At 65.2% G+C, this 57,085-nt stretch carries 52 protein-coding genes and 1 pseudogene (2 of these 53 running past the window's edge); 36 read left to right on the top strand and 17 right to left on the bottom strand.

Features of this window, described 5'->3' with window-relative positions:
- Both O3300_RS04240 and O3300_RS04235 read right to left on the bottom strand, forming a co-directional pair.
- Positions 1-724 carry the 5' portion of a triacylglycerol lipase gene (locus O3300_RS04240; RefSeq protein ID WP_305052152.1) on the bottom strand. It extends 1,151 nt beyond the left edge of the window, so only the first 724 of its 1,875 coding nucleotides appear in the window; the start codon lies at positions 722-724; the stop codon falls past the left edge of the window.
- 13 nt (positions 725-737) lie between these two features.
- Positions 738-1,508, bottom strand: coding sequence for a YdiY family protein (locus O3300_RS04235; protein ID WP_289897710.1), 771 nt, complete (start codon positions 1,506-1,508; stop codon positions 738-740).
- A 245-nt stretch (positions 1,509-1,753) separates the two neighbouring features.
- On the opposite strand from O3300_RS04235, the gene O3300_RS04230 reads away from it, so the two are divergent.
- The 18 genes from O3300_RS04230 (at position 1,754) to O3300_RS04145 (ending at position 23,445) form a co-directional block, all read left to right on the top strand.
- The gene (locus tag O3300_RS04230) at positions 1,754-2,143 is read left to right on the top strand and encodes a hypothetical protein (protein ID WP_305052151.1); all 390 of its coding nucleotides are present in this window, start codon (positions 1,754-1,756) and stop codon (positions 2,141-2,143) included.
- A gap of 107 nt (positions 2,144-2,250) precedes the next feature.
- Positions 2,251-2,937 (top strand): winged helix-turn-helix domain-containing protein, encoded by a 687-nt coding sequence (locus O3300_RS04225; protein ID WP_034785794.1) that lies wholly within the window; start codon positions 2,251-2,253, stop codon positions 2,935-2,937.
- The gene (locus O3300_RS04220) at positions 2,930-4,282 is read left to right on the top strand and encodes a cell wall metabolism sensor histidine kinase WalK (RefSeq protein WP_305052150.1); all 1,353 of its coding nucleotides are present in this window, start codon (positions 2,930-2,932) and stop codon (positions 4,280-4,282) included. The genes O3300_RS04225 and O3300_RS04220 overlap by 8 nt, the downstream gene beginning before the upstream one ends.
- A 166-nt stretch (positions 4,283-4,448) precedes the next feature.
- Complete coding sequence (locus O3300_RS04215; RefSeq protein WP_305052149.1) at positions 4,449-5,351, top strand: DUF535 family protein; 903 nt, start codon at positions 4,449-4,451, stop codon at positions 5,349-5,351.
- A gap of 112 nt (positions 5,352-5,463) precedes the next feature.
- Positions 5,464-6,438, top strand: a complete 975-nt coding sequence (hemB, locus tag O3300_RS04210; protein WP_289907164.1) for a porphobilinogen synthase — start codon at positions 5,464-5,466, stop codon at positions 6,436-6,438.
- 66 nt (positions 6,439-6,504) lie between these two features.
- The gene (locus O3300_RS04205) at positions 6,505-7,848 is read left to right on the top strand and encodes an MBL fold metallo-hydrolase (protein ID WP_305052148.1); all 1,344 of its coding nucleotides are present in this window, start codon (positions 6,505-6,507) and stop codon (positions 7,846-7,848) included.
- Positions 7,849-7,914: 66 nt separating this feature from the next.
- Positions 7,915-8,424 (top strand): peptide-methionine (S)-S-oxide reductase MsrA, encoded by a 510-nt coding sequence (msrA, locus tag O3300_RS04200; RefSeq protein WP_289897715.1) that lies wholly within the window; start codon positions 7,915-7,917, stop codon positions 8,422-8,424.
- A 10-nt stretch (positions 8,425-8,434) separates the two neighbouring features.
- A complete protein-coding gene (locus tag O3300_RS04195) occupies positions 8,435-9,250 on the top strand; it encodes a helix-turn-helix transcriptional regulator (protein WP_305052147.1) in 816 nt (271 codons plus the stop codon).
- Between the two features lie 175 nt (positions 9,251-9,425).
- Entirely contained in the window at positions 9,426-10,763 is a 1,338-nt protein-coding gene (locus tag O3300_RS04190; protein ID WP_305052146.1) for an MFS transporter, read from the top strand.
- A gap of 16 nt (positions 10,764-10,779) precedes the next feature.
- Positions 10,780-12,465, top strand: a complete 1,686-nt coding sequence (locus O3300_RS04185; RefSeq protein WP_305052145.1) for an FAD-dependent oxidoreductase — start codon at positions 10,780-10,782, stop codon at positions 12,463-12,465.
- Between the two features lie 12 nt (positions 12,466-12,477).
- On the top strand, positions 12,478-12,663 hold the full coding sequence (locus O3300_RS04180) for a hypothetical protein (protein WP_289914562.1): 186 nt from the start codon (positions 12,478-12,480) through the stop codon (positions 12,661-12,663).
- Entirely contained in the window at positions 12,660-13,964 is a 1,305-nt protein-coding gene (gene hmgA / locus O3300_RS04175; protein WP_305052144.1) for a homogentisate 1,2-dioxygenase, read from the top strand. The genes O3300_RS04180 and hmgA overlap by 4 nt, the downstream gene beginning before the upstream one ends.
- 442 nt (positions 13,965-14,406) lie before the next feature.
- A complete protein-coding gene (locus tag O3300_RS04170; protein ID WP_305052143.1) occupies positions 14,407-16,026 on the top strand; it encodes an amidohydrolase family protein in 1,620 nt (539 codons plus the stop codon).
- A complete protein-coding gene (locus O3300_RS04165; protein WP_143451555.1) occupies positions 16,010-16,948 on the top strand; it encodes an HET-C-related protein in 939 nt (312 codons plus the stop codon). Before O3300_RS04170 ends, O3300_RS04165 begins: the two co-directional genes overlap by 17 nt.
- 183 nt (positions 16,949-17,131) lie before the next feature.
- On the top strand, positions 17,132-18,337 hold the full coding sequence (locus O3300_RS04160; protein ID WP_369812260.1) for a sigma-54 interaction domain-containing protein: 1,206 nt from the start codon (positions 17,132-17,134) through the stop codon (positions 18,335-18,337).
- Between the two features lie 233 nt (positions 18,338-18,570).
- Positions 18,571-19,662 carry an LLM class flavin-dependent oxidoreductase gene (locus tag O3300_RS04155; RefSeq protein WP_305052142.1) on the top strand — a complete coding sequence of 364 codons (1,092 nt, stop codon included), beginning with the start codon at positions 18,571-18,573 and terminating at the stop codon, positions 19,660-19,662.
- Positions 19,663-19,697: 35 nt separating this feature from the next.
- Positions 19,698-20,852, top strand: coding sequence for an LLM class flavin-dependent oxidoreductase (locus O3300_RS04150; protein WP_305052141.1), 1,155 nt, complete (start codon positions 19,698-19,700; stop codon positions 20,850-20,852).
- Between the two features lie 220 nt (positions 20,853-21,072).
- Positions 21,073-23,445: a TonB-dependent receptor gene (locus O3300_RS04145; protein ID WP_305052140.1), complete on the top strand. Its 2,373-nt coding sequence runs from the start codon at positions 21,073-21,075 to the stop codon at positions 23,443-23,445.
- A 62-nt stretch (positions 23,446-23,507) separates the two neighbouring features.
- Here O3300_RS04145 and O3300_RS04140 read toward each other — a convergent pair whose 3' ends face one another.
- Positions 23,508-24,560, bottom strand: coding sequence for an ABC transporter substrate-binding protein (locus tag O3300_RS04140; RefSeq protein WP_305052139.1), 1,053 nt, complete (start codon positions 24,558-24,560; stop codon positions 23,508-23,510).
- 225 nt (positions 24,561-24,785) lie between these two features.
- On the opposite strand from O3300_RS04140, the gene O3300_RS04135 reads away from it, so the two are divergent.
- Genes O3300_RS04135 through O3300_RS04100 form a run of 8 tightly spaced genes read left to right on the top strand, consistent with a single transcriptional unit; the run spans position 24,786 to position 32,572 of the window.
- The gene (locus tag O3300_RS04135; protein ID WP_305052138.1) at positions 24,786-25,535 is read left to right on the top strand and encodes a class II aldolase/adducin family protein; all 750 of its coding nucleotides are present in this window, start codon (positions 24,786-24,788) and stop codon (positions 25,533-25,535) included.
- A gap of 22 nt (positions 25,536-25,557) precedes the next feature.
- Entirely contained in the window at positions 25,558-26,631 is a 1,074-nt protein-coding gene (locus O3300_RS04130) for an ABC transporter substrate-binding protein (protein ID WP_305052137.1), read from the top strand.
- The gene (locus O3300_RS04125) at positions 26,628-27,482 is read left to right on the top strand and encodes an ABC transporter permease (protein WP_305052136.1); all 855 of its coding nucleotides are present in this window, start codon (positions 26,628-26,630) and stop codon (positions 27,480-27,482) included. The genes O3300_RS04130 and O3300_RS04125 overlap by 4 nt, the downstream gene beginning before the upstream one ends.
- A complete protein-coding gene (locus O3300_RS04120) occupies positions 27,479-28,243 on the top strand; it encodes an ABC transporter permease (RefSeq protein ID WP_305052135.1) in 765 nt (254 codons plus the stop codon). The genes O3300_RS04125 and O3300_RS04120 overlap by 4 nt, the downstream gene beginning before the upstream one ends.
- Positions 28,236-29,501 carry an MFS transporter gene (locus tag O3300_RS04115; RefSeq protein ID WP_305052134.1) on the top strand — a complete coding sequence of 422 codons (1,266 nt, stop codon included), beginning with the start codon at positions 28,236-28,238 and terminating at the stop codon, positions 29,499-29,501. The genes O3300_RS04120 and O3300_RS04115 overlap by 8 nt, the downstream gene beginning before the upstream one ends.
- A complete protein-coding gene (locus O3300_RS04110) occupies positions 29,498-30,379 on the top strand; it encodes an ABC transporter ATP-binding protein (RefSeq protein WP_305052133.1) in 882 nt (293 codons plus the stop codon). Before O3300_RS04115 ends, O3300_RS04110 begins: the two co-directional genes overlap by 4 nt.
- A gap of 33 nt (positions 30,380-30,412) precedes the next feature.
- A complete protein-coding gene (locus tag O3300_RS04105) occupies positions 30,413-31,471 on the top strand; it encodes an ABC transporter substrate-binding protein (protein ID WP_305052132.1) in 1,059 nt (352 codons plus the stop codon).
- 48 nt (positions 31,472-31,519) lie between these two features.
- The gene (locus O3300_RS04100) at positions 31,520-32,572 is read left to right on the top strand and encodes an ABC transporter substrate-binding protein (protein WP_305052131.1); all 1,053 of its coding nucleotides are present in this window, start codon (positions 31,520-31,522) and stop codon (positions 32,570-32,572) included.
- 19 nt (positions 32,573-32,591) lie between these two features.
- On the opposite strand, the gene O3300_RS04095 is transcribed toward O3300_RS04100, so the two are convergent.
- A complete protein-coding gene (locus O3300_RS04095; protein WP_255206395.1) occupies positions 32,592-32,714 on the bottom strand; it encodes a hypothetical protein in 123 nt (40 codons plus the stop codon).
- A gap of 174 nt (positions 32,715-32,888) precedes the next feature.
- Here O3300_RS04095 and O3300_RS04090 point away from each other — a divergent pair, with 174 nt between their 5' ends.
- Together O3300_RS04090 and O3300_RS04085 are read left to right on the top strand one after the other, a co-directional pair.
- Positions 32,889-35,582: a polysaccharide deacetylase family protein gene (locus O3300_RS04090; protein WP_305052130.1), complete on the top strand. Its 2,694-nt coding sequence runs from the start codon at positions 32,889-32,891 to the stop codon at positions 35,580-35,582.
- A gap of 2 nt (positions 35,583-35,584) precedes the next feature.
- Positions 35,585-35,968 carry an immunity 22 family protein gene (locus O3300_RS04085; RefSeq protein ID WP_289914578.1) on the top strand — a complete coding sequence of 128 codons (384 nt, stop codon included), beginning with the start codon at positions 35,585-35,587 and terminating at the stop codon, positions 35,966-35,968.
- On the opposite strand, the gene O3300_RS04080 is transcribed toward O3300_RS04085, so the two are convergent.
- Entirely contained in the window at positions 35,950-37,173 is a 1,224-nt protein-coding gene (locus O3300_RS04080; RefSeq protein ID WP_251348540.1) for a response regulator, read from the bottom strand. The two genes, O3300_RS04085 and O3300_RS04080, sit on opposite strands and share 19 nt — an antisense overlap.
- Before the next feature lie 149 nt (positions 37,174-37,322).
- On the opposite strand from O3300_RS04080, the pseudogene O3300_RS04075 reads away from it, so the two are divergent.
- Positions 37,323-39,330 (top strand): annotated as a pseudogene (locus O3300_RS04075) (TonB-dependent receptor).
- Positions 39,331-39,347: 17 nt separating this feature from the next.
- Positions 39,348-39,893: an RNA 2'-phosphotransferase gene (locus O3300_RS04070; RefSeq protein ID WP_305052129.1), complete on the top strand. Its 546-nt coding sequence runs from the start codon at positions 39,348-39,350 to the stop codon at positions 39,891-39,893.
- On the opposite strand, the gene O3300_RS04065 is transcribed toward O3300_RS04070, so the two are convergent.
- The 12 genes from O3300_RS04065 to O3300_RS04010 form a co-directional block, all read right to left on the bottom strand.
- Entirely contained in the window at positions 39,880-41,022 is a 1,143-nt protein-coding gene (locus O3300_RS04065) for an aldo/keto reductase (protein WP_305052128.1), read from the bottom strand. The two genes, O3300_RS04070 and O3300_RS04065, sit on opposite strands and share 14 nt — an antisense overlap.
- A gap of 12 nt (positions 41,023-41,034) precedes the next feature.
- Positions 41,035-41,886 carry an aldo/keto reductase gene (locus O3300_RS04060; RefSeq protein ID WP_305052127.1) on the bottom strand — a complete coding sequence of 284 codons (852 nt, stop codon included), beginning with the start codon at positions 41,884-41,886 and terminating at the stop codon, positions 41,035-41,037.
- A gap of 92 nt (positions 41,887-41,978) precedes the next feature.
- On the bottom strand, positions 41,979-43,193 hold the full coding sequence (locus O3300_RS04055; RefSeq protein ID WP_305052126.1) for a PepSY domain-containing protein: 1,215 nt from the start codon (positions 43,191-43,193) through the stop codon (positions 41,979-41,981).
- Positions 43,193-45,667, bottom strand: a complete 2,475-nt coding sequence (locus O3300_RS04050) for a TonB-dependent siderophore receptor (RefSeq protein ID WP_305052125.1) — start codon at positions 45,665-45,667, stop codon at positions 43,193-43,195. Before O3300_RS04050 ends, O3300_RS04055 begins: the two co-directional genes overlap by 1 nt.
- A gap of 104 nt (positions 45,668-45,771) precedes the next feature.
- Complete coding sequence (locus O3300_RS04045) at positions 45,772-46,767, bottom strand: FecR domain-containing protein (protein ID WP_305052124.1); 996 nt, start codon at positions 46,765-46,767, stop codon at positions 45,772-45,774.
- Positions 46,764-47,273 (bottom strand): sigma-70 family RNA polymerase sigma factor, encoded by a 510-nt coding sequence (locus tag O3300_RS04040; RefSeq protein ID WP_305052123.1) that lies wholly within the window; start codon positions 47,271-47,273, stop codon positions 46,764-46,766. Before O3300_RS04040 ends, O3300_RS04045 begins: the two co-directional genes overlap by 4 nt.
- Before the next feature lie 129 nt (positions 47,274-47,402).
- On the bottom strand, positions 47,403-48,518 hold the full coding sequence (locus O3300_RS04035; protein WP_305052122.1) for a HupE/UreJ family protein: 1,116 nt from the start codon (positions 48,516-48,518) through the stop codon (positions 47,403-47,405).
- An 8-nt stretch (positions 48,519-48,526) separates the two neighbouring features.
- Positions 48,527-49,738, bottom strand: coding sequence for a hypothetical protein (locus O3300_RS04030; protein ID WP_305052121.1), 1,212 nt, complete (start codon positions 49,736-49,738; stop codon positions 48,527-48,529).
- Between the two features lie 86 nt (positions 49,739-49,824).
- Positions 49,825-50,073, bottom strand: a complete 249-nt coding sequence (locus O3300_RS04025; RefSeq protein WP_289907197.1) for a hypothetical protein — start codon at positions 50,071-50,073, stop codon at positions 49,825-49,827.
- Between the two features lie 18 nt (positions 50,074-50,091).
- Entirely contained in the window at positions 50,092-51,603 is a 1,512-nt protein-coding gene (locus O3300_RS04020) for a DUF4331 domain-containing protein (RefSeq protein WP_305052120.1), read from the bottom strand.
- Positions 51,604-51,721: 118 nt separating this feature from the next.
- Positions 51,722-52,369, bottom strand: coding sequence for a DUF1109 domain-containing protein (locus O3300_RS04015; RefSeq protein ID WP_305052119.1), 648 nt, complete (start codon positions 52,367-52,369; stop codon positions 51,722-51,724).
- A complete protein-coding gene (locus O3300_RS04010) occupies positions 52,366-52,950 on the bottom strand; it encodes a sigma-70 family RNA polymerase sigma factor (RefSeq protein ID WP_251348553.1) in 585 nt (194 codons plus the stop codon). Before O3300_RS04010 ends, O3300_RS04015 begins: the two co-directional genes overlap by 4 nt.
- Positions 52,951-53,080: 130 nt before the next feature.
- Between O3300_RS04010 and O3300_RS04005 the strand changes: the two genes are divergently transcribed.
- The 6 genes from O3300_RS04005 to O3300_RS03980 form a co-directional block, all read left to right on the top strand.
- Positions 53,081-53,887, top strand: a complete 807-nt coding sequence (locus O3300_RS04005) for a DUF1223 domain-containing protein (protein ID WP_305052118.1) — start codon at positions 53,081-53,083, stop codon at positions 53,885-53,887.
- On the top strand, positions 53,887-54,483 hold the full coding sequence (locus tag O3300_RS04000; protein ID WP_305052117.1) for a cytochrome b/b6 domain-containing protein: 597 nt from the start codon (positions 53,887-53,889) through the stop codon (positions 54,481-54,483). The genes O3300_RS04005 and O3300_RS04000 overlap by 1 nt, the downstream gene beginning before the upstream one ends.
- Positions 54,484-54,532: 49 nt before the next feature.
- The gene (locus O3300_RS03995; RefSeq protein WP_369812282.1) at positions 54,533-55,264 is read left to right on the top strand and encodes a molybdopterin-dependent oxidoreductase; all 732 of its coding nucleotides are present in this window, start codon (positions 54,533-54,535) and stop codon (positions 55,262-55,264) included.
- An 83-nt stretch (positions 55,265-55,347) separates the two neighbouring features.
- The gene (locus O3300_RS03990; protein WP_305052115.1) at positions 55,348-55,650 is read left to right on the top strand and encodes a pentapeptide MXKDX repeat protein; all 303 of its coding nucleotides are present in this window, start codon (positions 55,348-55,350) and stop codon (positions 55,648-55,650) included.
- Complete coding sequence (locus tag O3300_RS03985; RefSeq protein WP_305052114.1) at positions 55,634-56,419, top strand: energy transducer TonB; 786 nt, start codon at positions 55,634-55,636, stop codon at positions 56,417-56,419. The genes O3300_RS03990 and O3300_RS03985 overlap by 17 nt, the downstream gene beginning before the upstream one ends.
- Before the next feature lie 38 nt (positions 56,420-56,457).
- Positions 56,458-57,085: the 5' portion of an MFS transporter gene (locus O3300_RS03980; protein WP_305052113.1), read on the top strand. It continues 587 nt past the right edge of the window; the window shows 628 of its 1,215 coding nt (coding positions 1-628); its start codon is at positions 56,458-56,460; its stop codon lies beyond the right edge, outside the window.

Raw genomic sequence — 57,085 nt, 5'->3', positions numbered from 1 at the left:
CATAGTCGCCTTTCGACGCCTGGGGCTTGGGCATGACGGCCACCAGGTCGGCGCCGAAGCCGTCGCGCCGGTACACATTGCGCAGGCCGGAAAACGACAGCGAGGTGGCCGGCAGCAGTTCTTCGGGCAGGGTGCCGTCCTCGGGCAGGCGCAGGGCCGACAATTCGCTGTCGATCTGCCAGCCGGCGACGCGGATCACATGGCCGTCGGGACGGTATTCGCCGCGGTGGCGGAACAGGTTGCCGACGGCCTTTTGCACGGCATAGTTATAGTAGTCGCGGATCTGCGTCTGGCGTTCCTCGAAGGCGCGCTGGCCCGGCGTGCGCGTAGTGTAGAACAGGTAGGCATACGCGTAGCGGGCCGATTCCAGCCAGGCGGCCAGCAGTTCGGCGCTGGCGTGGCCGCCCTGTTTTTCTTCCGCCAGCGCGCTTTCCAGCCACAATTCGGACAGGGTGGCCAGGCGCTGCTCGTCGCTGAGCAGCTCGGAGCGGGCCAGGTCGGCGCGGCAGCTGCCCGTATTGGCTTCGCAGGCGGCGATGTCGCTGCCGATGATGCGCAACACCTCGCTGGCCGCGGCGCTCAATTTCCCCGTGGTGAGGATGTCGCCGCGCCGCTGCTGCAGGTAGTCGGCCGGCGAGATCGCGCTGACGGTGACGGCGGCGCAGCCGCTCAGGAGCGCCGCGGCGCACAGGAGGGCGCATACGCGCAGACGCCGCATCAGCATGGCCGGTCCGCGCCTAGAACGAGTAGACCAGGGTCAGCGACGTCTGCGTATCCGTGTTCTTCTTGTCGTCCGGTACGCGCGTGTCGTTGCGGGCGCTGAAGGCGGCCTTCATCTGCATGGTGCCGTTGATTTTCGTGCTGAGCGCCGTCTCGGCGATCGAGTGGGTGTTCGAGGTGCCCCGTTCCACGCTGATCGTTTGCGTAAACATGGCCGACTGGCTGATCTTCCACTTCATGGCGGCCGCGCCGCGCACCGTCAGGCCGTGTTCCGATTCGCCCGCGTCGTTGGTGCCGCTGAAATAGCCGGGACCGATTTCCACGTCGACGCTTTTGTCGCTCGACTGGTACCAGCGCGAGCCATGACCGACGGCCAGGGTCGAGTACTTGGTGTAGGCGCCGAACTTGTCGTTCACGTGCGAGGCCAGCACGAACAGTTTTTCATGGTCGGCCATCAGCTTGTAGGCGGCCTTGGCGGAGGCGGAAAAGCGTTCCGCCGAGCGTTCGCGCACTTTCTCGCCGTCGTCGTTCGTCGTTTCGTCTTCCTTGAAATAGCCGCTGAAGATGTACTGGTTGCTCCAGTCATCGAGTTCCTGGCGCGCGTCGATCTTGCCCGTGACGGAGGTGCCGACCGTGTTGCCCGAGGTGGTGATGGCGCCCAGTTCGGCGGAAGTGCTCCAGCTGCCGATGGGGATTTCATCGAACAGCATGCTTTGCTTGGTGTCGGCGGCGGCGGCGCTGCCGCAGGTGATGGCCAGCGCCAGTGCGAGAGAGTGGGTCGGTTTCATGGCTGTATTTGTCTGTGGCGCGCGCCGGGCGTGCCTGCTGTTCGTTAATGGCAGTGGTGGCTATGCAGGCCGCGGCAAGCCGGGAGGCGCCGATAAACCTGCGCACATGCGCGCGCGGGCGCGGCCAAAAATTGTCGAGGCTGTATTGTACCCGACCCTGCCATCGTTCGCCGCACGCGGCGGCGCGCATGGATGCTGCTATATTATGAGAAATATTGCAAACCTGGCATGCATGGATGATGACGATGAAAATGGCACGCAAGCTTGTTACCCTGATATGGCTGTGCGGTGCGGCGCCAGCGGGCGCGCAGGCGCCCGAAGCGGCGCCGGTACAGGATCCTGGGCCGGCACCGCAACTGACGCAAACGATGATACGCGATGCCGTGCGCGCCGTGCTGGCGGAAGAGGCGCAGGTGCGCGACTCTTTGCCGCAGCCGGCCATGCAGCAGGTGACGATACGCGCCGACAGAAAATATGAGCAGTTTGCTGCCGCCTTTGCCGAAGCGAAGGTGCCCGACTGCCTGCACGCCGATGGCTTGAAGCGCCAGCCCACCGGCATCGGCCCGCTCGCCATCGGCGGCGTGTATGCCTTGCCCTTCATGGCGATCGCCAAGCTGCGCGGAAAATGTAACTAGCCGGGGAACGCCGCCCGGCGGCGCGACCGCGCGGCGGGGCTGGCAAGTGGCGCGCGCCTGGCGTATGCTGCGCATGTTTGCTGTCCCGCTCTTTACAAGGAATTCCCGTGCGCTGCCTGGTCATCGAAGACGAAGCTGAAACTTCCCGCTATATTTGTGCCGGCCTGCGCGAGGCTGGCCACGACGTCACCGCCTGCGACAATGGCATCGACGGCATGCGCCTGGCCTGCGGCGAAGACTGGGATGCGCTGGTGCTCGACCGCCTGCTGCCCGGCGAGATCGATGGCCTGGCCATCGTCGCGCGCCTGCGCGGCATGGGCCGCAACACGCCCGTGCTGGTGCTGTCGGCCCTGTCCAGCGTCGACGAGCGCGTGCGCGGCTTGCGCAGCGGCGGCGACGATTATTTGTCAAAACCGTTCGCCATCGCCGAACTGCTGGCGCGCATCGAGGCGCTGCTGCGGCGCGCCGCGCCCGTGCCCGAATCGACGCAGCTGCAGGTGGCCGACCTGGTGCTCGACATGCGCACCATGCGCGTGACGCGCGCTAACCGGCAAATCGCCCTGCAGCCGCGCGAATTCCGTTTGCTCGAATATCTGATGCGCCACCAGGGCCAGTCCGTCACGCGCGCCATGCTGCTCGAAGCCGTGTGGGACTACCATTTCGACCCGCAGACCAACGTCATCGACGTGCAGGTGAGCCGCTTGCGCACCAAGGTGGACAAGGAATTTTCGCCGCCGCTGATCCACACGGTGCGCGGCGTCGGCTACACCCTGGGCGTGATCGACAGTGCGTAACTGGCACCGCTCGATCGCGGCCCGCCTGGCGCTCGGTTATGGCGTGCTGGTGGTCGTCTCGATCAGCATCGTCTGCGCCGTGTTCTATTTCGGCACCATCGGCGTGCTCGATCGCAGCGTGGACCGCAAGCTGACCCTGCTCTCGGAGCGCCTCGCCGCCCTGTACCAGCAGGGCGATGCCAGCCGCACGACGGCGGAAATCGCCCATTTGCTGACCGATCGCACCGACAGCGACACGGAAATCTTCCTGCTGGTGGGCGCCGACGGCCGCCGCGTGGCGGGCAATCTGTCGTCCTGGCCCGACGTGGGCAGCCCCGTGGGCCGCTTGCTGCACCGCGACGTCACGCGCGAAGGGCGCCGGGTGCCCGCGCGCATGTTGATCCGCGACCTGGAGGGCGGCGCGCGCCTGTTCGTCGGGCGCGACATGGAAGAGGGCAAGTCGATCCGCACCCTGGTGCTGCGCTCGCTGGCCTATGGCGGCGGGGTGGCCATCCTGCTGGTGGTGGCGGGCGCCTGGCTGTTCCGCCGCCAGCTCGAGGCGCGCATTGGGCAGATCCGCCGCACGGCGGGGGAAATCGAGGCGGGCGACCTGAGCCGGCGCATTCCCGTCTCCAGCGAGGATGAATTCGGCTTGCTGAGCCGCGACATCAACCGCATGCTCGACCGCATCGAACATTTGATGGAAGGCGTGCGCCACGTGTCGAACGCCATCGCGCACGACTTGCGCACGCCGCTGGCGCGCATCCGCAACAAGCTCGATGGCGCCTTGCGCCAGCAGCAGGACGTGGCCGGCTACGAGAGCGCGGCGCAGGCGGCCATCGACGACATCGACGACCTGACGCGCGTGTTCGACAAGCTGCTGCAGATCGCGGCGGCCGAATCGGGCATGCGCCCGGAGAATTTCGACGACATCGACTTGCAGCAGATCGGCGCCGACATCGTGGAAATGTACGAAGCCACGGCCGACGAGCAGGGCGTGCTGCTGGTGCAGATGTATGGCGAAGGCGTGCCGGCGCGCGGCGACCGCAATCTGCTGGGCAGCGCCCTGGCCAGCCTGGTCGACAACGCCATCAAGTACGCGGGTTCGGGCGCCACGGTGGAAGTGTCGGCCGGCAGCGATGAACAGGGCAGCTGGCTGGCCGTGCGCGACAACGGCCCAGGCGTGCCGACGGAAGAATTGCCGAAGCTGACGCAGCGCTTCTACCGGCTCGACAAGAGCCGCCACTTGCCCGGCAATGGCCTGGGCCTGTCCATCGTGGCGGCCATCGCGGCCCTGCATGGCGGCAGCCTGGATATCGAGGATGCGGCGCCGGGCCTGCGCCTGCGCTTGCGGCTGCTGCGCTAGCTTGCCAGTGCCCGTGGCATATCCGCACATTACCAACTTGTAACCCCCTTCATTTTCACCTCCCCCTATCATCCGCTTTACCCCGCGTAGAGCGGCTGCGTGCGCGCAGCCGCCCGTGTCGGGCTGCCTGCGGCCGTCGCCGCGTCCCGTTCAGTAGAGCCGTTTCATGCATACATTTACCGCCACCGGCGACAACGCCGCGCCGCAACCGGCGCCACTGCGCCAGCATGGCCACCGGATCAAGGCGGCGCTGGGCGCGCTCGTCTTCCCCCTGCAGCGCGCGCGCTGGCAAGCGGTCATCGCCGCGACGCCGGGCCTGGCGGCGCTGGCGCAAGCCCATCCCAGCCTGCGCTACAAGATCTATCGCCCCTACGCCAGCCGCCAGCTGGGCTGCGCGGCGAGGGTGGACCTGCTGTGCGGGCATTACCGTTTCCTGTGGCAGGCGGGCGCGCGGCCGCTGGTGGAATACGCGGCGCGGCGCGCGCTGGTGCTGGCCAGCATCGAAGGCAAGGATGGCGCCAGCTACCGCTTGCAGCTGACGGCCATCCATGACAGCCACCGCGAAGGGGAGCTGTGCCTGCGCCTGACGCGCGACGGCGTGCCGCTGTACCTGGCCAGTTTCCTGTTCCGGCCCCAGCCTGGCGGCGCCGTCATCCAGCTGGGCGCCTTGCAGGGCTTGCGCTCGCCCGCCGGCGCGCAGGCGGTGAAGGAGGCCACGCGGGCGCTGCACGGCTGCCGGCCAAAAAACCTGATGGTGGCCGCCTTGCGCGACCTGGGCGACTTTTTCGGCTGCGGCCACCTGGACCTGGTCAGCAACGCCAACCGCATCGCGCTGAACTGGCGCCGGCGCCGGCATATCTCCTGCGACTACGACCTGGCGTGGCGGGAATTGCATGCGGTGCCCACCAGCGACGGCAATTACCGCCTGCCTTGCGGCCCTTGCCGGATGCCGGACCTGGAACTGGTGCCGTCGAAAAAGCGCGCCGATGCACGCCGCCGCGGCGCCATGCTGGTGCAGCTGGCGGCCGACATGCGCTGGCAAGTGGCGGCCCTGCTGCACGCGCAATGACGGCGCAGGGCGGGGTTTCTTGACCTGCGCGGCTTTTTTGCCGGGCAGCCCGGCGCATTCGGCGCGATCGGCGTATACTGAGCGGCGTTGTTAACCTGAAGCCAGTCATCCCATGCCAGCACAATTTCCCACTTCGCGCATGCGCCGCTTGCGCGCGACCCCGCAACTGCGCGAGCTGTTCCGCGAAACCGAGATCAATCCGCGCGACCTGGTCCTGCCGATCTTCGTCGACGAAGGCAGCAGCGAATTCATCGACATCAAGTCCATGCCCGGCGTGCGCCGCATTCCCGAAGCGAAGCTGGCGCAGGAAGTCGAGCGCTATGCGCGCGCCGGCCTGCGCTCCGTCATGACCTTCGGCATTTCGCACCACAAGGACAGCCACGGCACGGACACCCTGAACCCGGACGGCCTGGTGGCGCGCATGTCGCGCATCATTAAGGACGCCGTGCCGGAAATGGTGGTCATGTCCGACACCTGCTTCTGCGAATACACGGACCACGGCCATTGCGGCATCCTGCATGGCGACACGGTCGACAATGACAGTACGGTGCTCAACCTGGGCAAGCAGGCCGTCATCGCGGCCCAGGCGGGTGCCGACATCATCGCCCCGTCGGCGGCCATGGATGGCCAGGTGGCGGCGATCCGCGGCGCGCTCGATGCGGCCGGTTTCCACGACACGCCCGTGATGGCGTATTCCACCAAGTTCGCATCCGGCCTGTACGGCCCGTTCCGCGACGCGGCCGGCAGCACCCTGAAGGGCGACCGCAAGACCTACCAGATGGACCCGATGAACCGCCGCGAAGCGGTGCGCGAGTCCTTGATCGACGAAGCCGAAGGCGCCGACGCGCTGATGGTCAAACCGGCCGGCGCCTACCTGGACATCATCCGCGACCTGCGCGAAGCGACGCGTTTGCCGATCGGCGCCTACCAGGTCAGCGGCGAGTACGCGATGATCAAGTTCGCCGCGCAGGCGGGCGCCATCGACGAGCGTCGCGTGGTGCAGGAAACCCTGGGCGCCATCAAGCGCGCGGGCGCGGACATGATCTTTACGTACTTCGCGATGGATGTGCTGAATAATCCGTACTAAGTAAACACGGGGCAGGGCGGCCGCCTTTTCAGCTATCATGGCGCGCTGCCCAACCTGAACTTGCTTATGCCCCTGAAAATCTCCCGCATCCTGCACGCCGGCTATGTCTTCGAATGCGAAGGCACGGCCATCGCCTTCGATCCCATCGTCGAAAACCCGTTCAGCCGCAACTGCCACGCGTTTCCGCCCGTGCGCTTCGACCTGGACGTCGTGCGCCGGCTGCGCTGGGATGCCGTCTTCATCTCGCACTTCCACGACGACCACTGCTCGCTCGACAGCCTCGATGCGCTCGACCGCGCCACGCCCATCTACCTGTACTGCGTCTTCGACGAACTGTTCGCGATGCTGCGCGCGCTCGGTTTCACGCGGGTGGAGAAGCTGCACGTGGACGTGCCCGTGCAGGTGGGCAGCATCGAGGTGATTCCGCGCCGCGCGCTGGACGACGACGTCGACTCGCTGTTCCAGGTGCGCGCAGCGGGCTTGAATGTGCTTAACGTCGTCGATTCCTGGATCGGCCCCGAGACCCTGGCGCAGCTGGCCGCGTTTGCGCCCTGGGACATGGTGCTGTGGCCATTCCAGACCATGCGCGAGATCGCCGTCATCGCACCGTCGCAGGCGGCGCGGGGCCCGGTGGAACTTCCCGACGACTGGGTGCCGCAGCTGCGCGCGCTGGCGCCACGTTACCTCGTGCCCAGCTCCTGCCAGTTCGTGCAGGAAGACTGGTCCTGGTACAACCATGCGATGTTTCCGATTACCTACCGCCGCTTTGCCGATGAAATGGGCGCCGCGCTGCCCGAGACGCACATCTTCCGCCTCGATCCATCGACGGCCGTGCTGCTCGACGCGCACGGCATGGCGCCGGCCACGCCGCTGCCCTGGGTCATTCCCGTGGGGCCGCAGGACGTGGATTTCGACTACCGTCCCGAGGCGCTTGCGCCCGCCACGGCGGACATCGCCCGCCGTTTCGCGCCCTTGAACGATGCCGACACGGCGCTGGTGCTGGACTTTTGCCATCGCGGCTTGCTCGAACGCTACCGCGACATGGAGCTGCCCGAGGACAGTTATTTTCAGGCCCCGCGCGTGTGGCGCCTGGCGCTGTACGGCCATGACGGCGCGGCCACCATCCTGCATTACCGCACGCATGGCGACTTGATCGACCTCGTGCCGGACACGGGCGAGGCGCCGGGCTGGACGACGCAAGTGCCGCTGGTGAAATGCCACGCGGCGCTGGTGCTCGGTGAATCGCTGACGTCGATGTACATGCGCATCAACGATGGTCCTTTCGACGAGGCTACGCGCGCCGAACTGATGGAGGCCGACATCGTCGACGATCCCTTGATCCGTTGCCTGTTCAACGACGCCATCGGCGCCTATCAGGCGGCGCAGCTCAAGCGCTTGCTGGCCCGCTGAAGAAAATCGCGCGACAGGGTAAGATAAACGATTAATCCCAGTATCTCAGATCAAGGAATGATCAACATGACACAAAACAAGGAAACCGCGATCCTGGCCGGCGGCTGCTTCTGGGGCGTGCAAGACTTGCTGCGCCGCTATCCGGGCGTGATCGCCACGCGCGTGGGCTACAGCGGCGGCGACGTGGCCAACGCCACCTACCGCAACCATGGCACGCATGCGGAAGCGATCGAGATCATCTTCGACCCGCACACCATCAGCTACCGCAAGATCCTGGAATTTTTCTTCCAGATCCACGACCCCAGCACGGAAAACCGCCAGGGAAACGACCGCGGCACCAGCTACCGCTCGGCCATCTTTTATACGAGCGATGAGCAAAAACGGGTGGCCGAGGACACGATCCGCGACGTCGACGCTTCCGGCCTGTGGCCCGGCAAGGTGGTGACGGAAGTGGCGCCGGCCGGCCCGTTCTGGGAAGCGGAACCGGAGCACCAGGATTATCTGCAGCGCTTGCCGCACGGCTACACCTGCCATTACATCCGGCCGGACTGGGTCTTGCCGCAACGCGGGCAGTAAGGAGCCGGGCATGCGTTACTGGCGCGTCGAGCGGCCGCCGGCGGAAGGGCAGCTGGACTTCGGGCGTACCCTGGAACTGATGGCGGCCATCGGCCATGCGGACGTGAACGCCGTCGCCGGGGCCATCCTGAAGACGGTCAGCACGGTCGCGCCCATTGCCCAGTGCACGATCTTTGCCTATGAATTCGGCAACCGTCCCCGCACCGTCGCCGTGGCCGACCGGCGCGGCGGGCGCTTTTTGCAGGATATCGCCGACAGCTACGCCCGCCATTACTATGCGCTCGATGGCAACCAGCGCGTGATCGCCCTGGCGCCGGGGCGGAAAATCGATCCCGCCATCGTGCTGCACCAGCAGGCCAGCGACGAGATCGACCATCCCGGCTACCGCGCCGTCTGCTACCAGAAGCCGAATGTGTCGGACCGCCTGTCCCTGCTGCTGCAGCCGGCCGGCGATATCTGGTTGTCCGTCAATTTCTACCGCGACAGCAGCCAGGGTCAGTTCCAGCCCGGCGAAGTGGCGGGCATCGAAACTCTGTCACCGCTGTTTGCCCATGCCGTCAAGCATCACTACAGCTTGAAGGGCCAGGCCACGCAAGGCGTCGCGCCGCTGATGCTGGCAAGGCTGCGCCAGCATTGCCCCGCCCTGAGCAAGCGCGAACTGGACGTGCTGCGCTGCGTGCTCGAAGGCCTCACGGCCGTGGAAATCGCCGAGACCATGGGCGTGCAGCCATCGAGCGTCATCACCTACCAGAAGCGCGCCTATAAACGCCTGGGCATTTCCAGCCAGCGGCAACTGTTTGCGCTGTGCATGGCGCCAGCACCTTAGTCCTTTTGGCGTAGGGCTGGCTTCGCCTTTTTGACTGTTTTAGCCGCGTAACGTCCCCAAAATGGGGACAAGGTTCGCGGCGCGCGTCTGCATACTGTGTTGCAAGCCGGGATCACCCGGCCGCTCTCACCCAATAACAATAGCAAGGGGAGAGCGACACCTTATGGAGACCAGCATGACCATCGCCCCCGCGGCCACCCCCGCCACGCCCGTCCTCGACGCGGCCACCGTGCAACTGGAACAGCAAGTGATGCGCAAGGTGTCGCGCCATCTGCTGGGCTTTCTGTTCCTGCTGTTCGTGTTTTCCTTTCTGGACCGCATCAATATCGGCTTCGCCGGCCTGACCATGATGCAAGACCTGGGCCTGTCCGGCACCCAGTTCGGTTTTGCCACCACCCTGTTCTACATCGCCTACATCGCTTGCAGCATCCCCAGCAACATCGTGCTGGCCCGCATCGGCGCCCGTCAATGGATAGGCTCCATGATGATCGCCTGGGGCCTGGCCTCGACGGCGACCCTGTTCGCCAGCGGCCCGGCCAGCCTGTATGCGCTGCGTTTTTTGGTGGGCGTGACGGAGGCGGGCTTCCTGCCCGGCATGCTGCTGTATCTGACCTACTGGTTTCCCAGCGCCTACCGGGCGCGGGCGAATGCCCTGTTCATGATCGCCATGCCCGTCACGGCCGCCATCGGCTCGGCCCTGTCGGGCCTGATCCTGGGGCTCGATGGCCACTGGGGCTTGAAGGGCTGGCAATGGCTGTTCTTGCTTGAAGGCATGCCTTCCGTGCTGCTGGGCCTGGCCGTGTACGGCTACCTGGACGACTCGCCCGCCAAGGCGAACTGGCTGGGCAAGCTGGAGCAGCAAGTGCTGGCGCGCATGCTGGCGGCCGAGCAGAAACCTGTTGCGTCGCAGCAAAAAATCTCGGTGCTGGCGGAAATGCTGTCGCCCACCGTGCTGAAATTCGGCATCGCCTATTTCTGCCTGGTCAACACCCTGGCGATGGTGGCCGTGTGGACGCCGCTGATAGTGAAAAGTTTCAATAGCAATGCCAGCAACACGCAGATCGGCTTGCTGGCAGCCATCCCGCAAGTGTGCACCGTGATCGGCATGATCGCCTGGGGCCGCCGCTCGGACCGCTTGCAGGAGCGCCGCTGGCACATCGTCTGGCCCATGCTGCTGTCGGCCGCCGGCTGGCTGTGCACGGCGTACTCGGCCAACCCCGTGCTGCAACTGCTGGGCGTGTGCATGGCGTCGACGGGCGCTTATACGGCCATGTCCGTCTTCTGGACGACGCCGGACCGGGCCTTGAGCCTGGGCGCGCGCGCCATCGGCATCGCCGTCATCAATGCCACAGGCAATATCGGCTCGGCCCTGAATCCCGTCGTCGTGGGCTGGCTGAAGGATATCACGCACAGCTTTGCCACCGGCTTGCTGTACGCCAGCGTCCTGCTGGTGGCGGGTGCGGCCATCGTGCTGACCCTGCCCATCGCGCGCGGCGGCAAAGACCATACTTGATCGAAGAGGACCCATCATGAGCGACACGTTTCACCCTTACCCCCATGTGCCGAAGGTGTATCCGCCCGGCAAACCGGCCGGCGCCGCCACGCAGCATGTCCCGGTCCTGATCGTCGGCGGCGGCCCCGTGGGCCTGGCCACGGCCCTGGGCCTGGCCCGTCACGGCGTGCGCTCGGTGCTGATCGAGGCGGACGACGGCGTGTGCACGGGCAGCCGCGCCATCTGCATCTCGCGGCGCAGCCTGGAAATCATCGAACGCCTGGGCGCGCTCGACGGTTTTATCAGCAAGGGCTTGCCGTGGGCAGGCGGACGCAGTTTTTACCGCGACGAGGAAGTGCTGCACTTTACGATGCCGCAAGACGCGAACCAGAAGTTGCCGCCGATGGTTAACCTGGCGCAATACCATATCGAGCAATTCCTGCTCGATGCGGCCGAGCGCCAGCCGGAATTGATCGATATCCGCTGGCAAACGCGGGTGACTGGCGTGGACCAGCGCGCCGGCGGCGCCAGCGTCACCGTGGCGACGCCCGACGAATCCTACAAAATCGAGGCGGACTGGCTGGTGGCGGCCGACGGCGGGCGCAGCGTGGTGCGCGAGGCGCTGGGCCTCAAATTGCAGGGCACCAGCTATGAAGGGCGCTATGTGATCGTCGATATCCACCTGAAGAGCGAGCGCCCGACGGAGCGCCTCGCGTATTTCGACCCGCCGTCGAATCCCGGTTCGACCGTGCTGGTGCACAAGCAGCCCGACGATATCTGGCGCATCGACTACCAGTTGCGCGACGACGAGGATGCGCAGGCGGCCGTGCTGCTGGAAAACGTGGCGCCCCGCGTGGACAGCCTGCTGGCCATGATGGGGGAGACGGCGCCGTGGCATCCCGTGTGGATCACCATCTACAAGGCCAACGCGCTGACCCTGGAAAAATACCGCCATGGCCCCGTGCTGTTCGCGGGCGATGCGGCCCACCTCGTGCCCATCTTCGGCGTGCGCGGAGCCAATTCCGGCATCGACGATGCGGACAACCTGGCCTGGAAGCTGGCCTACGTGGTCAAGGGCCAGGCGCCGCATGCCTTGCTGGACAGCTATTCGGACGAGCGCGTGTTCGCCGCCCGTGAAAACTTGCGCCACGGCACCAAAAGCACGGAATTCATGGCGCCGCCCACTTTCGCTTTTGATTTGATGCGCACGGCCGTGCTGGGCCTGGCGGGCAGGCATGCGCACGTGCGCTCGCTGATCAACCCGCGCCAGACGAGCGCCATCGCGTATGCGCAGTCGGCCCTGAATGCCCCGGACCCCGACACGTTTGCCGCCGGCCCCGCGCCGGGCACGGTCTTGCCGGAATGCCCGCTGGCGCTGTCGTACGACGGCGGGCAAAAAGCGGGGTATATTACCGATTTGCTCAAGCGCGCAGATGGCCATTTCACGGGGCTGTACTTCAGCGAGGACGGGGCCATTCCTGCTGAATTGCTGGCGCTGGGCGATACCTTGCCGCTGACGAGCGTGGCGATTTCCCGCAGTGGGGCGCAGGAGTGCGCCTGGGACCACACGGCGCAGGTATTCTCGCTGTTCGACGCGCAGCCTGGCACGTTTTACCTCGTGCGCCCCGATGGGCACGTGCTGGGACGCTGGCGGCAGGCGCAGGCGCAGGCGGGGCAGGTGGCGGCAGCGCTGGCGGCGGCCGGCATCGCCCAATCACAGTAACAAGGAGACAATATGACCGATATCGAACTGGATAATTTGTACACGGAGCTGTGCCACACCATGGGCGGCCTGGGCGAACAGCGTTCGCCCCTGTTCCTGGCCCGTTTCGCCTTGCTGGCGATGGGCGCCATCGGTAAGGCCGACGTGGTGCAGGGCTTGCTGCGCGACGCGGCCGACGGACTGGGGGAGAGCGCATGATAGGCGCCGGCTACCAAAGCGGCTTCGGCAACGAATTTGCCACGGAAGCCGTGCCCGGCGCCTTGCCGCAGGGGCAGAATTCGCCGCAGCAGGCGCCCCTGGGCCTGTATGCGGAACAATTGTCGGGCACGGCCTTCACGGCGCCGCGCGCGCAGAACCGGCGCTCGTGGCTGTACCGCATCCGCCCCGCCAGCCAGCATCCGCCGTTTACCTTGCTGGAAAATACCCGCATCGTCAGCGATTTCCACGCCATGCCGCCGACGCCGCCGAACCAGCTGCGCTGGGACCCGCTGCCGCTGCCCGACAGCGCCACGGCGGTGGACTTCATCGACGGCTGGCAGACCATGGCCGGCAACGGCAGCGCCGAAACCATGAGTGGCTGCGCCATCCACGTGTATGCGGCCAACCGCTCCATGCAGCGCTTCTTTTACTCGGCCGATGGCGAATTGCTGGTCGTGCCGCAGCAAGGCCGGCTGGCCATTGCCACGGAACTGGGCTTGATCGAGCTGGAACCGCAGGAAATCGCCGTCATCCCCCGCGGCGTGCGCTTCCGCGTGACCTTGCCCGATGGCGCGGCGCGCGGTTATGTGTGCGAAAACTTCGGCACGGCCTTCCGCCTGCCCGACATGGGCCCCATCGGTTCGAACGGCCTCGCCAACAGCCGCGATTTCCTCACGCCGCACGCGGCGTATGAAGACATCGACGGCGCATGCGAACTGCTGGCCAAGTTCGGCGGCCATTTGTGGCGCACGACCCTGGACCATTCTCCGCTGGACGTGGTGGCCTGGCATGGCAATTACGCGCCGTACAAATATGACCTGCGCCGCTTCAACACCATCGGCTCGATCAGCTACGACCACCCGGACCCGTCGATCTTCCTCGTGCTGCAGGCGCCCAGCGAAAATCCCCTGTTCGGCGCCATCGACTTCGCCATCTTCCCGCCCCGCTGGTTGGCGGCCGAGCATACGTTCCGCCCGCCGTGGTTCCACCGCAACGTGGCCAGCGAATTCATGGGGCTGATCCACGGCGTGTACGACGCCAAGGCGGCCGGTTTCGTGCCGGGCGGCGCCAGCCTGCACAACTGCATGTCCGGCCACGGCCCCGATGCGCAGACCTTCGACAAGGCGTCGCACAGCGACACGTCCGCGCCCGTGAAGGTGGGCGACACCATGGCCTTCATGTTCGAGACGCGCACCATCCTCAAGCCCACGCCATTCGCGCTGGACGGCGGCCTGCTGCAAAACGATTATTTCGTCTGCTGGCAAGGCTTGCGCAAGCATTTCGATCCGGAGCAGGCGTAGACAGCCTATCAAAACCGGCTGCGCATCGTAATTTTTACTGCCTCGGCGGCCCCGTACTCCGTACAGTTGCGCTTCTCGAGCCGACACGGGCGCCGAGTCTTTCTTTCGCTCGTTACGGTTGTGTCAGGCGTTGTTAGTCAAACATTAGTCGCGCAGTCCGCGCCCGCGCCTGTGCGATAAATCTTGCCAAGTTGAAATTATCAATATACCATCCCCCCTTGCATCGAGCACGCGATTTTTTCTGTACCCGCTAGTCGAAGAAATGAACTGCTGAAAGGGCTGTATGGACCACTTTCCGGAGAACTTCGCCCGTCGTCGTGCCCTTCGAGGCATCGGTGCTCTCGCGGTTGGCACAACCGTCGGCTTGTCAGGCTGTTGCTTGCTCAAACCATGTCCCATAGATTGCGTAAACAGTCCTGACATTAACTTGCCGACGGGACCTTTGACCATCGATGCCCACTGCCACATTTTCAATGGCACGGATATCCCTGTCATGGACTTTGTGGGAAAGGTGCTGGTTGGGGAGGCCAGCCCGCTGGGACCTGCGGCAATGGCTGTCGGTGCGCTGCTACAAGGCCTTGCGTGGTCATTGGCGCCTTCGGGTAATGTGGAACTGCAGACGCTCCGGGAGTTGTCCCCCCAACTGGCTGCTTGTACAACCGAGCAGGCCAAGATTGAGGTCATTTCACAGCTGCGACGAAACGCATATGCAGCCGGTACGGCTTCCTTGAAGACCGCTGCCGCTACCTCCCCCCTGTACCTGCCATTCATTGTGGAAAAACAAAGCAAGTTCCTTGTTCCCGATATGCAGACCCGTTTGCAAGTCGAGGCCCTGGAAATTATTGACAAGCTTCCTGCCACGATTCCCGATTTGGACAAGGACGCTCCAGAGCCATTGGACATGCTGAGTGGAGACAGGTCGGTGATGGGTGTAATTAAATTCATCCTTCAAAATTTCCAATACCGGTATGTAAATATTCAGCAATATCTGCGCACATTTAATGTTCCCGGGGTTCGAACGGTGGACCTCCTTATGCCCAGCATGGTCGATTATTCGTGGTGGATCTCAAAGGGGAAAACAACAGGGACGACGCTCGAAACGCAGGTCAAGGTCATGGAGCAGTTGTCCATTATGACGGGAGGGAGAATGCACGGATTCGTGCCATTCTGTCCGTTGCGAGAAGTGGCGTTCGGCAAGGGGGAATCAGCTACCAGTTCTTTTGCTCTTGTCCAGGGCGCGCTTGATGAACATGGATTTATCGGCGTCAAGTTATACCCACCAATGGGCTTTGCCGCGCTGGGAAATCAGCATATTCAAGATGCGGAGCCCGATTTCTGGAAGCGTTGTTGGTTGCCGGAGTGGGTACAAAATACCCCTGATTTGGGAAAGTTGCTTGATGGCGCCTTGCGCCGGCTTTATGGCTACTGTGAAGAGCATGGTGTACCTGTCATGGCGCACACGGGTCTTTCTAACGGCCCCAGCATGGCTTTCAAGAATCTGGCCGGCTCCAGATACTGGGCGTGCGTCTTGAAGGAGTTTCCACGCCTGCGTATCAACTTCGGACATTTTGGCGACACGTCAATCGTGAAGGACCAGCGTGCAGGATTCTCCCTTGCCGAAGCATTTGCAAAGGAAATGAATCCAAGCGGACCTGGGGAATTCGCGTACGCCGATGCTGGATTCTTTACCGAGGTGATATCGGACCAGGCTGAACTCAAGGCCGATCTGCAAAAGCTCTATAACCTTACCGCCCAAAAGGGTTCTGCATCGTTGGCGAATCGCTTTTTATATGGCACAGACTGGGAAATGAGCCTGACAGCCAGCTCAATTGGAAGCTATTTGAGCGATTTTATGAAACTTTTCAAAGAGCTTGAAGAACTGCCATCTCTCAGAGACGAAACCGCGACGACGCTCTCGAATAAATTCTTTGGCGATAACGCCGTACGTTACGCAGGCTTGTCCCAAGGCGGGAAAACGCGTTTGAGGTTGCAGACATTCTATGACAAACATGGCGTAAAGCCGCCTGCCTGGTTGTTGAAAGTTGATGATCGATTCGGTTAGCGGAAAAGAGCATGGTGCGGGTGTCCGAAATTTCACTTTCAAAATTTGGAGATTATCGATGTCTAACAGACTCCGGCAGTCGGTTGCTATCATTTTCTCGCTCATGGCTATGGGAGCCTCGGCAGCGGATATCGATATGGAAAAAATCCAGCAAGAAATTCCTGCGGCAAAAGATGAATCCATATCCGTTATTTGTGAGAGATGCAATTCTGATTTCAAGATAAGCGAGCATAAAATACTGCTGGATGGCCTGAGCAGCCGGAGGTATGTGCGCCAAATGCAAATTGCACTTTACATGCAAGATATCGTTCATCAGACTGCATCAAAAGCCCACTTCGACAACTGTGATTTTTCCGGAGCTATCGCTTATATTGCACAACTTAAAGCCGAACTGGACGAGCACGCTGAAGCGGCCACGGTTCTTCTCATGGCAAAAAAACCATTGTTGGTGAATCTGGAACTGAATCTGGCCTTCCTGTCCCTGGGACAGGCACTGCATGGAATTCAGGACTTCTATGCTCACACGAATTATGTCGAAATCAATATCGATCATGCCAGCGCTTTATCGGACTTCAAGGTTGTCAAAACCTGGGGAGACCAGGCAGAAGAGAATATTCAAAAATGGCAAGAGGTGGGTCTAAAATCTGGATACGTGAGTTGGGGGGCACCAAAGAAATGTGCTGTTCCATATGAAACGCATGGAGAGATGGCTAAAGACTCAAAGGAAACTGATCGGGGGAAAAAAACCATTTCAAAGTTTGGTAATGTTACCCATTTTGAAGTGGCTCAGGGACTTGCCAAAGATGCTTCAAAGAAATTTATTCTTGACGTATTCGCAGAGTGGCCGATTTTAAACGCAGTAAGTCAGGGAACGATTACACTCGATGTGTTGGTGGACAGCCGGGCGACCGTTTTGAAGTAGCGACGAATCAAATCCCGCAAGGTCAGTGTTGAAGTCGGGGAGGGATGACGCCATCGCCAGCCAAAGTGCGCCGTTTGCGACAAAACAGCGTTCACTCCCGGCTCTTCGCATATGCAAATTCCGGATAAGCTAGAGCGGCACCATTCGTTCACGCCTGGAGATGGAGCGCGGTATAGTCGGTCCATGGAACTCTTAGCCCACAATTTCAGCAGCGATTTCGCGCGCAGCGCCCACCTGGCCCGCGGCGCGGGCGATGACGGCGACAGCGAGGCGCTGGTCGCCTTCCGCGACCCGCAGCAAATGAGCTTGCTGGTACGCGCCACGGCCTTTGTCTTTGCCGACCCCCGTTCGCGCCAGCTGCACGAGCTGATCGAGCGCATCGCGCCCAGCGAGGCGACGGTGCTGATCACGGGCGAAACGGGGACGGGAAAAGAACTGATTGCGCGCCACGTGCACGGCTTGAGCGGGCGCGCCGAGCAGACCTTCGTGGCGATCAACTGCGGCGCGTTTTCCGAAACCCTCGTCGAGAGCGAGCTGTTTGGCTATGAAAAAGGCGCGTTTACGGGCGCGCAGCAGGGCAAGCCTGGCTGGTTCGAGACGGCCAGCGGCGGCACCCTGTTCCTCGATGAAATCGGCGACTTGCCGCTGGCGATGCAGGTCAAGCTGCTGCGCGTGCTGCAGGAGCGCGAAGTGGTGCGCCTGGGCGCGCGGCGCGCCATCCCCATCGACGTGCGCCTGATCGCCGCCACCAACGTGGACCTGGCCGAAGCCGTGCGGGCAGGGCGCTTCCGCGAAGACCTGTATTACCGGCTGCAGGTGATCGGCCTGCCGCTGCGTCCCCTGCGCGAGCGTCCGGGCGACGTCATGCCGCTGACGCGCCACTTCATGGCCATCTATGCGCAGCGCCTGCACCTGGGCGAGGTGGAACTGGGCCTGGACGCGCAAGATGCCTTGCTGGCCTACCCATGGCCGGGCAATATCCGCGAACTGGAAAACGTCATTCACCGCGCGCTGCTTGTCTGCCGCAGCGGCGTCGTGCGGGCCGAGGATTTGAGCCTGTCGGGCTGGCACAGGGCGCCAGCTGCCGCACCTGTCTCCGCACCTGTTTCCGTGGCTGTCCCAGACGCCTGGGCCGGTGGCGCCGACATCGCCTACGCGGCCCACGGCGCGTCCGGCCAGGACGACTTGCTGGCGGCCGAACGCTTTGCCCGCGCCTGGCAAGCCTTGCTCGACTCGGGCGAAGCCGTGGAATTCGAGGCCATGCAGCAGGAACTGGTGCGCGCCGCGTGGGAGCGCAATGAGCGCAACCAGGTGCGCACGGCCAGGCACTTGAATTTGAGCCGCAACATCCTGCGCACTTTCCTGAAAAAGGCGGGCGCCATCGACTAGGCGCATGCGCGACCTCCCGGAGCCGGACCCGCAGCGATGCGGCTCCGGCTTTTTTCATGGCTGCTGCGCGTGCAGCACATTGCTGCCATGGGGGCAGGGGATTGCTGCCAAATCAACAGCGGTGGGCAGCGGCGGGCCTCTGCGGCATGGCATGTTTTCTGCGAGGAGGGTAGGGCAGGCCGCTGCGCGATGCGCATACGGCCTTTTCTTCGACCCACGACAGGAGTCCACGCATGACCATAGAATTCATCTGGCAATTGCCCACCAGCGGCGACGGCCGTTACGCGGCGCCCGGCATCACGCGCCGTGGCGAACGGGCCGCCGGCGCGCCCAGCCCCCTGCAGGCGGGCGTGAGTGACCCGCGCGGCGCGCGTCCGCCCTTCAATTATTTCGATTATCTGCACCAGATCGCCCGCGCGGCCGACCTTTCCGGCTTCGACGGCATCCAGATACGCCACGATACGCAGGGCGACGAGAGCTGGATCGTCGCGGGCTATCTGGCGCGCAGCACGCGCCACCTGAAACTGATCGCCGAATTCGACGCGGCCTGGGGTTCGGCCGTGTATGCGGCAAAGAACGCCGTCAGCTTCCAGCGCTTCACGGGGGGACGCTTCGCCTGGCAGATCGGCCCTGGCGGCGACGCGGCAGCGCGCCGGCGCCAGGGCGATGCGGCGCCGGATGCCGACATCCTGCCCCGCATCGATGAATTCATCACGGTGGCGCGCGGTGTGCAGCACACCTCGCCGTTCAGCTTCAAGGGCAAGTTCTTCGAAGTGCAGGACGGGGGCTTCAAAGGGCCGCTGGCGAACCATCCCGTGAACGGCATCTATCTGACGGGCGAGTCGCCTGAAGCGCTGGCCCTGTCGGCGCGCCAGGCCGACGTGCACGTCTTTGACGCGGCGCCCGTGAAGGATTTGCAGCCCGCCATCGCCAGCCTGCATGCGCAGGCGCGCCAGCTGGGCCGCGCCGTGGCGGCGGGCTTGCGCATCAACGTGCTGGCCCGCGAAACGTTCGACGAAGCCTTGCGCGACGCGCGCCGCTACCGCAGCTGGGCGGGCCTGCCTGACGATGCTCCGTCGGCTGATGGCACGGCGGGCGGTGCAGCCTTGTTCTGGCCCGGCTTTGCGCAAGCGCAAACGGGCGCCCGCGGGGCCCTGGTCGGCAGCCATGCACAGGTCGCCGCAGCGCTCGAAGCCTACGCGCAAGCCGGTGTGTCCAGCTTCGTGCTGGCGGCCATTCCCCATTTCGAGGAAGCCTACCGCATCGGCGAACACGTGCTGCCCCGCGTGCGGGCAGCGTTGCGCGCGCAGCTGCAAGCGGCTTGAGTCCCCGTATCCAACCTATTCAAGGAGTAACCCATATGGCTATCGATTTTTTCTGGCGCATCCCCACGCATGGCGAACCGAGTTCGCACCGCGCCCGCACGCCGTTTCGCGGCGACTGGTTTCCCGGCAATGACAACCTGCGCCAGGCCGGCCTCGGCGGCGGCGGCGCCGACGGTTTCACTTATATCGACTACCTGGCGGAAATCGCCCGCGCGGCCGAATTGTCCGGCTTCCAGGGCGGTTTGATACCGTCTTTCCCCATGACGGACGAACCGTGGGCCATTTCCGCGCTGCTGGCGCGCGAGACGCGCACCTTCCGCTTCATGATCCCGTTCCAGCCCGGCTTCCTGAATCCCGTGGTGGCCGCGCGCATGACCGCCAGCCTGCAGCGGGCCACGGGCGGGAGGGCCCTGTACAACGTGATCACGGGCGGCGGCGGTCCGGCGCAGCTGTGGTGGGGCGATTCGGCCGGCCACGACGACCGCTACACGCGCACGACGGAATTTCTCGACGTGGTGCGCGGCGTGTGGCGCGGCGGGCCGTTTTCCTACCAGGGCAAGTTTTACCAGGTGGAGGATGCGGGCCTGGCCACGCCGCTGTCGGAGCAGGATTTCCCCGAGATTTACTTTTCCGGCTCGTCCGACGCGGCCTTGGGTTCCGCGTCCAAGCATGCCGATTACTACCTGACGTGGCTGGAGCCGTTCGAGCAGCTGCGCGAGAAATTCGCCCGCGTGCATGAAAAGACGGCGCTGCTGGGCCGCAAGATCAAGTGCGCCGTGCGCGTCGACATCGTCGCCCGCGCCACGGAAGAGGAGGCGTGGGACGAAGTGCGCAAGGGTTTCGAGGCCGTCGATGCGGCCACCCTGCGCCAGTTCCTCGGTGCCGATGGCGGCGATTCCGTGGGCGCGGCGCGCCAGCGGGGCAACCGCCCGACGACCCTGAACAGCTACAAGGACTTGATCACGGCGCCGAATATCTGGTCCGGCTTCAACCTGCTGCGCGGCGGCCAGACGCAGGGCATCGTCGGCAGCTACCAGCAGGTGGCCGAGCGCCTCGACGAGCTGGTGCAGCTGGGCGCCGACGCCTTCATCCTGGCCAGCACGCCGCACCTGGAAGAAGCGTACCGCGTGGGCGAGGAAGTGCTGCCCCTCGTGCGTGGCCACACGGCGGCACTGCTGCGCGCTGCCTGAGTATCCCCTGTTGCCGCGACAGCAGCGCCACCGCCTGCTGTCGCGCAGGCAGCACGCGGCGGCGCCGCTGCTGCCAAATCAACAGCACTATCATGGTGATAGTCTTCCTTTGAAATCAATCACTTAACGACGATTTTGCTGCGCTGCGGCAGCGGGCATGCCCCTTGCAATACAGGTCATCACCATCTCGCGTTTTGACTTTACTCAAGGATAATCACCCATGCGCCGTTCGACTGCCCCCGCCGCCTTTTCCTCTTTCCCCTTTCACTTGACGCCAGTGCGCCGCGCGCTGCGCTCGGCCTTCGCCATCGGCGGCCTGATGCTCGTCCATGGCATGGCCCATGCCGAAGCGCCTGCCGCCGAGGTCATCGCCGCAGCCGACGCGAACGGCGCCGGCGAGGGCGCCGCGCTGCAATCGGTGACGGTGACGGCGCAAAAGCGCGAAGAATCCGCGCAGAAGGTGCCGAGTGCGATCACGGTCCTGGGCGGCAAGGAGCTGCTCGATACGGGCATCGGCCGCTCGGCCAGCGAAATCCTCAATTACGTGCCGAACGCGTCGGCCGGCACGCAGCAGCATGGCCGTCCGCGCTGGTGGATACGCGGCGTGGGGGCGGGGCAGCAGCAGATCGATTTTCCGAATCCCGTCGGCTTTTACCTCGACGACGTCTACATCAGCAATTCCAGCGCCACGGGCTTTCCCTTGTTCGACCTGGACCGGGTGGAAGTGCTGCGCGGCCCGCAAGGCACCCTGTGGGGCAAGAACACGACGGGCGGCGCCATCAACGTGATTTCGCGCAAACCGTCGTTCAAGTCCAGCGGCTACGCCAAGGTCGATTACAGCAGCTACGACACCAAGCTGGCCGAAGGGGCCATCGGCGGCGCGCTGGTCGACGAGGTGCTGGCGGGGCGCTTGTCCTTCCACACGGAGCAGCAGGACAAGGGCCGCTTCCACAACCAGTTTACGGGCGAACGCGATGGAAAGCTCAAGGACAGCGCCGTCCGCGGCCAGCTCAAGGCCCTGATCGGACGCGATTTGACGGCCAATCTGAACCTGCATTATCGCGACTACACGACCAAGGGCGCCACCACCACCGTGGCCAGCTATGGCGCGAATGGCGTGTACCGCAATGGCTACATCCCCAGCACGAATCCCGATGACGTGAGCACGAATGCGCCGGCCGACAGCGACGTGAAACAGGGCGGCGCGCAGCTGAACCTGGAATACGCGCTGGGCGAGCTGACCCTGACGTCGATCACCGGCTATGAAAACTTCCGCAACGAGGCGACGGGCGACAGCGACAACACGCCGCTGGAAGTGGGCCGCAGCCGCTCGAAGGCCAGCAGCCGCCAGGTATCGCAGGAGCTGCGCCTGACGTCGCCGCAAAACGGCGCCGTGAGCTGGGTGGCGGGCCTGTTCTACTTCAATGAAAAGATCGATTCCGATTCGGCTGGCGCGCGCCTGCCCAACGGCACCGTGCCGGCGCTGGCGGGCAGCACCCAGCCCGTCGGCTACAACCGCACCGTCTACCTGCACAAGGCGCGCAGCGCGGCCATCTTCGGCAGCACGACCGTCAACTTCAGCGAGCAGTTCCTGTCCACCTTCGGCTTGCGCTGGACGACGGAAACCAAGGACCTCGATTTGCGCCGCGTGCAGGCCGCATCGAACACGGTGACGTTTGGCGATGCATCGAACTGGTGGAACACGGTCAAGGGCGGCAATTACGCGGCCGCTTCCGTGGCCAACAACAATTTCACGTCGAACCCGTCGACCACGTGGAATGCGCTGACGTATGACGTGACGCCCGAATACCGCTTCAGCCGCACCCTGCGCGGCTACCTGAAATACGCGCACGGCATCAAGTCGGGCGGCTACAACACGAGCGCCACGGACGTGCGCGCCCTGAACACGGTCAAGCCGGAAACCCTGAATTCCTTCGAGGCGGGCATCAAGTCCGAATGGCTGGACGGGCGCCTGAATTTCAACGCCAACGTCTTCCACTATGACTACAAGAACGTGCAGGTGAATATCACGGGCGTGTACAACGGCGACCCCACGCAAAGCGTCAATTACCTGCAAAACGTGCGCAAGGCCCACGTGAACGGTGCGGAATTCGAGCTCGAGGCGCAGCCGACGGACAACCTGCACCTCAACGCCAATATCGGCCTGCTGCGCACGGAATTCGACGATTTCGCCATCCAGAACAATGGCGGCGACCGCTCCGGCAATGAATTCGTGCGCTCGCCCCACGTGACGGCCTTGCTGGCGGCCGACTACCGCTACCCGCTGGGCAATGGCGCGCAGCTGGTGTTCAGCGGCGACGTGCGCTACACGTCGAAGCAGTACTACTATGTCGACCCGCAAAATTCCGCGCGCGACTTGCTGAACCAGGGCGGCTTCGCGCTGGCCAATGCACGCCTGTCGTACGTGCTCCCTGGCGGCAAGCAGCGCATCACGGCATATGCGAACAACCTGGCCGACAAGGTCTACCGCAACCACACGCTCACCAGCTTCGTGCCGGGCGCCGTGAATGGCGACACCGTCATCATCGGCCAGGGCCGCACGGTGGGGGCATCGTACACGCTGCAGTTCTGAGCCTGACCGCCTGATGTAGAAAGGCCGGCGATTGCGCCGGCCTTGTCGTTTATGGCGCCAGCTTAGGCCGCCACGTGCAGCAACGCGTCGAGGCGCCGCTGCGCCTCTTCCAAAGGCCGGCGGTCGATCCACGCCCCGATATCCACGTCGCGGTCGAGGAAACCGTGCTGCAGCTGGAAATCCTTCTGCTGGCGGAACAGCGCCACTTTTTCCTCTGACAGGTCGGGCGCCAGGGTCAGGTGAAAACCGTCACGGTAGGCTTCGGCCACGGCGTCGGCGCCGGCCCGCGTCTCGCCCTGCAGGATGGCCAGCACGTCTTCCTTGTGGCTGCGGGCCCAGTGCGCGGCGCGCAGGGTTTGCGTCAGGAAGCGCACGACCAGCTCGAAATGCTGCTCCAGCATGGTCTCATGCACGGTGATCGGCCGCGGCGTGCCGTTATTCACGCGGAAGCGCCGGTCGGGCAGGGCGTCGATGTCTATGCCCACTTCCAGCCCCGCCGCGCGGGCCGCCTCGGCCGCCGCCGCGCCTTTTACGTAGACGGCATCGACTTCGCCGCGCAGCAGCGGCGCGATGCCTTGCCACAGTCCCGCGCCGAGATTGGCTTGCGCCGGCGCCTCGCCGCCCACTTCCACCAGCTGCACGTCGTCGAGCGTGAGGCCGGCCGACGCCAGCACGCCCTTGTAGCCGGCCAGGCTCATGCCGCGCGCGATGCTGCGTCCGCGCCGGTTGTCGCGCAAGTCCTCGGCGCGGAAGACGGGCAGCGCCAGACGCTTGCCCTGCAGCTGCGCGGGCGTCGCGATGCCGGAGCCGGGGCGCACGAGGATGGCTTGCCACTCGTCGATCCAGGTCAGACCGATCAAGCGCGTGGGCGCCCCTTGCGCGCGCGCGGGCAGGGCCAGCAGGTTGCCGCCTTCGCGCACGAGCGTGGACAGGCCGTGGTCATAGTGGTGGCGCGCCAGTTCGCCGCCCACTTCCTGCAGGGTCTTTAACGCGATGCCGTCGCGGGCGAATTCCTCGTCCAGCCAGCCCAGTTTGTAGGCCAGGCCCGTGGCTGTGAGCACGGGGCAGCGGGTGAACCAGACGGTATCGACGGCGGGGGATGGTGCGGTAGTCATGGGATTCCTTCGTGGTGGTGGAAGCCTGTAACCGTGCAGGAAACGTGCCCGCGCCGCTTGCTGGCTGGCCGACAGCGCGTGCGGACGGTGCTGCTGCCGCGCCAGCAGCCGCTGTTGCGCAGGCAGCAGCCATTCACCATTTTCCCGGCGCTGGCGCTGGCACGCGTCTTGCGAAAGTAGAGGCAGGACTGACCCGTATTCCAACCCCAACGAATGGAGCATGACATGACGGACGTGGCACAAGCGGAAGCACAACAAGTACAGGTGCAGGAGTTGACGGCGGCCGAACTGGCCTTCGTGGAACAGGTGCGCCGCGATGCGCAGACCGCCTTCGACGGCTTGCGCGAGACGGGCAGCCTGACGGCCAACGGCACGGTGGGCTTCGTCGAGCGCACGCCGGGCGGCGACAAGGTGGTGGTGGTCAACGATCCGGGCCCGTTCCGCCGCGGCCAGGCCCTGAAGGCGGCCGTGCTGGCGCTGGACGGCACGGTGCTCGCGGGCGACGCGAACAATGGCGGCGCGCGCTACTTAAAACTGTTCCGCGAGCGGCCGGAGGTCACGTCGATCTCGCACGTGCACTCGCCGTCGCTGGGCGCGTGGGCGCAGACGCACCGCACCCTGCCGATCCGCTACGTGCCCGTGCAGCGCTACCAGCTGGTACGCGAAATTCCCATCTATATCGACCGCCGCCAGCCGGAAGTCGATTTCATCCTCGGCGAAATCGCCCGCAACACGCATGCGACGGCCATCCTGGAAGCGAATGGCGGCGCCACCGTGTGGGGCAAGCAGGGCTTGCTGAAGCTGGCCGAATTCATCCTGCTGCTGGAAGAGGGCGCGAAGATCCAGATCGCGGCCGAGGCCATCGGCGGTTCGCGCGATTTCGGTCCCGGCGTGCTGCTGCAGCAATGGAAGATGAGCAAGCTGATCGACACGGCGCGCGCCTTGTCGCTGCTGCCCGCCACCGACCTGGTGTAACCCTTTCACGAACAGGCCCGCAATGTCATTGAAATTCTTACGTTTGATCTGGCGCAAGGCAGTCGCCACCGCCGTGGCGGCCAGCCTGCTGGCGCCAGCCATCGCTGTGGCGGCCGAGCCGCTGCCGACCGCCGTGCGCATCGCCGTCGTGGCCCGCACGGCGCCGTCCGGCAAGACCGTGTTTGCCGGTTCCGCCGCCCAGGTGGCATCGACGGGGTGGCTGGCCGCCGAACTGGGCAAGCTGGGCGTGAAGCTGGAGTGGGTGCCCGTCACCACCAATTCCGTGGCGACGCAGGTCAACGAAGCATTCGCCAACCATTCGATCGACCTGGCCCAGTATGGCGACTTGCCATCGATTATCGCCAATGCCTCGGGCTTGCAGACGCGGCTGATCCTGCCCGGCGGCAGCGCCAACAACACCTATCTGGTGGTGCCGAACGGTTCCACGGCCCGTTCGATCAAGGACTTGAAGGGCAAGAAGATCGCCCTGCACCGGGGCCGGCCGTGGGAGTACCCGTTCGCGCGCCTGCTGGAAGCGAATGGCATGACCTTGCGCGATGTCAAGATACTCAACCTCAATCCGCAGGCAGGCGCGGCGGCCGTGGCGACGGGCGGCGCGGATGCCTTCTTTACCCTCAGCGATGCCTTCTTGCTGGAAGATAAAAAGGTGGGCAAGATCATCTGGGCCAGCAAGGCACCGCCGCAGGATTGGAAGATGCGCGCCGAGCTGTGGGCCGACAGCGGCTTCCTGCAACGCTGGCCGCAGCTGGCCCAGCTGGTGGTGACGGCCTATGTGCGCGAACACCACCGGGCCGCTGGCGCCGGCGGCGAGGAGGAATACGTGCGCACGGAGGCGGCTGCGGGCCAGGTGGAAAGCGTGGTGCGGCGCGAACTGGCGGGCGACCACACGCCGTGGCAGGCGCGCTGGTCGCCCCTGTTTACGGCCAGCCTGCGCCAGCATTACGTGGGCGAGGCGGCGTACGCGAAGAGCGCGGGCCTGATCGGGCGGCCCCTGCAAGTCGACAGCCTGTTCGCGCCCCAGTTCGTCAACACGGCGCTGGCGCAGCTGAAACTGCAAACGTACTGGGCGCCATGACTTCCATCGCCCGCGCCATCGCCTTGCCGCGCGCCCCCGCGCCAGCGCGTGCAGCCTCGGTCCCCTTGCTGCAGCGCTTTATCCGTTCACCCTGGTCCGTGTGGTTGTCGCCGCTGGCCTTGCTGCTGCTGTGGACGGCCGCCACCACCTTCGAGTGGATGCCTGCGCATATTTTGATGTCGCCATGGCAAGTACTGCTGACGGCGCGCGACCTGGCCGAAAGCGGCGAACTGGGCCAGCACCTGGGCATCAGCCTGTTCCGCCTGCTGGCCGGCTTCGGCCTGGGCGCCAGCTGCGGCCTGGCCTTTGGCGTCGTGCTGGGGCTGTCCCCTGGCTTGCGCGCCTATGTCGACCCCACCTTCAATGTCTTGCGCCAGTTGCCGACCGTCGCCTTGATCCCGCTGTTCATCTTGCTGTTCGGCATAGGCGAGAGTTTTAAAGTGTTTATTGTTGCCAAGGCCAGTTTCTTCATCGTTGCGTTGGCCGTGCATGACGCCATCCGCAACCTGTCGCTGCGCTACTTTGAGGTAGCGCAAGTGTATTGCTTCTCGCGCTGGCAGCGCATCCGCCTGATCGTCTTGCCCGCCATCGTGCCGGCAGCGCTGACGGGCATGCGCATCGCCCTGTCGCGCTCGTGGATGGTGCTGGTGGGTGCGGAATTGCTGGCTGCGGACAGCGGCCTGGGCCAGATGATGGAGATGGGCCGGCAAATGTTCCGCCTCGACGTGGTGATGGTGGGCGTGGTGCTGACGGGCGTGATCGGCTTCGGCCTGGACCGGGCCTGCCACGCGCTGGAAGCACGGCTGATGCGCTGGAAGCGTAGTGGCGATGGTAAGGGAGGCGCCACATGAAACAACGTTTGATCCAGATCATCAAGGGCGCGCTGTTGCCGCTGGCCTTGCTGGGCGCCTGGCAATGGGCGTCCGGTCAGGGCGCGGCGGCCGCCTATATCTTTGTTTCCCTGGGCGACCTGGCGCACAGCTTGCGCGACTTGCTCGTCACGGGCGAGCTGTGGGTGCACCTGTGCGCCAGCCTGGGCCGTACCCTGTCCGGCTTGTTGCTGGGCGGCAGCGCCGGCATCGTCACGGGCGCGCTGATGGCACAGTCGCCGCTGGCGGACCGGCTGATCGGGCCGCTGTTCCACAGCATCCGCCAAGTGCCGCTGCTGGGCCTGATACCCTTGCTGGGCCTGTGGGTGGGCAATGGCGACGGCGCCAAGCTGCTGGTGATCGCCATCGCCGCTTTTTACCCGACCGTGCTCAACACGTATGCGGGCATGCGCCAGGTGGAAGGACGCTTGCGCGAAGTGGGGCAGGTGCTGACCCTGACGCGCACGCAGACCCTGCGCCAGATATTGCTGCCGGGCGCCATGCCGGCCATTGTGACGGGAGTCACGCATGCGCTGGCCTTTGCCTGGCTCGCTTGCCTGGGCGGCGAACTGCTGTTTTCAGCCGGTCCCGGCATGGGGTCATTATTGCTCAACGGCGAAGTGTCGGGCCGCATGGATGTCGTCCTGCTGGCCGTGCTCGTGATCGCCTTGCTGGCGCAGGCGATGAACGTGGCGTTTGCGCGTCTCGCGCGCCTGCTGGTGAAGGGGCGCAGCAGTGAGTGAATCGTTGCCATTCCAGCCAGACGCGGCCGTCAGCGCCCGCGAAGGCGAGCTGCGCGCCTTCTTGCTGCGCTTTATCGGCTTGACTTTGCTGTCGGGCGTGACCATCGGCATGAACAAGGTGCTGGCCACCTTGCTGGGACTGCACCTGCACGTGAGCAATTTCCAGCTGGCCGCGATCAGCAGCGCGGAAACCCTGGCCATGGCGCTGGGTACCATACCGGCCGGCTACATTCTTTCACGCGGCAACCCGAAGCATCTGTATGCGGGCGTCAGCCTGAGCCTGGCGCTGGCCTTTTGCGTGCTGCCGTGGCTGCCCGGCTGGCAATGGGTGGCCCTGCTGATGTTTCTCGTCGGCCTGTGCATCTCGCTGCGCATCGTGGCCATGAGCACCGTGTTTCTCGTGCGCCTGCCGGAACTGGGGCAGGGCAAGGCGGGCTGGTACAAGGGGACGTTGATCCTCGGCATGCAGTTTCTGGGCCCCCTGTGCGGCAATTACCTGATCGCGCAACTGGGACTGAAGGCGGGCTTTTTGATCTCTGCCCTGATGTTCGCCATCCTGGCCGTGCTGGGCTGGCAAGTGTTGCCTGACAATACGGCGCCGCGCAAGCAGGCGGGGCAATCCACGTTGCCGGGTGCGGCCAGCCTGCGCGAACTGCTGCGCCTGCCCATCGTGCGCGTGACTTATCTGTTTGAAATCCTCGCCAGCTTCACGGCGTCCAGCGTGGGCGTGTTTTCCATCTTGCTGGCCATCCGCGTGCTGCACTGGCCTGCGCACCACTCCGTCTGGCTGATGGCCGTGCAGGGACTCAGCTGCGTGCTGGTGCTGCTGTTACTGGGGCGTTTCGTGCTGGCCAGCCGCTACCGCGAGCAACTATATGGCGGCGCCCACCTGGCCATCATGGCGGCCTTGCTGATCCTCGGCCTGTGGCCTTCCAGCATCGCCTACCTGGCCGCCTCCGTGCTGCTGGGGCTGGGACTGGGCGTGAATAACCTCGTCAATACGGACAATATCGCCCGCGCCCCCGTCGACAAGGCCCGCGTTTCCGCCCATCTGACCCTGTTCGGCATGGTGGGCGGCACGGCCGGCGCGCTGGCGGCGGGCCGCCTGGCCGACCTGACGGGCTTGCGCAATGTGTTCCTGATCTGGCTATTTCCCTGGTTGGCCGCCTGGCTGGTTTTCCACGGCAGCCGCTGGCTGCGCCGCTCGCCGCCCGCCGCCATTCCTTCCCTCGCCCCCACTGCAGAGAGTGCGCCATGAATGATTTTGTTTCCCCATCGGCCTTGTCGCCGCAACAGCAGCACCTGAGCGGCGGCTTGCAAGTGCAGCACGTGAGCAAGTCGTTTTCCCTGAAAGGCGCGCCGCTGCCCGTGCTCGACGATATTTCGCTGACCATCGCGCCAGGCGAATTCGTCGCCATCGTGGGCGCCTCAGGTTGCGGTAAATCAACCCTGCTGCGCCTGCTGGCGGGCCTGGACACGGATTACACTGGCTTGCTGCTGCACGATGGCGTGCCTATCCGTGGCACGGATTTGCGCCGGGGCCTCGTGTTTCAGGATCACCGCCTGTTCCCCTGGCTGACGGTGCAGCAAAACGTGGCCGTGGCTTTCAGCAATACCAAGGTGCCGCTGGCCGAGCGCGAAGCCCGCGTGGCGGCGGAAATCACGCGCGTGGGCCTCGATGGCTATGCGGATGCCTATCCGCATCAGTTATCTGGCGGCATGTCGCAGCGTGCCGCCATTGCCCGCGCCCTCGTGGGGCGGCCCGACGTGCTGCTGCTGGACGAGCCGCTGGGCGCGCTCGACGCGCTGACCCGCTTGCGCCTGCAGCAAGAGCTCCGCCGCCTGTGGCAGGACGAGGGCATCACTATGGTGATGGTCACGCATGACATCGATGAAGCCGTCTACCTGGCCGACCGCATCGTCGTGCTCGACGCGCGTCCCGGCAAGGTGCGCCGGGTGCAGGACGTGCCGCTGGCCCATCCGCGCCAGCGGGGTTCGGCCGGCTTTGTCGCCATCCGCGACGGCTTGCATGCGGATTTCAGCGACCTCGACGAATCGCACGCGCCCGTGGCGCGGGAAGAACACCCCAGCAGCTTGTGGGATGGCAATGAATGGGCGCGCAGGATGGCGCTGTAGTTTTTTTGATATCTATCAACCTGGAGATACAAGATGAGCAATAGCAACGCACTCGACACCCTGTGGTACACGCGCTGCCCCGTCCCCACGGGCCTGGGGATAGCTTTGCAGCAAGGCTGGCTGGAAGAAGCCTTGCGCGCCGACGGCACCGGCTTGCGCTCGCTGCGCGAATCGGACCAGGAAGCCGTGCGCGAATCGCATTTCGACCATACCCTGCAGAACTCCGTGCGTCACGGCGGCAATATCCCCGCCCTGTGGGCGCGCGCGGCGGGGCGCGACACGCGCGTGATCGGCCTGTCGTGGTCGGACGAGACGCAGCTGATATTGACCTTACCCGGCAGCGGCATCCAGACGGTGCGCGACTTGAAGGGTCGGCGTTTCGGCTTGCCGTTGTGGAGCAAGGCGCAGATCGACTTTGCGCGCGCGCAAGCCTTGCGGGGGCTGGAAAATGCGCTGAGCCTGGAAGGGCTGGCCTTGGCGGACGTGGAACTGGTCGATTATGTGGTCAACACGGGCCAGAGCGAGGCGGCGCCGGAAAAGGGTGCGGCAACAAACCTGTTCAGCGGCGCCCGGCGCGGTGGGCAAAGCCCGGAATTGCTGGGCCTCTTGCGGGGCGAGGTGGACGCCATCTTCCTGAAAGGCGCGTCGGCCGCCCAGCTGGCGCAGCAGTTCGGCTTGCATACGGTGATCGACACGGGCAGCCATCCGGAACCCTTGATCCGCGCCAACAATGGCACGCCGCGCACGCTGAGCGTGGATGCGCACTTGCTGGACAACCATTTTGCTTCCGCCGTCACCCTGGTCGACCAGGTGCTGCGGGCCGAAGCGTGGGCGCGCGGCCATGCGGACGAGACGCGCCGTTTCCTCGCGCGCGAATCGAATGCCAGCGAGCACTGGGTGCAAGTGGCCTACGGCAAGGATGCGCATCTGCGCCTGGACACGGACCTGGCGGAAACGTCGATCGCGGGCTTGCAGGATTTCAGCGATTTCCTGTTCCGCTGGAACTTCCTGCCCAGCAAGGTCGACGTGCGCGCGTGGATCGACCCCCGTCCCTTCGAAGCGGCGCTGGCGCACGCGCGCCGGGCGGCTTGAGCGGGAAGTACGTCAACAGTGGCCATGCTTGATGATGAGGAGAATGCGATGCGGCGACGCACGGTGATGGGCGGGCTGGCGCTGCTGCCCCTGGCGGGACAGGCAGTGTCGGCGGCGAAGGCGGGGGCGCCGCCGGCGGCCCTGCGCATCGCCTCGACGGGCTTTGCGGAAAACGGCAAGGCGGAGCTGGGCGGCATCGCTTACCGGGTGCAGCAGGAAGGCTGGCTGGCGCGCGAACTGAAGCAGCGGGGCGTGCGGCTGGAATGGCTGCCCGTCACGGGCGACACGGGCGCCACGATGAATGAAGCGTTCGCCAGCGGACGCATCGACATGGCCGCGTATGGCGACTTGCCGTCCGTCATCCTCAACGCGGGCGGCGTGCGCACACAGGTGATCGTGCCTGCGGGGCGGGGCACGGACCAGTTCCTGCTCGTGCCCACCGGTTCGCGCGCCACGTCGCTGTCCGAGCTGAAAGGCAAGCGCATCAGCGTGCACCGGGGCCGGCCGTGGGAACTGGGCTTGCGCCAGCTGATCGCCGACCAGCGCATGTCGCCCACGGATTTCCGCCTGATTAATATGGACCTCAAACCGGGCACGGCCGCGCTGGCCACGGGCGCCGTCGACGCCTTGTTCATGATCAATGGCTATCCGCTGGAAGACAAGGGCATCGGCCGCATCATCTGGTCCAGCAAGGGCTTACCCGAGCGTAAAATGCGTGCGGAACTGTGGGCGCGGCGCGACTTTACGCAAGCGCATCCCGATATCGCCGAGCTGGTGGCCACGGCCTGGCTGCGGGCCCAGCACTGGGCGGCGCTCGACGGCAACCGCGAAGCCGTCATCAAGGATGGCACGCGCAACGGCACGCCCGACAGCGTGGTGCGGCGCAGCTACGACGATCCGGGCTTGCAGTGGAAGGAGCGCTGGTCGCCCCTGTACGACGATGCCGTGTACCGCCATTACCGCCGGGTGCTGGCGTTTGCGCAGGAACAAAAGCTGATCCGGCAACCGTTGACGGCGGAAGAATTGCTGGAGCCGCGCTTCGTCGCGGCCGGCTTGAAAAAGCTGGGTCTGGCCAATTACTGGGAACCGGCCAAGGTGTAGCGTCAGCGCGGGACGCGGCTCAATGGGGCAGGCATACGCGTCCCGCCACGTTGATCACGTCGTCGCCCGCATGTGCGCGCAGTTGCAGCAACATCAGGGCCACGCCCAGCATCAGCGCGGCTGCGCAGAGTTTCTTGTGCATCGTCTTTTCCGTTTTTATGCTCGATGGAGCTTGGTTGTCATATTTACAGCCATATTATTGCCGAAATTCATGTGTGCGGGCTGAGCTTGTGCCAGGCGTGCTTTACAATTATGCATCTTGCGCATCCGCGCCATCTGAATGCTATGCATAGTATGTGAAGGGAATGACAAGCCTGTGACTTCCAAGCCGATCAAGATCGCCGCCACCGTTGTCGTGGCACTCGCCGCTGGGGCCGGCATTTATACGTACACCCGTCCCGCCGCCACCGCCGCGCCGGGCGCTCCCGCCGCGGGCAATCCGGCCGCCGCCCCCCAATCGACCGTCGACACGGCCGCCGTGGCCGCCCAATTCCGCGACTTGCTGGGCAATTTCCGCAAGATTATCGTGCTGCTGGCCGACGAGCAAACTCTGCCCGAAGGGGCGCGCGATGAAGCCCGCAAAGTGGGGCAGGCACTGTTCCATGAAAACCAGGAGCGCATCGCCAGGCTCGATCTTTTGCTGGATCAATTGACTGCGCCCACCAATCCGGGCCGCTTCGAGGCGCTCGACAGTTTATTGACCTATATCGAATCCGATCCTGGCCTGTACGACGCGGACCGCCTGGCCTTCCGCGAACTGCTGCAAAGCATGCTGGCCGACGTGGCCAAGGATTCGTCCTTGCCGGCGATCAAGCTGCACAAGCGCATTTCCGAAGACCTCGACGCGCTGGGCGAGATCGAGCGCAATTACGAGAAGGAAATCCGGCAAATCTTCGGCAACCTGGGCCAGCGCGCCATCGAACTCAAGCGTGAACGGTGGGACGATTACGTGGCGCAGCTGAAGAAACTCTACAGCCGCGAACAGATTCTCAAGGAAAACGGCATCGTCGTGCCCTATGCGACACCGCCGGCTGGCTCCGTGCCCGAAGCCAAGCCCGCACCCAAGAAGGACGAAGCGGAAATCTTCGGCCTCGGCTTGCCGAAGAAAACCATCGTGCTGACCTTCGACGACGGCCCGCACCGCCGCTACACGGAAGAAATCAGCGCCATCCTGAAACAGTATGGCGTGCCGGCCGTGTTCTTCAACGTGGGCCGCAACCTGGGCAGCCTGGACGCGGAAGGCCACGCCAAGCTGGGCGCGGGCGCGGAAGTGAGCCGCAAGCTGATGAAAGAGGGCTATGCCGTGGGCAACCACAGTTTCAGCCACGCACAATTGTCGAAACAGACGGGCGACAAGCTGAAAGGCGAAATCCTCGGCACCGATACGCTGTTGAAGGCCATCAGCCCCGAGCGGGCCGCGCTGTTCCGCTTTCCGTATGGCGCGCGCAACAGCGAAGGCATGGCCGCGCTGGCCGATGCGCACTTGAAATCCGTGATGTGGAATATCGATTCGCTGGACTGGGCCGACCCCGTGCCCAGCTCGATCACCAATCGCGTGCTGGCGTCCGTCGACAAGGCGGGACGGGGCATCGTCCTGTTCCACGACATCCATGAGCGCACGGTGAAAGCCTTGCCGGCCGTGCTCGACAAGCTGATCGCCGAAGGCTATCAATTCGCGGGCTGGGATGGCACGAGCTTCCAGGTCGCGAAAAGCACGGCCCCGGCGCCGGAAAAGGTGCCCGTCACCACCGGTTACGCCAATTCCTGGGCCGTGGTGATCGGCATCGACGATTATGCGAAATGGCCGAAATTGCAATATGCGGTGCGCGACGCGCAGGGCATCCGCGAGACGCTGATCGAGAAATTCGCGTTCGCGCCCGAACGTGTCGTGACCCTGAAAAACGGCGAAGCGACGCGCAACAATATCCTGGCCGCCTTCCACGACAAGCTGGCGCATGGCGGCGTGCAAAAGAATGACCGCATCTTCGTCTTCTTCGCCGGCCATGGCGCCACGCGCAAGCTCAGTTCCGGACGCGACCTCGGCTACATCGTGCCCGTCGATTCCGATCCGGCGCAGTTCGCCACGGATGCGATTCCGATGACGGAAATCCAGAATATCGCGGAATCGCTGACGGCCAAGCACGCGTTCTTCGTCATGGATGCCTGCTACAGCGGCCTGGGCCTGACGCGCGGCGCCGGCTCCAGTTCCTTCCTACGCGACAACGCCAAGCGCATCGGCCGGCAAATGCTGACGGCGGGCGGCGGCGACCAGCTGGTGGCCGACGGCGGACCGAACGGCCACTCCGTGTTCACGTGGACCTTGCTGCAAGGCTTGGCGGGCAAGGGCGACTTGAATGGCGACGGCCTCATCACGGCCACGGAACTGGCCGCCTATGTGGCGCCGGCCGTGTCCAGCGTCTCGAACCAGACGCCCGCGTTCGGCAGCCTGCCCGGCTCGGAAGGGGGCGATTTCGTCTTTGAATTGCCAGGCGAAACGGAATTTCTCAGCCCGAACACGACGCAGCTGTCGACGGAAGCCATTGCCCTGAACAGCAAGCTGGACGCCAAGCCGGCAGCGGCCAGCGTGACGGTGAAGGATTTGCAGGGCGGCGAACAGAAGATCGTCACGCCGGGCGCCGTGCCGTCGTCCACGCGCCAGCTGGCGCAACGGGCCAACGACCGGGGCTTGCAGCTGTACAAGGAGAAACAGTATGCGGCGGCGGAAGCGCAATTTACGGAAGCGCTGAAATTGCGCCCCGACTTTGCGCTGGCGGCGAACAACCTGGGCTTTGTCTTTTACAAGCAGGAAAAATACCGCGAAGCGGCCCGCTGGTTTGAAAACACGGTCAAGATGGACCCGTCCCGCGCCATTGCCTACCTGAACCTGGGCGACGCGTATGCCAAGGCCGGCGATGCCGCCAAGGCGAAAGCGGCCTATAAAACCTATCTGGAACTGGCGCCGACGGCTTCGACGGCGCCGGCCGTGCGGCAAAAGATGGAAAAGCTGTAAGCGTGTCCGACAGCGTGCCCATCGTCCACGTATTTGCCTGCAACGGGCGCTTTCCCAGCTGGGAAGCGCTGCAGGCTTATCTGTCGCCCACGTACACGGAAGACGGCGATGCCGTGCCGTCGCCATTTTTTCTGGAAACGGGCCTCACGTCCTATGAGCCGGCCTGTTTCGAGAGCGCCATGCTGGCGTCGGCCGCGCCGCTGGCGCAGCTGCTCGATGGCGCGTCGTATGGCGACAGCTGGCTGGCGCAGGCATGCGCGGATGCGCAGGCGCAGGGCGTGCTGGCCGATGCCAGCGTGTGCGTGTTTGCGCCGAATCAGCTGGCGCACCCGCAGCACAGCTCGCTGCATTACGTGGGCAGTTACCGTTACTGCGTGGAAGACTGAGCGCCATCCCCCCGTTCCTCATGCAATAGCTTGTTGACGCTGGCCAGCAGGCTGGTGCCCGAGGTGGTGATGAAGCGGGCGCCGGCCGCCTCCGCTTCCGTGCCGTAGCTGGCGATCGTATCTTTGCTGCAATACACGATGATGGGTAGTCCGGGCTGGGCTTGCTGCACTTCGCGCACCGTGCGTATGCCCGCATCCTTGATGCGTCGGCGGTTTTCCACCCGCGCCATGTCCGTGATGAGCAGCGCATAGGGCTTTTGTTGCAGCATGGCCAACGCCTGCCGCGTCGAAACCGCCTGGTCCACCTTGATGTTTTCCCGTTCCAGCTGTTCCACCAGCAAGGTATTGTTGCGCGGATGGTCGTCCAGCCACAGCACCAGGCTGGCGGGTTTTTTCTCCGCCGGCATGCCGGCCAGGGCCGTGACGGCCGCGCCCTCGCACGGCGGATGGGCCAGCAACAGCTGCGTCACGGCTTCCTGCATGTCCTCCAGCGATTTTTGCTGCAAACGGCTCAGTTCCGCCACTTCGATTTCCTTACCGCTTTGCAGGCGCACGGATTCGTTCTTGACCATGCTGTCGGCCCGCTTGATCATGATGGACAGGTAAATACGCGTGAGCAGGTAGCCGATCAGAAAACCATGCACGGAAAAGAACAGCATGATGCCGCCCACGACGGCCATGGCTGTGGGCGTGTCCGTGTCCAGGCTCGGTGCGATGAAGGCGGCCATGTTGCGCGCGCTGCCGGGCAGGCTTTTGAGCTCGATCAAGCCCACGCCGACGATGATTTTCGTCAGCCAGTCCGACACTTCCACCAGATTCGAATTGATTTCCATGGGCGTGGGCGTGCCCAGGAACAGGGTATTGCTGGCGTTGCCCGTCGCCGCATCGGCCCCGGCGGCCGGCGGCTCGTCCGTGGGGCGGTCCTTGCCATTGCTGCGCTCGTCGTGCGGCGCCACGTTGACGGTGCCCGAGGGCAGGGTGCGCGGTATGCCGAACAGGAATCCCAGCAGCATGCCGCTGACGCAAAAGCCCAGGCTCCACAGCAGGGCCGGCACGGCATGGTAATAGGGCGGCAACAGGGCGCCCGCCAGCACGGCCAGCAACCCCGCCAGCAGGATGAACAGCAGGATATATGGCAGCACGTCGCGCTTGCGCACGTCGGAAGGGGGACTGCCTGCCTTGCCGGTGCTGTCGTTCAGGTTCACGCTCGCTCCTTGAAAAGGCTGAATCCAGGCGCCCATCCGTCGCGTATATATAGCCAGCAGGAGCCCGTACTGACATCATAAAAACTGGAGACGCGATGCTATTGAGAAAACGCAAACTGGTGGCAGCTTGTGCACTGGCATTGTTGGGCATGGGGCGCCTAGTGGCGGCGCAAGTTCCGGCCGACGGGGCCACGGGGGCCGAAGAGTCGCGCACCGTGCGCGTGACGGGCCACTATGACAACGCCGTCGGCACGTCGGACGCGGCCAGCCAGGGCGTCATCACCAATGAACTGATCGTCAACCGGCCCGCCTTGCGCACGGGCGAGTTGCTGGAATTCGTGCCGGGACTGATCGTCACCCAGCACAGCGGCGACGGCAAGGCCAACCAGTATTTCCTGCGCGGCTTTAACCTTGACCATGGCACGGATTTTGCCACCTACGTCGACGGCATGCCCGTCAACATGCGCACGCATGCGCATGGGCAAGGCTATTCCGACCTCAATTTCCTCATTCCCGAACTGGTGCAGCGCATCGATTACAAGAAGGGGCCGTATTTCGCCGGCGAAGGCGATTTTTCCTCGGCAGGCAGCGCCCGCATCCGCCTGGCCGACAAATTGCCGCAAGGCCAGGCCAGCGTATCCGTCGGCCAGCACGGCTATGTGCGCGGCGTCGTCGCCGATTCGGCCGCTGCCGGGCCTGGCACCTTGCTGTACGGCCTGGAAGTGAACCGCAACAACGGTCCCTGGGACGTGCCGGAAAACGTGCGCAAATACAGCGGCGTGCTGCGCTACAGCCAGGGCACGCCGGACGACGGCTTCAGCGTGACGGGCATGGCGTACAAGAACAGCTGGAATGCCACGGACCAGGTGCCGCTGCGCGCCGTGGCGTCGGGCCAGATCGGCCGTTTCGGCTCGCTGGCGCCCAGTGACGGCGGCGACACGTCGCGCACCAGCCTGTCGTACGCCATGCGCAAGCGCACGGAGAAGGGGCTGTTCGAACTGGATGCCTACCTGATCCGCTCGCAACTGGAATTGAACAGCGATTTCACCTATTTCCTCGCCAATCCGGCCGCTGGCGACCAGTTCCAGCAAAGCGAGCGGCGCACGGTGGCGGGCGTGAACGCGGCCGAAAGCTGGAGCACGGAGTTGGCGGGACTGCCCATGCGCAACAAGGTTGGCGTGCAGGCCCGCTACGACCGCTTACAACACGGTGGATCGGGTACGGCAGAGTACGGTGCGCGAAGACAGCGTGCGCGAAGCCAGCATCGGCCTGTACGGCGAAAACACCGTGCAATGGCTGCCGTGGCTGCGTTCTGTGGCGGGCTTGCGCTACGACGCCTACCGTTTCAATGTGGCCAGCAGCATAGCTGGCAACAGCGGCGCGGCGAACGACCACGTGGTGTCGCCCAAGCTGTCCCTGATTCTTGGTCCGTGGAGCAAGACGGAATTCTTCGTGAACTATGGCAAAGGTTTTCATAGCAACGATGCACGGGGCACGACGCAGACGCGCCTGCCTGACGGGCAAGCTGCCACGCCCGTGACGCCCCTGGTGCCGACGAAAGGCGTGGAACTGGGTGCGCGCACGGAATGGCTGCCGGGACTGCAAAGTTCGCTGGCCCTGTGGCGCCTCGATATCGCGTCGGAACTGCTGTTCGTCGGCGACGCGGGCGAGACGGAAGCGAGCCGCGCCAGCCGCCGCCACGGCATCGAGTGGAACAACCATTACATTGCCGCGCCGTGGCTGCTGTTCGACCTGGACCTGGCCGCTTCGCGCTCGCGCTATACGCAAGACGATCCGGCGGGCAACCACATCCCCGGCGCCATCGACAAGGTGGCTTCGTTCGGCGTGACGGTGACGGACCAGGGCCCGTGGTCGGGCGCTTTTCAATTGCGCTATTTCGGCCCCCGTCCCTTGATCGAGGACAATAGCGTGCGCTCCGCTTCGACTACACTGGCATATGCGCGCCTGGCGTATCAGCTCAACCGCAAGACGCGGTTGTCGCTCGACGTGTTCAACCTGTTCAACAAGCGCGCCAGCGATATCGATTATTACTATGCGTCGCGCCTGCCTGGCGATGGGGTGGACGGGGTGAACGACCGGCATTTCCATCCGGTCGAACCCCGTTCCGTACGCCTGACCTTGTCATATGCGTTCTGATAACGGTAGACTGGGGCATGACCGATCATTTAGTAAATACCAGTAAATTTCTTTCCCTCATATTGCGCCACGCCCCCGAAAAAATCGGCCTCGCGCTCGATACCAACGGCTGGGCCGACATCGGCCAGCTGCTGGCGCAATCGGCCCGGCATGGCCGCCGCCTTTCCCGTGAACAATTGGATGACGTGGTGGCCCGCGACAGCAAGACGCGCTACGCCATCAGCGCAGACGGCTTGCGCATCCGCGCCAACCAGGGCCACTCCCTGGCCGCCGTCGATATCGCTCTGCCGCCCGCCACGCCGCCTGCCATGCTGTACCACGGCACGGCCAGCCGCTTTGTCGAGGCGATTCGTGCCGGCGGCTTGCTGCCGGGATCGCGCAACCACGTGCACCTGTCGTCCAGCCGCGAAACAGCCGTGGCCGTGGGTGGGCGCCATGGCAAGCCCGTCGTGCTGACGGTGGATGCCGCCGCCATGCAGGCGCAGGGCCACGTGTTTTATGTGTCGGCCAATGGCGTGTGGCTGGCGGATGCCGTGCCGGTAGCCTTTATCACTTTTCCCTGAGGGTCGGCCGGACTGCGGCTTCCACGCCCGAGTAGGCCAGCACAGCATCGGGCAGCCTTGCCCCTCGCACCCGGATGGCGGCCACGGCCTGGTTCAGCTCGGCCACCTCCGCCGCCGTCAAGCGCACACCCGCCGCGCCGATATTGTCCAGCATGTGCGCCATCTGCGTGGTGCCGGGAATGGGCACGATCCATGGCCGTTGCGCCAGCAGCCAGGCCAGGGCGATCTGCGCCGGTGTCACCTGCTTGCGCGTGGCCCAGCTATTCACCAGGGCCACCAGCGCCAGGTTGTGCGGCAGGTTTTCCGGTGAAAAACGCGATTCGAGCTGGCGGATGTCGCCGTCGGCAAAGCGGGTCTTCGCGTCGATGGCGCCCGCCAGGAAGCCGACGCCCAGCGGGCTCCACGGCACAAAGCCGATGCCCAGTTCCTCGCACAGGACCAGCACGCCATCTTCCGGCCCCCGCCACAGCATCGAGTATTCGCTTTGCACGGCCGAAACGGGCAGGGCGGCATGAGCGCGCCGCAGCGTTGATAATCCCATCTCGGACAAGCCCCAATGCAGCACTTTTCCTTCCCGCATCAGGTCTTGCACGGCGCCGGCCACGTCCTCGATCGGCACTTGCGGGTCCACCCGGTGCTGGTACAGCAAGTCGATGCGGTCCGTGCGCAGGCGTTGCAGCATGCCTTCGACGGCCAGCTTGATGTGCGCGGGGCGGCTGTTCAAGCCCGGACGGCGCTGGCCCGTCTGCAAGTCGATGTCCCAGCCGAATTTGGAAGCGATGACGATGTCGTTGCGAAACGGCGCCACGCCTACGCCCAGTATCCGCTCCACCTCGTGCGGTCCGTACGCCTCGGCCGCGTCAAACAAGGTGACGCCCCGCTCGAACGCCGTGCGGATGATCCTGTGCATCTCCGGGCGGCTGGGGATCGTCGTCTGGTAGGTGCGGCTCATGTTTTGCACGCCCAGGCCCAGGCTCGATACTTCCAGCTTGCCCAGCTTGCGGCGGTTCGCCACCGTTGCCTGCACCGTCCGGCCCTGCGCCTGGCCGATCAACGGCGCGGCGGCCAGGCCGCCCGCCGCCAGCAGGAAGCAGCGGCGGCCCGTGGGCGTGTCGTGTTTGCTTGTCATGAAGCTATCCCTTCAGATATCGAGCTTGCGTGCGGCCATCCACTGGACGATGGCCGGGTCGCGGTGCGAAAAGAAGCTGCTGCTGCCCGTTTCCAGGGGGGCGATGGCGGCCATGTCCGCTTCGTCCAGGTCGAAATCGTCAATTTCCAGGTTTTCCGCCATGCGCTCGCGGCGCACGGTCTTGGCCAGCACGGCGATACCCCGGTGTGTCAGCCAGCGCAGCACCACCTGGCCGACGGACTTGCCGTGCTTGCCAGCGATGCCCAGCAGCAATTCATTGTGGAACAGGTTGTTGCGGCCCTCGGCGAATGGCGCCCACGCCTGCGGCTGCACGCCGTGCTCGAGCATGAAGGCCACGCTGTCCGCCTGCTGGAGGAAGGGGTTGATCTCGATCTGGTTGACGGCGGGCGCGATATCGTTGAAGGCGATGAGGTCCATCAAGCGGTCCGCATGAAAATTGCTCACGCCGATGGCGCGCAGCTTGCCCCCGCGATACGCATCCTGCATGGCGCGCCAGGAACCGTGGACGTCGCCGAACGGCTGGTGGATCAGGAATAAATCCAGGTAATCGAGCTGCAGGCGCTGCAGCGACTGCTCGATGGCCTGTGCCGTGCGCTCGTAGCCCGTGTCCTGCACCCACAGCTTGCTGGTGACGAACAGCTCCTCGCGCGCGACGCCGCTGCGGGCGATGCCCTGGCCGACGGCCGCTTCGTTCAGGTAGGAAGCGGCCGTGTCGATCAGGCGGTAGCCGGCGGCGATGGCGTCGATGACGCTGCGCTCGCATTCGGCAGGGTCGGGAATCTGGAAGACGCCGTAGCCGGCGACGGGCATGGTGATGCCGTTATTCAGGGTGACGCGGTTCATCGCAAGCTCCTTCAGTCATTAACAGGAGCTACTGTACGGCGTCTGCCACCTATTGATAAGCCGTTGGAATCGACATACTCTTATTAGCTGAACTAATGAATGAGGGCTTTGGCCCTGGCTTGCCCCTGGCGCTTGCGGCGCCAGATCAGCACGCCCGATACGCTCAAGCCTGCCACCAGCACGCCCATGGCGCAAACGAACATCTTAAAGGGCCAGCTCCACATCGAGGCCATGTGCAGGGCGCTGATCCAGCTGCGGATGGTGTCGCCGCTGGCCGCGCCCGTGGGCAGCCACGCGGCCAGTTGCCGGCCGCTGGCCGCGTCGAAGAAGACGGTGGTCAATCCCTTGTGGGCGCGCACGTCGCGGCTGCTGCGCACGTTGTAGCTGTACACGCCCAGCGCGCGTTCGTAGGACAGCGCGTTTTCCTCGACGATGGCGAACGCGTGCCGCTGTGCCAGCGCGTGCATCAACAGGCGCCCCTGCGCGCGCGCAGCGGGCCAGTCCAGCTGCGGGCCCGGCGACGGCGTGTGCCGCGCCACCGCTTCCTCGGCCCCCTGGTGCGGGAACAGCGGCTGCATCACGGCCGCATACACGCCGTACAGATTGAAGGCGACGCCGCTCCAGGCAAACACCAGCAGCATGGCCCACAGCCACAGGCCGCCCGCGCGGTGCAGGTCGAACACCAGTTTATAGCTGCCGCCATGGCGGCGCAGCAGCCAGGACGGGCGCCAGCGCCGCAGCCACGGCTTGCTGCCCGGCGAGCGTTTTTTCAGGCGCGCGGGGAAGGTCAGGGCGGCGCCGATGAAGCAATCGACCGTCCACACGATGGCGACCAGGCCGAAGATGAACAAGCCCGTGTCGCCCAGCGCCAGCGCGTAATGCAGGCGCTCGATGAAGGGCAGCAGGTTGATGGCGCCCTGGCTTATCTCGCCCCAGCGACGCTGGCCCAGCACGGCGCCCGTGTAGGGATCGACAAACACTTCGTCGCTGGCCAGCGGCGCGTCGCCAGGCGGGCGCAGGTAGAACACCATGCTGCGGCCGGGCGGCGCGGACAGCGGCGCGTACGTGACGCTCGCCTGGGGAAAGCGCGCGGCAATGGACTCGCGCAGCAGCAGGGCGTCGAGCGGCGCCGCGTCCGGCGTTGGCGGCGCTGCGCGGAAGACGGCGGGCAGCATGGCCGCCTCCAGTTCATCCTTCCATGCGAGCGCGCTGCCCGTGACGCCCGCCACGATGAGGAAGCCGGCCATCAGCAGGCCGGCGTAGCGGTGCAGCGCCGCCAGTGCGGGGCGCATGTGCAGCGATGGCATCAGAACCTGTACATCGCGCTGACGTTGGCCGTGCGTTCCGCATTGCGGTAGCACAGGTTCGGCAGGTAGCCGCAGTCATACAGGGTCTGCTTGTTCAGCACATTGTTGACGTTGAGGGACAACTGCCACGGCCCGCGCGACACGCCCAGCGCCGCATCCCACTGCGTCAGGCCGCCATTGCGGATGTTCAGGTTGTCGCCGTCGGAGTTCGAGCGCATGGCGCCGAGAAAGCGCATGCCCAGCGCCGCATACGCGGGCAAGGCCGTGCCCAGGTCGAACGCCTGGCGCGCCCAGGCCGAGGCGCTGTGGCGCGGCGCGCCCGACTGCTGCAAGCCCAGGTCGCCGTTATTGCTCTTCCTGACCTCCGTATCGAGGTAGGTGTATTGCGCGATCAGGCTCAGACGGCTGGCGAACTCCGTGCGCGCTTCCAGTTCCAGGCCGCGCGAGCCCACTTGCCCCGTCTGCAGCAGGCTGCCCGGGTTGCCGATGTCGGAGGTGGTGACGTTGTCGCGCACCAGGTCGAAGACGGCGGCCGTGTAGCTGGCGCGCTGGCCCACGGGTTCATAGCGCACGCCAGCCTCGAATTGCTTGCCGCGCGACGGCTTCAGGGCGTCGCCGTTGGCCGTGACGCCCAGTTCGGGCGAGAACGAGGTGGCGTAGCTGACATATGGCGCCCAGCCGCCATCGAACAGGTAGACGGCGCCCACGCGGCCCGTGGTGGCCGACGGCGACTGGTGGTAGTCCGCTTTCACGCTGCCGGCATGGAGGTCGGTGACGTCGCGCGATTGCGTCGCCTTGTCGCGGCGCAGGCCCGCCGTCACGACCCAGCGGTCCCATTTGATTTGATCCTGCGCATACAGGCCCAGCTGGCGCGACGGGGCGTCCGCGCGGGTCGGCGACTTGGCCGGGACCAGGGGCTGCTTGCCATACACGGGCTGGTACAGGTCGATCGGCTCGATAAAGCCCTGCTGGTGGCGGTATTCGTCCGTGTTGCGGATGTTCGCGTAATCGACGCCCAGCAGCACCTGGTGCGCCAGGCTGCCCGTGGCGAAGCGCGCCTGCAGCTGGGTATCGGCGAACAGGCTTTTCGACGCCGTATCGACGGGCATGAAATAGCGCTTCACCGTGCCATCGTCATTCAAGCCCAGGGGGAACATGTCCGTGCGGTCGTTCTTCAGGTGCGTGTAGCGCAGGTTCTGGCGCAGCGACCACGTATCGTTGAACGCATGCTCGAACTCGTAGCCCAGCATGGTGTTGCGGCGCTTGAAGCGGTTGTCGTCGCCCATCAGGTTGACACCGGGGTCGACCTGGCCGCGCGGGCCCGGCGCCAGCAGCTGGTTGGGAAACGCGTATTGCTGGTTGTCCTGCTCGTAGCGGGCCAGCAGGGTCAAACGCGTGGCCGGTCCTGCCTGCCAAGTGAGGGACGGCGCGAAGTACAGGCGGTTGTCGCGGTCGCGATCCAGCCGCGTGTCCGCTTCGCGGCCCAGCATGACGACCCGCCAAGTCCAGGCGCCTGGCGCGTCGAGCGTGCCGCCCACGTCGGCTTTCAGCTGGCGGCGCTGGTAGCTGCCGTACTCGATGCCCACTTCGCGCACGGCGTCCGCGCTGGGACGCTTGCTGACGGCGTTGACCATGCCGCCCGGCGGAATTTGCCCGTACAGCACGGACGCGGGGCCGCGCAGCACTTCCAGGCGTTCCAGGCCATACGGCTCGATGGAGGCGCCAAACGTGCGGCCCGAATTGCGCAAGCCATCTTGCAGGATGCCGTTCGTTTCGATGGTGAAGCCGCGCAGCAGCGAGGAATCGTCGCTGCCCAGCGGGCGCTGGTTCGGCGTCACGCCTGCCGTGTAGCGCAGGGTCTCGTCGAGCGATTCGGCGTTGCGGTCGCTGATTTCATCGGCCGTGACGACGGACACGGATTGCGGGTTTTCATTTAAGGCCGTATCCGTCTTGGTGGCCGAGGCGGCGCGCCGCGCCACGTAGCCGCGCACGGGGCCCGTCGCCGTTTCGCGCTCGCTGCTGGCATTGATGGTGATGGCGGGCAGGGTGGCGCTGGCCTGCGCCTGTGCGCTTGCCGGCGCCGGCAATGGCGTTGCCGAGGCGTCCGCCCGCAGCGCATAGGCGCCGTTGGCGCCCGCCACGACGCGCACGCCCTGGCCGCGCAGCAGTTCGTCGAAGCCCTGGCGCACGGTATAGCTGCCCGCCAGGCCGCCGCTGCGCTTGCCCTGCAAGAGGGCCGCGTCGGCCGACAGTTCCACGCCGGCCGCGCTGGCGAACGCGGTCAAGGCCCGCTCCAGCGGTCCGGCGGGGATCGCGTAGGGGCGCTTGGCTTGCGCATTCTCAAGCGTTTGCGCGTGGGCGGCAGGGGCCGTGACGGCCACGGCGCCCATGGCGGCGCCAGCCAGGAACAGGGCCTGGATGGCGACGGCGAGGGGAAATGGGCGCAGCGTGGGTGCGGTCGGGCGAGGGGGCATGGTGCAGATCCTTGGAAAGTGGAAGGAAAAAAATCGGTTCTTCCCGTATTCCGAACGAAAAGCCAAAACCCTCAACGTTTTTTCATTTATTTTGCCTATATTTTTCAGGATGCCTGGCGCGGCCCCACGCTGACCCAGTAGCGCGTGCGGTAGCGCAGCTGCACGGGCAGGCTCAGGGCCAGGTTGGCCAGCGAGCGGTCCGTGTCGCGCAGCGAATACACGCCCGTCACGCGCAGGCCGGCGATGGAGGCGTCGCAGCGCAGCACGCCGTGACGGTAGCGTCCCAGTTCGGCCAGCAGTTCGCCCAGCGGCATGCGTTCGGCCACCAGGCGGCCGTCGGCCCAGGCGGCGGCGCTGTCTTCCACCTTGCCGATGTCTTGCACTGCGCGGCGCGTATAGCCGGCCTGCTGGCCCGCCTGCAGGTGCACGGGCGCGGCGCCGTCCTGCCGCGGCTGCAGGGCGACGGCGCCCTGGAACACGGCCACCTTGCTGGCGTCGGCATCGAGGCGCACGCCAAAGCGCGTGCCCAGCGCCGTGGCCGTGCCTTGCGGCGTCGCCACCAGCAGCGGGCGGTAGACAGGCGCCGTTTCGTGCGCGCTGGTGACGAGGATGGCGCCCGCGCGCAGCACGATGCGCCGTTCGCCGGCGCCGTATGCCACGTCGATGGCGCTGGCCGTGTCCAGCACCACCTGCGTGCCGTCGGCCAGCACAATGGCGCGCGTCTCGCCCACAGCCGTGCGGTAATCGCTGGCGGCGCGCTGCCACAGGCCCGATTCGTGCGCCAGCAGGGCCGTGCCGCCGCCCGCCGCGATCAATCCCAGCAGCTGCAAGGCGCGCCGGCGGCCGGCGGCATGGCGCTGGGCCGGCGCCAGCGCGCCGCGCGCCACTTCGCGGGGCAGGGCCTCGAATTGCCGGGCGAAGCGTTGCAGCCGGGCCCAGGCCCGTTCGTGCTCCGGGTGGGCGGCGCGCCAGGCGGCGCAGGCGTCGGCATCGGCCGCGCTGGCGTCTTCCGCCCACAGCCGCGCCATCCACTCGGCGGCGCGCTGCAGCACGGCGGGGGCGATAGGCGCGCCGTCAGGCGGCGAGTGCATGCCGTTCATGCGCATTGCGCCATGCAGCAGGCCAGCAGCGCGCGGGCGATGTATTTTTCCACGGAGGAGACGGAAACGTCGAGGCGCGCGGCGATGTCGGCGTAGGCCATGCCTTCGAGCTTGCACAGCAAAAAGGCGTCGCGCACCTTGTTCGGCAAGCTGGCCAGGATGGCATCGATTTCCATCAGCGCTTCGACGATCAGCGCGCGCATTTCCGGCGTCGGCACGAGCGCTTCCGGCTGTGCGGCGATGGCGTCCGCATAGGCTGACTCGATATGCCGGCGGCGGAACAGGTCGACCACCAGGCCGTTGGCGATCTGCGCCAGGTGCTGGCGCGATTCCACGGGAGCGGGCGCGCGGCCCCGCGCAAGGATGCGCAGATACGTGTCGTGCGCCAGGTCGGCCGCGTCGAAGGCGTTGCCCAGCTTGCGGCGCAGCCAGCCCTGCAGCCAGCCATGGTGGTCGCTGTAGAGGATTTCGATTTGCCGATGCAGTTCCAGTTCGGGGCGTAGCATGCAACCTTTCCATGCCACGGTCCACAGGACAGACAGGCCTTGATGCGATTGAGAATTGTTCGTATTGTAGCCCGATTGCCGGGATTTGTGGCCCGGCAGTGGCTGTCCAGCAACGCTATCGGGCGGCCATCACGTTGAAATCAGCTTGATATCGGCCACCCGCTCCACCAGCCACACGCAAGCGACCAGGGCGATGGCCAGCGAGCCGACGGTCAGCACTTGCCGGTACAGCCACGTCTTGCGCAGCAGCCAGGCGAGCGGCAGGAAGGCGGCGACGATGGCCAGCTGGCCGATTTCCACGCCCACGTTGAAGCCGAACAGGCTGGCCAGCAGGGAACCCTGCGGCAAGCCCAGGTCGCGCAGCACGCTGGCGAAGCCGAAACCGTGGATCAGCCCGAATACGAAGGCGGCCACGGGGCGCTTGCCGCGGAACAGGGGCAGCAGGTTGTTCAGCGCGGCCAGGATCACGGAAGCGGCAATCGCCGATTCCACCCAGCGCGACGGCAGCGACACGAGCGACAGGCTGGCCAGGGTCAATGTGATGGAATGGGCCAGCGTGAATGCCGTGACGACCTTCAGCACGTCATAAAAAGCCGTTTTCAAGCCTTGCCGCTGTTCGCGCAAGCCCGGCAGCAGCACGGCCGGCAGCAGCAGCGACAGCAGGAACAGGATATGGTCGTAGCCGATCCAGATATGCCAGATGCCGTGTTTGACGTAGGCGCCGAACTGCGCCAGGCGGTCGGGTGCGGCCAGGGAGATCGTCTGGCGCGGGCTGTCCGGGTCGAAGATGGCCGTTTGCGTGGCGCCGCCGCTGTCGATCTTGAGCAAGCCCTTGTGCTGCGGGTCGAGGTCGGCGAACAGGGTGTAGCCGATGCTTAAAGTGGCGGGCGCGGCGTTGCCGGGGCAGGTGGCCGTAAAGCGCAGCACGTTGTAGGCGCCGTCCGTGTGGCTGTCGATCAGCTGCTCGACGGCCTTCAAGGGGCACACGCCCTGGTCGCTGGCCACCTGCAGGCGCTGCAGCGCGTAGGCGGCAATGGCGTCGTGGCGCGCGCGGATTTCATTCCAGGTCAGCGCGCCGTCGCCATTGCCGTCCAGGCCGATGGCGAAATCGAGGTCGCGCAGGGCGATATCCCATTGCCCGTCGATCTGCTGGCCGTGCACGGCCAGGCTCAGGTAGCTGTCGCTGGGCTTGTGCGCCTGCGCGGGGGCCAGCCAGGCGCACAGGGTGAGCAGCAACGCGAGCATGCGGGCGTTCACAGCGCACCTGCTTTCTTTGCGGCACTAAGTTTTTGCCCATCCTGCGGCCCCAGCTGCCTGACGAGCCGCTGCAGGGCCACGTCTTCCACGCCATGCGCGGCGATCCAGGCCAGCACCGGTTGCGCCGCGGCGTAGTTGCGCGCGGCCACGGATGCTTCCAGCAAGATGCGCATGTCGGGCACTTCCTTCTGGATGGCCCAGTTTTTCTGCGCCAGTTGCAGGGCGGCCGGCACATCCTGTTGCAAAAACAGGGCGAAACGGGCCTGTTCGCGCTGGTGCACGGTGTCGCCGCGTTGCATGGCGGCATTGAAACGGGCCGCCAGTTCCGCTTTTGCCGCCAGGAAGGCCGCCTGCTGGCCGGGCAGCGCCTGCAGCGCCAGCGCGTAGCGCAGCAGCAGGGCGTCGATGCGTTGCTGTTCTTTCAGCAATTTGGCGACTTCCTGCGGGCGCTGCCGGTCGAGCAGGAAATCCGCGTAGGCGCCCAGCAGATAGCTGTCGCGCGGCTGCCGCGCCAGCGCCGTCGTGTAGCGCGCCTCGGCCAGCGCCGCCTCTCCGCGCCGCGTGGCCATTTCCGCCAGCAGGGTTACGGCCCAGCTGTCGAGCTCCGGCGCCGCGCCGGCGCTGCGTTGCAGGGTCAGGTCCAGCAAACGCTCGCTGCTGGCGGCTCTGCCCGTGACGCTGGCGATACTGGCAAGGCAGGTGACGGTGACGAGCTGCGTCGTCAAGGCCGACAGGCGCGCGCAGCTGGCTGTCGCCTGGGCGTAGTCGCCCTGCACGGTGAGGACGGTGGCGCGCGTCAGCCAGGCCTGGCCGTTTTGCGGCTGCTGGGCGATGACGGCGTCGAGGTCTTGCAGGGCGGGAGCGAAATGGTGGGTGCTTTGCAGGATGGTGGCGCGCAGCAGGCGCACGGGGACGGGCGGCGCCGCTTGCCGCCACCAGGGCGCCAGCGCCGCTTGCGCGTAGCCCAGGTAGCGCGGGTCCGTTTCGCTGCGCGCCAGGGCAATGTAGCGCTGGGCCAGGCTGGTGGCCAGGGCAAGGTCTTGCGGCGTGTCATTCAGTTGCTGGCGCAGGCCGCGCAAGGCCAGCTGCGTGGCGTCGGCGCGGCGCGGCAATTGCTCGATGACGGCGCTGCCGTCTTTCGGCGTGTAGGGCGCGGCCGGCGCCAGCACGGGCAGGCAGGCGCACAGCAGGGAAATCGGTGTTTTCATCGTGGACGCCATCGACGGTGGGGTAGGGCGGCAAGGGCGGGCGCCGGAGAACGCTGTCTCCGGCGCCCGCACTCGGTGACCGCGCGTTACAGCGGTACCGGCTCCGTATTTTCCGGAGACGTCGCCATGATGGCGTCGATGGCGACGCCGTCCTTGTCATCGCTGGTGGTCAGGATGACGTTGCTGACGGCCACATAGAAGGCGTCGAGCAAGACCACGGGCGGAGGGGTGACGCCGCCGTCGCCGTTATCGCCGCCGTGGCTGCTGCCGCCGCCACCGCAGCCGGCCAGCAGGGAGGTGAGCGCCAGGGCGCCGCATGCATGGAGCTTTTTCATCGTATTCTCCTCGTTGGCTTACAGTTGCGGCGAACCGGCGATGGGGTTTTTCAGGTAGGGAAAACCCGCCGTGAAGTAGGTTTCATCGAGGAAGGCGCCATCCGTGAAGTGCAGGCCGCCGGCCGGGGCATCGGCCGGGGCGCAGCCGATGTTCAGGGTGCACAGCTTGCCCATGGCCACGCGCAGCACCACGTCGACCACGTCGTCGCCGGGGCGGCGGCCGTTCGGGAAGCCCGCGTTATCGCCATCGATGACGCCCAGGCGCTTTTGCGCGCCGACGGCGGTGGGGGCGATCGAGGTGTTCAGGCGCAACATTTCAGAGGCGACGACCGTCGCTGGCTGGTTGACGCCCTTGATGCCCGTCAGGAAAGTGGCCACCAGGTCGTTGCGGGGGAAGTTGGTGGGCGCCTTGGCGCCTGCCGAGCCAAACAGCACTTCCACCAGGGCCGGCGCCGTGGGGTTGGTGACGTAGTCGGCAAATTGCGCATCGCCCGACGGCTTGCTGGCGTTGAAGCGGTCCTTGTCCTTCAGGCCGATGACCAGTTCATTCACCAGCGGCATGCCCAGGCGCGACACTTGCACCCACGCGCCGCCTTCCTTCGAAGCCGTGGTGGCCGTGCCCGGCGCCGGGTTCAGCAGGCGGCCCTGGCGCAGGCTGGCCGTGGTCCAGCCGCCGATGACGGGGTCGCTGCCAGCCGTCAGGCAGGCGGTCGGCACTTCCATCTCGATGGCCGTGACGTTTTTCCGGGCCAGGTCATCCTTGGCGGCCGACTCCGCATTCGCGGCGAATTCCGTGGCGGGCGCCTTGATGTTGATCAAGTCGAACGTTTCGCCCAGGTTCACGACGAACGGGTCCTTGCGCTGGCCGACGAACATGCGCGCCGGCGTGGCGCAGCCGGGAATATTGACGGCATACACATGTTGCGCAGCATACGCGGCGTAGTTGGGGATGGCCTTGTTGCCGATGTTGTCGACGGGCTTGTCGAAGGTCGTGCCGCCGCCGCTGGCGTTGGTGACGGCGCTCCTGCTACCCGTGCGGCGGTCGCCCCGCACCACGGTGACGCTGTACGTTTCGCGCACGTTCAGGCCGGCCGGATTGACGCTGTCGATCGCGCCGCCGTTGATGACGAGCGGAATCGAGACTTTCTTGCCGCCTACGGTGAACTGGCCATCCTTGATGGTGTTGGTGAAGCGGAACTGGAAGGTGAGGTCTTCCTTGCCGTCGCCATTGTTGTCGATATGGATTTCGTACAGGGCGTTGGGGTCCATGGCGAAGTAATTCGGGCCGCCGTAGGCGTCCTGCAGGGGAATGTAGTCGGCCACCAGGGTGGTGTAGGCGCCGCGGCCCGCCTCATAGCTGCGGAACATATAGAAGTCGGTGGCGTCGACTTTGGGGTTTTGCGTGATGAATGGCGCTTCGCGGTGGCTGGAAGCGTGGGCCGCTGGCGCGATGGCCAACGTGAAGGATACTGCGAGCAGGTTGCCCATGAGGGCGGCGCCCAGCGCGGTTTTCGAGTGTGACAAGGACATTTCGATTCTCCCGATTTTTGTTAGCGTTGACAGACAAGTCCAAGAAACTGCAGGCTGCCTGACTTATACGCACGGGGGACGAAAACGGATTCACTGCGTCGAAAAGGAGGTCATTCGCTTACCAGGCCAGCACCTTGGGGCCAAGGGCCGCGCCGATGGCGGTCGGCACCAGCATGCCCAGCACGTACCAGAAACCGACGAAGCTGGCCGCCAGCTCGGGGCAATGCAGGCAGTAGACGAGCGCCGCCATGGCGCCGGCCGCGAAGCCGGCAGCCGCGCCCGCCAAGCGCAGGCGCGTGGGCGCCAGCTGGCGCATCAGGCGCAGCACGGCGGCCAGGATGGGCAGGGAAAGGGTGGCGATCAGCAAAGGGCAGCTGCGCCAGGTGGCGCCCCAGAACAGCTCGGCGCGTTGCCCGGGCGGGGCTTCCTGCAGGATGAGGGCGCCCAGCGCCCACATCAGCAGCAGGGGCAGGGCGAGCAGCAGGGGCAGGGCGCGCGTCGGCGCGCCGGGCATGCACAGGCGGCGGCTGGCTTGCCAGGCCGCCAGGCAGAGGCAGGCGACGAAACCCACCTTGACCCAGAAATCGGGCAACCGGGCCAGCTGTTCCAGGTTGGGCCGCACGCCCAGCAACAGGGCCATCAGCGCCACGCTGCCCAGTACGCCGGCGCTCAAAGTGCCTGCGGCGCGCCAGCGGGCGCCCGGGGGCGGCGCGGCGGCCACGTCGGGGCCGCTGGCCAGCATGGCGATCAAGTTATCGGTTTTCATGGTGTCGTTATCCTCAAGTTGGCTGCCAGTGCCTTCAAGCCGCGATGCACGGCCACTTTGACGCTGGCTTCCGAAATCTGCATGGCCGCCGCCGTGTCGCGCACGGACCAGCCGTCGAGCTTGGTATGCACGATGGCGTCGCGCTGCTGCGCCGGCAAGCTGGCCAGCAATTTGCCCAGGTCGCGGCTGGCTTCGGCCGCCTCGGCATCGGCGCTGGAAAACAGTTCCTGCGCGCTATCTTCTTCGTCGTACGGCAAGTGCTGCGCCTCGCGCCGTCCATGCCGGCGCAGCCAGTCGATCAATTTATAGCGGGCGATCGCATGGATCCACGACGTCAGCGGCACGCCCGTGTCATACGTCAGCCGCTGGTTGTGGATGGCCAGCAGACACTCCTGCACCAGGTCTTCCACCTCGTCCGGCCAGCGCTGCAGGCGGCGCCGCAGGAATGCGCGCAAATGGCTGCTGCTGGCCTGCAAGAAACTGCGATACGCCGCCGCATCGCCATCGAGCCCGCGCAGCATCAAGCCATGCAGCCGCAATTCCGTGCCATGCAGGTGCTCGCTCACAGGTATTCGTTGCATGCAGGCCTTTGGTGACAGGCGTTGAAAAAAATAAATATCACTAATTTTGCCGGCGGCTGTAACCAATCCGGCCATTGCGGCGAATTGACAGGCAAGCACGCTTCTTCATTCACTATAACGGGTAGTCATCATGCATATCAAGCACCGCCTTGCCGCCAGCCTCGTTCCGCTCTGCCTGTGGGCCGCGACGGCACCCGCGTACGCGCAGCTGGCGGCTGGCCAGCGCTGCGCCGTGCAAAGCGGGCCGCAGACGGCGGCGCTGGTGGAACTGTACAGCAGCGAAGGCTGCTCCAGCTGCCCGCCCGCCGACCAGCGCCTGAACGCCTTGCGCAAGGAAGCGGGGGTGGCCAGCCTGGTCGTGCCGCTGGCCCTGCACGTCACGTACTGGGACCAGATCGGCTGGACGGACCCGCTGGCGCAGGCGCAATTCGATGCGCGCCAGGCCGAATTGCTGCGCCACCAGCCCCGCCACGTGGCCTACACGCCCCAATTCTTTGTGGGCGGCACGGAATTGCGCGGCTGGGATACGCAACTGCCGGCCGCCATCCGCCGCATCAACGCGACCGCCGCGCCCGTTAATATCAGCCTGTCCGCCACGTCTGGGCCTGGTGGAAAATTATTGCTGGAAGCCAATGCCAGCGCGCCGGATGGGCAGGCGGGCGGCCAGCTGTACGTGGCCATCAGCGAAAGCGCCATCGTCTCGAAAGTGCTACGCGGCGAAAACCGCGGCGCCACCCTGCATCACGATGCGGCCGTGCGCCTGTGGCTGGGACCCGTTGCGCTGGCGCAAGGCCACGCCCGGCTGCGCCGCGAAGTCAACCTGCCCGCCAGCTGGCGCCCGGAGCAGCTGCAAGTGGTCGCCTTCGTGCAGCGGGCCGACAGCAGCGCCATCCTGCAAGCCGTCAGCACGGCATCCTGCGCGAAGGGAGTGATGTGATGAACGGACAAGCGAACGTGATCCACCCCGCCTGGCTGCGTCTGACGCACTGGCTCAATGCCGTGGCCGTCGTGGTGCTGGCCACCAGCGGCTGGCGCATCTATAACGCGGCGCCATTTTTCCCTTTCGAGTTGCCGCGCGCGCTGACCCTGGGCGGCTGGCTGGGCGGCGCCCTGCAATGGCATTTCGCCGCCATGTGGCTGCTGGTGGCCAATGGCTTGCTGTATCTGATCATCAACATCGCCTCGGGCAGGCTGCGGCGCCAGTTCTTTCCCCTGACGCCGCGCCTGTTGCTGGCCGATTTTGTTGCCGCGCTGAAAGGAAAGCTGGCCCACGCGGATCCGCGCCGCTACAACATGGTGCAGCGCGCCGCCTACCTGTTCGTCATGCTCGACTGCATCGTGCTGGTGCTGTCCGGCCTGGTGCTGTGGAAGTCCGTGCAATTTCCCCTGCTGCGCGAGCTCATCGGCGGCTACGAGAGTGCGCGCAGGGTCCACTTCATCGCCATGGCGCTGCTGACGGGCTTTGTCGGCGTACACTTGCTGATGGTGGCGCTGGTGCCGCGCACCCTGGTCGCCATGCTGCGCGGCCGCTAAGGAGACGATCATGAAAAAAACCATCCTCGTGCCAAGGCAGGGCCAGGCCATGCTGGACGACGCCTTGCGCCAGATCAAGCAACCGTCGCGACGTTTGTTTTTGCAGCGCAGCCTGACCCTGGGCGGGCTGTCCTTGTTGACCGGCTGCAACGTCAGCGACCCGTACGGCATCGAGACGGCGCTGACGGCCGTGTCGCGCTTCAACGACAGGGTACAGGGCTGGCTGTTCGACCCGACCAAGCTGGCGCCGACCTACCCGGACTCCATGATCACGCGGCCGTTCCCCTTCAACGCGTATTACGGCGAAGACGAGGTGGAAGAAGTCGATGGCGACGCCTGGCGCCTGGAATTGAGCGGCTTGATCGCCGACAGGAAGCCGTGGACCCTGCCGCAACTGCGCGCCTTGCCGCAGGAAACCCAGATCACGCGCCACATCTGCGTGGAAGGCTGGAGCGCCATCGGGAAGTGGGGCGGCGTGCCGTTTTCCCACTTCCTCAAGCGGGTCGGCGCCGACACGACGGCGAAATACGTCGGCTTCAAGTGCGCCGACGATTATTTCACCAGCATCGACATGGCCACGGCCCTGCATCCGCAAACCATCATGGCCCTGACCTACGACGGCCAGGAATTGCCGCCCAAGTACGGCTACCCGATGAAATTGCGCATGCCGACCAAGCTGGGCTACAAGAATCCCAAGCACATCCAGGCCATTTTCGTGACGAATACGTATCCGGGAGGGTATTGGGAGAATCAGGGCTACAACTGGTTCGGCGGTTCTTGAACAATTTTGGCAGTACCCGTAGCACGGCAACAGCTTTACCACCGGGCAATCTCGCCCATATAACCCAGAGACAAGGACATATCATGAAAACCACCATCACCGCCCTGATCGCTTCCGCCATCCTCATGTCGGGCGCCGCGTTCGCCCAAGATGCCATGAAGAAAGACGCCATGGCCAAGGACGCCTCGGCCGACGCCATGCACAAGGACGCCATGGGCAAGGACGGCATGCACAAGCCGATGGCGAAGAAGCACATGAAGAAGGATCACATGGCCAAGGATGGTATGGCCAAGGATGGCATGGCGAAAGATGCCATGGCAAAAGACGGCATGAAGAAGGATGAGATGAAAAAGGATGGCATGGCCAAGGATGCAATGGCCAAGTAAGCGGGCAAGCAAGGTTTTGCATGGGCAGGCGCACCATCCTCGCCGGGTGGCGCGCCTGCCGTCGTTTGGCCAGCGGCTTGCTGGTGTTCATGGCAATTTGCTAAAATTGAAAACTTATTTAATAGCAATTGCTGGAGTCACGATGCCGATGCATGAAGCAAGCTTCCCCTTACGCTGTGCGGCAGCGGTGCTGGCCATCCTGCCCGGGCTTGGCCAGGCGATGCCGGGCGCGACCTGTCCGCCGCAAGTGTATCCGCGCGAGGCGCGCCTATATGAACTGGAAGGTAAGACGAGCATGCGCTTTTCCGTAGAGCAGGATGGCAAGGTGGCAACGGCATCCGTGGCACGCAGTTCGGGGTGGAAAGTGTTGGACGATGCGGCGCTGAGCAATGTGCGGCAGTGCGTATTCCCTGCTGATAGAGCGGCCAAGGAAAATTTTAGTGTTCAATATGTATGGGACCTGGATGATGCCGAGCTCTTGCGTCCCTTGCTGGTACCCGGCAGCTGCCAGCCTTCCCAGCGCGTCCAGGGCTATAACAATCTCGACAAATCGGCCAGCAATGACAGCGGCATAGTGCTGCGCATGTTTATCGGCAGCGAAGGCGCCCCTGCACGCATCGTGGCCGAAGCGCCAGGCCTGCCAGCGGAACTGGTCGAGGCGGCGGTTACCTATGTGCAGGGTTGCCGTTTTGCCATCGATCCTGAAGTTGGCGGCACGCGTAGCTGGAGCACGTATGGCAAGGTGCTGCTGCGCCGCCAGCCCCTGTAGTAAGCTTGCACTGTCCACATCGTTTTCCTGCCGAAGTCATGACTGAACCATCCGCCGCTGCCACCGTATCGTCCCCCTCCGACAAATCGATCCGCCGCCGCTCGCTGTTCGCCGCCTGCAGCGCGCATGCCGTGCATGACGGCTTGACGGATGTGATCTATGTGCTCCTGCCCATCTGGCAGGCGCAGTTTGCCATCAGTTACGCCATGGTGGGCCTGTTGCGCGGTTCCTACTCGGGCATGATGGCCGGATTCCAGTTGCTGGCCAGCCGCCTGGCGAAGCGCTGGGGCCGCGAACGCATGCTGGTGGGCGGCACGGCGCTGGCCGGCGTCGCCTACCTGATCGCGGGGCAGGCGGGCGGCCTGGCCGTCTTGCTGATCGCCTTGCTGCTGGGCGGCCTGGGCGCCAGCACGCAGCATCCGCTGGCGTCTTCCATCGTCACCGACACGCACGAGGCGGGCGGCGGCGTGAAGGAAGCGCTGTCGCACTACAACTTTGCCGGCGATATCGGCAAGACCCTGATTCCCGCGCTGGTGGGCTTGCTGTTATTGGTGTGCAGCTGGCAAGCCAGCGTCTCCTTGCTGGGCTTGCTGGGCCTGGCGGCGGCCGGCTTGCTGTGGTGGCTGCTGCCGAAACCGGGCGAGCTGCAGGCGGGCGCGAAGAAGG

The sequence above is a fragment of the Janthinobacterium sp. SUN206 genome (assembly GCF_030587305.1).
GTDB classification, from domain to species: Bacteria; Pseudomonadota; Gammaproteobacteria; order Burkholderiales; family Burkholderiaceae_D; genus Janthinobacterium; species Janthinobacterium kumbetense.
This window is presented reverse-complemented; position numbering and strand designations above follow the sequence as displayed.

Bases quoted from the DNA above. Each gene is read 5' to 3' on its own strand.
- O3300_RS04235 (WP_289897710.1), bottom strand. From the start codon at position 1,508: ATGAAACCGACCCACTCTCTCGCACTGGCGCTGGCCATCACCTGCGGC.
- O3300_RS04230 (WP_305052151.1), top strand. From the start codon at position 1,754: ATGAAAATGGCACGCAAGCTTGTTACCCTGATATGGCTGTGCGGTGCG.
- O3300_RS04215 (WP_305052149.1), top strand. From the start codon at position 4,449: ATGCATACATTTACCGCCACCGGCGACAACGCCGCGCCGCAACCGGCG.
- hemB (WP_289907164.1), top strand. From the start codon at position 5,464: ATGCCAGCACAATTTCCCACTTCGCGCATGCGCCGCTTGCGCGCGACC.
- O3300_RS04205 (WP_305052148.1), top strand. From the start codon at position 6,505: ATGCCCCTGAAAATCTCCCGCATCCTGCACGCCGGCTATGTCTTCGAA.
- msrA (WP_289897715.1), top strand. From the start codon at position 7,915: ATGACACAAAACAAGGAAACCGCGATCCTGGCCGGCGGCTGCTTCTGG.
- O3300_RS04195 (WP_305052147.1), top strand. From the start codon at position 8,435: ATGCGTTACTGGCGCGTCGAGCGGCCGCCGGCGGAAGGGCAGCTGGAC.
- O3300_RS04190 (WP_305052146.1), top strand. From the start codon at position 9,426: ATGACCATCGCCCCCGCGGCCACCCCCGCCACGCCCGTCCTCGACGCG.
- O3300_RS04185 (WP_305052145.1), top strand. From the start codon at position 10,780: ATGAGCGACACGTTTCACCCTTACCCCCATGTGCCGAAGGTGTATCCG.
- O3300_RS04180 (WP_289914562.1), top strand. From the start codon at position 12,478: ATGACCGATATCGAACTGGATAATTTGTACACGGAGCTGTGCCACACC.
- hmgA (WP_305052144.1), top strand. From the start codon at position 12,660: ATGATAGGCGCCGGCTACCAAAGCGGCTTCGGCAACGAATTTGCCACG.
- O3300_RS04165 (WP_143451555.1), top strand. From the start codon at position 16,010: ATGATCGATTCGGTTAGCGGAAAAGAGCATGGTGCGGGTGTCCGAAAT.
- O3300_RS04160 (WP_369812260.1), top strand. From the start codon at position 17,132: ATGGAACTCTTAGCCCACAATTTCAGCAGCGATTTCGCGCGCAGCGCC.
- O3300_RS04155 (WP_305052142.1), top strand. From the start codon at position 18,571: ATGACCATAGAATTCATCTGGCAATTGCCCACCAGCGGCGACGGCCGT.
- O3300_RS04150 (WP_305052141.1), top strand. From the start codon at position 19,698: ATGGCTATCGATTTTTTCTGGCGCATCCCCACGCATGGCGAACCGAGT.
- O3300_RS04145 (WP_305052140.1), top strand. From the start codon at position 21,073: ATGCGCCGTTCGACTGCCCCCGCCGCCTTTTCCTCTTTCCCCTTTCAC.
- O3300_RS04140 (WP_305052139.1), bottom strand. From the start codon at position 24,560: ATGACTACCGCACCATCCCCCGCCGTCGATACCGTCTGGTTCACCCGC.
- O3300_RS04135 (WP_305052138.1), top strand. From the start codon at position 24,786: ATGACGGACGTGGCACAAGCGGAAGCACAACAAGTACAGGTGCAGGAG.
- O3300_RS04130 (WP_305052137.1), top strand. From the start codon at position 25,558: ATGTCATTGAAATTCTTACGTTTGATCTGGCGCAAGGCAGTCGCCACC.
- O3300_RS04125 (WP_305052136.1), top strand. From the start codon at position 26,628: ATGACTTCCATCGCCCGCGCCATCGCCTTGCCGCGCGCCCCCGCGCCA.
- O3300_RS04120 (WP_305052135.1), top strand. From the start codon at position 27,479: ATGAAACAACGTTTGATCCAGATCATCAAGGGCGCGCTGTTGCCGCTG.
- O3300_RS04110 (WP_305052133.1), top strand. From the start codon at position 29,498: ATGAATGATTTTGTTTCCCCATCGGCCTTGTCGCCGCAACAGCAGCAC.
- O3300_RS04105 (WP_305052132.1), top strand. From the start codon at position 30,413: ATGAGCAATAGCAACGCACTCGACACCCTGTGGTACACGCGCTGCCCC.
- O3300_RS04100 (WP_305052131.1), top strand. From the start codon at position 31,520: ATGCGGCGACGCACGGTGATGGGCGGGCTGGCGCTGCTGCCCCTGGCG.
- O3300_RS04095 (WP_255206395.1), bottom strand. From the start codon at position 32,714: ATGCACAAGAAACTCTGCGCAGCCGCGCTGATGCTGGGCGTGGCCCTG.
- O3300_RS04070 (WP_305052129.1), top strand. From the start codon at position 39,348: ATGACCGATCATTTAGTAAATACCAGTAAATTTCTTTCCCTCATATTG.
- O3300_RS04065 (WP_305052128.1), bottom strand. From the start codon at position 41,022: ATGACAAGCAAACACGACACGCCCACGGGCCGCCGCTGCTTCCTGCTG.
- O3300_RS04060 (WP_305052127.1), bottom strand. From the start codon at position 41,886: ATGAACCGCGTCACCCTGAATAACGGCATCACCATGCCCGTCGCCGGC.
- O3300_RS04055 (WP_305052126.1), bottom strand. From the start codon at position 43,193: ATGCCATCGCTGCACATGCGCCCCGCACTGGCGGCGCTGCACCGCTAC.
- O3300_RS04050 (WP_305052125.1), bottom strand. From the start codon at position 45,667: ATGCCCCCTCGCCCGACCGCACCCACGCTGCGCCCATTTCCCCTCGCC.
- O3300_RS04045 (WP_305052124.1), bottom strand. From the start codon at position 46,767: ATGAACGGCATGCACTCGCCGCCTGACGGCGCGCCTATCGCCCCCGCC.
- O3300_RS04040 (WP_305052123.1), bottom strand. From the start codon at position 47,273: ATGCTACGCCCCGAACTGGAACTGCATCGGCAAATCGAAATCCTCTAC.
- O3300_RS04035 (WP_305052122.1), bottom strand. From the start codon at position 48,518: ATGCTCGCGTTGCTGCTCACCCTGTGCGCCTGGCTGGCCCCCGCGCAG.
- O3300_RS04030 (WP_305052121.1), bottom strand. From the start codon at position 49,738: ATGAAAACACCGATTTCCCTGCTGTGCGCCTGCCTGCCCGTGCTGGCG.
- O3300_RS04025 (WP_289907197.1), bottom strand. From the start codon at position 50,073: ATGAAAAAGCTCCATGCATGCGGCGCCCTGGCGCTCACCTCCCTGCTG.
- O3300_RS04020 (WP_305052120.1), bottom strand. From the start codon at position 51,603: ATGTCCTTGTCACACTCGAAAACCGCGCTGGGCGCCGCCCTCATGGGC.
- O3300_RS04015 (WP_305052119.1), bottom strand. From the start codon at position 52,369: ATGAAAACCGATAACTTGATCGCCATGCTGGCCAGCGGCCCCGACGTG.
- O3300_RS04010 (WP_251348553.1), bottom strand. From the start codon at position 52,950: ATGCAACGAATACCTGTGAGCGAGCACCTGCATGGCACGGAATTGCGG.
- O3300_RS04005 (WP_305052118.1), top strand. From the start codon at position 53,081: ATGCATATCAAGCACCGCCTTGCCGCCAGCCTCGTTCCGCTCTGCCTG.
- O3300_RS04000 (WP_305052117.1), top strand. From the start codon at position 53,887: ATGAACGGACAAGCGAACGTGATCCACCCCGCCTGGCTGCGTCTGACG.
- O3300_RS03995 (WP_369812282.1), top strand. From the start codon at position 54,533: ATGCTGGACGACGCCTTGCGCCAGATCAAGCAACCGTCGCGACGTTTG.
- O3300_RS03990 (WP_305052115.1), top strand. From the start codon at position 55,348: ATGAAAACCACCATCACCGCCCTGATCGCTTCCGCCATCCTCATGTCG.
- O3300_RS03985 (WP_305052114.1), top strand. From the start codon at position 55,634: ATGCAATGGCCAAGTAAGCGGGCAAGCAAGGTTTTGCATGGGCAGGCG.